The following is a 57671-nucleotide window of genomic DNA, read 5'->3' as shown; positions in this document are numbered from 1 at the left end:
TGTACTTATTTCCCTCTTCCCTGCAAAATCGTTCTGAAGGTGTAAAGCAAAACCCTGAAGTCAAGCATCAGCGACATGTTCTCAATATACAACAAGTCGTATTTCATTCTTGAAATCATCTGGTTCAGATTTTCTGCATAACCAAATTTTACCATGCCCAATGACGTAATGCCAGGCTGTACCCGCAGCAAGTGTTTATAGTCAGATGTCTGTTGCAGCAACTGGTCAATATAATATCTACGCTCCGGCCGTGGACCCACAATGCTCATTTCTCCCTTCAGCACATTCAGGAATTGCGGCAGCTCATCAAGCCGCCATTTTCGCATCACCTTGCCCCAGGCTGTTATGCGCGTATCTTCATGCGATGAAAGCAAAGGACCATTGGTTTCCGCGTCAGTATACATGCTCCTGAATTTATAAATCTTAAAGGGCTTGTTATAAATGCCGATACGTTCCTGCGAATAAATGATGCTTCCCGGAGATGATAACTTCACTTTAATGGCAACAAACAGGTAAACAGGAATAAGCAATATCAGCATCATAACAGAAATTACAATGTCCACGATTCGTTTGATGATGCATTGCCATTGAGGCATTAGTTGCGGGTAGATTTCAATAAAAGAAGCTCCCAGCAAATGATTCATGCGTACCGATCCGGCAAGAATATCATACATGTCAGGAACAATTTTGATGATAACATTCTTATCGGCCAGCTGGTTAAGAATTTCCTTTAACTGATGATGTTCTGATGACTCAATCGCCACGATCACTTGTTTTACGGAATGTGTCCTGATCATTTCTTCAAGACTGCTCAATGCCCCGAGCTTCGGTAAAAAGGTACTCAAACCATTACCGTTACCATTGGTGTCAATAAAGCCAATGAAATGATAACCCTGCGATTTTGCTTTACCATTGATTTCATTGTACACTTCAATTGCCCTCTTATTACCTCCGATAAAAATCGTTGGAAAATAAACTATCCCTTTCAACATCTGTCGTTTGCCGGCATTTAATACAACAATCCTTCCCAATAGCGTAAGCACAAAATGAATGATGAAAAGGATAATTACGGAACTGTAATAATCACGGTAGCCCTGCACCTGATCGTCAATCAACACACTGAAAAAAAGAAGGATTACACCAGCAATGGTAACAAAAAAGGTCCGTGTCATTTCACCTACCCTGCTTTTGAGATAGATGCTCGTGTAGGTTCCGGTGAGGTAATAAATAGCGACCCAGCCGGCAGGAATGATGATCATTCCTTGTATGAACTTAGGATCATTTAAAAACTGAGGAAATTGAGCAACCGCGTAATGATCAATGCACAACTTTCTCACAATAAAGAAAAGAGCCCAGGAAAGCACGGCCATGATGTAGTCTGTAACCACATACCGAACAATGCCATTTTGTTTTGCCGGATCTTTCATGAAGCGCTAATAATTTACCAGTTTAACATTATCGATATAAATATGTGAGCTCTCCTGTAAGTTGTCAAAAACAGCCCTGATCTGCACCTGTATCGAACTTGCATCCAGGTCAAGCACATCTTTACCCATATTGAGGTAAATCTTATTCCAGGTGTCTTTTGCATTAATGTTCCATTTATACATTGAAGTATGGCCAATATTTGTGGTGGCATATAATCCAACCTCAAACTGCTGGTCACATTTGTAATTCAGCTCAACATAAACGGGGCTTCCTTTTTCAATAACATATGATGAAGTGGTTCTCCCTTCATAAACAGTATGATTGGGATCAAGATAAATGTCGCCTGAAAAATTACCTTCAAAAACATTTCCTGCCTCATTGGTACGCACCAACCCTGTGTCGCCGGATATTAATTCAAAAATATTTCCAGCTTCAAAATCCTCAATAAAAGAAAATTTAGTAGCTGTCCGGTAGGTAAAATGAGGAGTAATTTTATAAACCTGCTTCTCTTGCAGATCAATAGTTAATGTATCCGGAAAATAAAACGGATAAACGGCCCGGGTACTTGAAATACCATTATCCAGTATTCCGGCACTGATCAATAAGTAAGTGGGTCCATTATTCAGCAGCGGAAACAGCGTGGGAATTTCATACACACCCTGGGCTGTATTTTCCGCATCAATCCAGACGTCAGTAATCTTATGAGAAGCGGAACCCTGACCGGCCGCAACTGTGAGTGATACATCGTCAATCTGTAAATAAGCCGGAATTTCTTCCGGCGGATTGATCAATTCACACGATGGTAATATGGCTGATATAAGCCCGGTAAATAAAATATACCTGATAAGGGTAGAAATGTTCAAATCAAATAAGTTAAGGAAATGTAAATGTACAGGCACAACGACGTTAAGGATAAGTTAGTATTGAACGACGAAAAAAAAGTTAAGCACGATAAATAAGACTTAAAGGATATTAAAAAAGGGAGGGCTATTTAAGTGTTAGTGCGTTCTATTTTCTCTATAATCTGATAAGCAATATTCATGGCATTATAACCATCGAGCAGCGTTACAGGCGGCTCTTTATCAAACGCTATGGCATCATGGAAAAGCTCTAATTCCATTTTTATGGCATTGATAGGCTTTACCTCCGGCCGCTCAAAATTGATCACTTTGGTTTCATGCTCGCCGGTTTTCAATTCAATAGCAAAAGGATTTTCGCTATCGCGTTGGTCGGAGAGACGGATTATCTCCGCTTTCTTATCAAGAAAGTCTACACTGATGTAGCCATCTCTCTGAAACATGCGCATTTTACGCATTTGCTTTAAAGAAATCCTGCTCGCCGTAATGTTTGCCACACATCCATTGTCAAATTCAATTCTGGCATTTGCAATATCAGGAGAAGAAGAAATCACCGCCACACCGCTGGCACTGATGCGTTTAACCGTTGATTTAACCACACTTAAAATAATGTCAATGTCATGAATCATCAGATCCAGCACCACAGGCACATCAGTTCCCCGTGGATTAAACTGTGCCAGCCGGTGCGTTTCAATAAACATCGGATTCAGAAAATGAGACTTGATGGCCAGAAAGGCCGGATTAAATCTTTCAACATGTCCTACCTGCGCTTTTATTCTTGCCTCTTCAGCAAGATTGATGAGGTCATGCGCTTCCTGAAGCGTGTTGGCTAATGGTTTTTCTACAAAAATATGCCTTGAGCGTTTGATTGCTTTCACCGCACATTCATAATGCGAAAGCGTATTGGTCACAATGTCTACAGCATCTACACTTTCAATCAATTCATCAAGATCTGCAAATCGCTTCACCCCAAATTCACGTGCCGCCTGGGCTGCATTCTCGTCGTTGGGATCATAGATACCCACAAGTTCGAAATCCCCGATCTCACGAATGAGTTTAAGGTGGATTTTCCCTAAATGTCCTGTGCCAAGCACACCAATCTTTATCATGAGTTAAACAGGATTCTTAAAATTGCGGCAAAAATAGGTAAATGAAATGATGGATGGATGAGTTGATGCGCCAATGCATATATACGCAAAGACTTAATGGCTTAATGACTCTATGACTAATGACGCAATAACTATTGACTATTGACTATTGACGTTTCCATGCAAAGATTACCTTTATGCCTTCTAAAAAATCCATTCCATGATACAAGAACTCATTAATCAACACGCTGGCGAAATCGCCGGCATGCTTGGCAATAAGTATGGCCTTGACAGTACACAGGCAGCAAGTACTGCTTCTTCCCTCACGCACGCAGTAGGTGGTTTTTTTACCGACCAGCTTTCTTCCGGAAAACTGGACCTCGGTGACGTAACAGACCTCTTCAACAAGAGCACTCCCAATGAGGGCAATGCTATCTTTACCCAGTTAAGTGGCTTGGTTTCCAAAACACTCAGCTCCAATCCCAATTTATCGAAAGACATTATTTCGAAGATTTCTTCAGGTGGACTAAATGAAATTTTGGGCCTTCTTCAGGGTGGCAAACTGGGCAACATCGATATAAGCACCATCACAAAAATTGCAGGATCATTTTCAGGTAAAGGTGGCATCGGTGATATGCTCGGGGGCTTGAGCGGATTGTTTGGCAAAAAATAATCAGGACTTTACAATCCTTAATAAAATTGTGTTGACCTCGGTCAACATCCTAAACCAATCACAAAATTCAAGGCGTTTATCGGGGGCATTAACTGGCCAGTACTGATACCTTTTCATTTCAATAATTTCACACCATGCTTTCCGGAAAAAAGATTGCTTTTCATACCCTTGGATGCAAGCTGAATTTTTCAGAGACTTCTACTATTGCAAGAATATTAGAAAAGGACGGATTTACAAAAGTGAAGTTGGAAGAAACACCGGATGTGGTGTTGATCAATACCTGTTCGGTAACAGAAAATGCTGACAAAGAATGCAGGCAGATTGTTCGTAAGGCACTAAAATATTCTCCTGAAGCACAGGTAATTGTGATCGGTTGTTATGCTCAACTCAAACCCGAAGAAATTGCAACCATTGAAGGGGTAGATCTTGTATTGGGTGCAAAAGAAAAATTCCGGCTGGCTGATTACCTTAAAGTATTGCCTGCCAAGAAATCAAATTCAGAAAAAGGAAGTATTTATTCATGCGATGTTAACGATGTGCTCTTTTTTGAAAGCAGCTATTCATTAGGTGAACGCACACGTGCTTTTCTGAAAGTGCAGGATGGCTGCGATTACAGTTGCACCTATTGTACAATTCCTTTAGCTCGTGGAAAAAGTCGCAGCGATACTATTTCGCATGCTGTAGAACAGGCTAACTTACTGGCATACCTGGGTATCAAAGAAATTGTGCTTACCGGAGTGAACATCGGTGATTTTGGAATACAGAATCCCTTATCAGGAAAAAGGCCGGAAACATTTTTCGAACTGGTTAAAGAACTCGACCGGCAAAAAAGTATTGAACGGTTTCGCATTTCATCTATTGAACCCAATTTGCTGAAAGACGAAATCATTGAATTTGTCGCGCAATCAAAACGCTTCATGCCGCATTTTCACATTCCCTTGCAGTCAGGATCAGATACTATTTTAAAAAGGATGAAACGTCGTTATGTTTCTACTCTGTATACAGAACGCGTTGCAAAAATAAAATCGCTGATGCCACATTGCTGTATTGGCGTAGATGTGATTACCGGATTTCCAGGGGAGACTGAGGAGGAGTTTATGAAGACTTATCAGTTCATCAACGAGCTTGATGTGAGTTACCTCCATGTATTCACTTATTCAGAACGCGATCATACGGAAGCAGCGTCCCTGGATGGAAAAGTTCCCATACAAATCCGGCAAGAACGCACCAAAATGCTGCGCATTCTCTCAGAAAAAAAGCGGCAGGATTTCTACCAAAAGCAAATTGGTTCAACGAGAAATGTGTTGTTTGAAAATCCATCGTCACCAGATTATCAGGAAGGCTTCACAGATAATTATATCAAGATAAAAGTGAAACAGAATGAATCGCTTGCCGGTGTATTATCTACCGTACATCTGAAAAAATTGGATGGCGATTGGTTGGAAGGGGAATTAGAAATTGAACTTAAACCAACTCCTGCAGATCGCCCAACAGTCATGCTTTCCTGAGCGCTTTGCTAAGAATACTTTAATCCGATGAATAGCCGCCGGCAATTACGTTCAATTATTTACAAACCTTCCGTTCCTTCCACTTCCCCGAAGTTTTTCATCTTTGCAAATCAATACCAACAACAATTGAACGATTGCGCTGAGTTTTACGATTTCATTTTTTCATTCATTCATATTTCATGTACCCCAACTTAGGATACCTCTTCGAAGACCTTTTTAATACCAAATTAAGCGGACCGTTCACATTGCTGTATGCGCTGCAGAGTTTCGGATTTATGATGGCCATGGCATTTCTGGCTGCAGCATGGACATTGTATCTTGAAGTAAAGCGAAAAGAAAATGAAAAGTTATTGCTGCCTGTTCCACGCAAGGTGATAATTGGCGGACCTGCAAGTGTAGCAGACTTAGTTATAAATGGTATTACCGGATTTATCATCGGATTCAAACTGATTGCAATTGCACTTGATCTTAAAGATTTTACTGATAATCCTCAGTCCTTCATCCTCTCATCGAGAGGAAACCTGATGGGTGGTCTCGCAGTGGGTGCATTACTGGTCTACCTCAAATACCGTGAAAAGGAAAAAGAGCGGCTGCCGAAACCGGAAGAAAAAATTGTGCAGGTGTGGCCACGGCAAATGATCGGCGACATTACGATTGTAGCTGCCATCAGTGGTTTACTCGGTGCCAAGGTTTTTGATAACCTCGAACATCTCGATGCATTCCTGAAAGATCCAATTGGCTCTATGCTTTCCTTTAGCGGACTGGCTTTCTATGGGGGGCTCATTTTTGGTGCAGCAGGTTGCCTTTATTTTTGTTATAGAAATAAGTTATCAATGCTGCACATGCTGGATGCCGCAGCTCCAGGCCTGATCCTGGCCTATGGTGTCGGCAGAATTGGTTGCCAGGTTGCAGGAGATGGCGATTGGGGAATTGATAACCTCAGTGCAAAACCGGGTTGGTTTATTTTTCCCGATTGGGCCTGGGCTTTTAACTATGCCCACAATGTAAACCAGGATGGCATTCCAATTCCGGGTTGCGAAGGAAAGTATTGTTACATGCTTGCAAATCCTGTATTCCCCACTCCGCTCTATGAAATAGTTGCTTCCTTGCTGATCTTTTCTTTTTTATGGATGATCCGGAAAAGAATAACCATTCCGGGAATGCTGTTTTCCATCTACCTGATTCTTGGTGGCATTGAACGTTTCTTCATCGAAAAAATCCGTGTTGACATCAAATATCATATTGCAGGATTCACTGCTACACAAGCGCAAATCATTGCGATCTTCATGATCGTAATAGGCATCGCAGGAATTATTTTCTTTCGTAGAAAAACTTCCCGCTCGCTTCCTGTCTCATGAGTTGCGGTTCATTTCTTATTTCACTCACCCGCTTTATGATTAAACAATTCTCACTTTTGTTCCTGATAGTTGTACTTACTTCGTGCGGATCAAAACGATATTTGCTGGAAACCCGATTCGAGGAGAGTCCTGTTCCACCACCCCCGGATTACAGCAACGCGGATATGTGGGCAGCCCTTCCTTCAAAAAAAGATCCGGCAGATAGCTTACCAGGAAAGAAATTTACAAATGGAGAAGCCACAGCAACAGTGGATGTTTTTTTTATTCATCCTACCATTTACACTTATAAACCGACTACGCCTTTTCAATGGAATGGTGATGTAAATGATGCAAAGCTCAATTCAAAAACAGATAACAGCACCATTCTTTACCAGGCAAGTGTGTTCAACGGATCATGTAGTATTTATGCTCCGCGCTACCGGCAGGCACACATCACTGCCTTTTATACTGCAAAAGAAAATGATGGGAAAGAAGCTCTCGCCATTGCGTATGATGATGTAAAAGCTGCCTTTGAATATTATTTAGAACATTATAATAATAACAGACCTATCATTATAGCATCACACAGCCAGGGAACATCGCACGCTTATCATTTGCTGAAAGATTTTTTCATGAACGATACTCTGAAAAACAGGCTGGTGGCCGCATATATAATAGGTATGCCCGTTAATCCTGATTCGTTGAAATTTTTACCACCCTGTAATGCCCCTGATCAAACAGGTTGCTATTGTACCTGGAATACGTTCGCAAGGGATTATTATCCTGCTTACTACGACAATGGATTAGTACATGCGATCTGCACCAATCCGCTTTCATGGACTACTGATTCGATCTATACTGCGGCAAGCTTAAACGAAGGTGGAATACTCAGGAACTTTGAAAAAGTGCATCCGAATATTTGTGATGCACAGGTGCATGCAGGCATGTTGTGGATTAATAAACCGGATTTTCCCGGAAGCAAAATTCTGAATTTCAAAATTTACCATCTCGTGGATTATAACCTGTTCTATTCCAATATTCGCACAAACGTGCAACAGCGGATTGATACGTATTGGAAAGCGCAATCTTTACATTGAAAGATAAGCGGTGATGCCGCCTTTCAGGTTCAACAGGTTTTCATAACCATATTTTTCCTGCAACCGTTGAATGGCAATGTGACTGCGCAAACCCACTTTGCAATAAATGATCACAGGTTTGTCTTTGTCAATTTTATGAATGTTCGACATCAGTTCATCCAATGGAATTAATTCACCTCCAATGTTTACAGCTTCACGTTCGGCAGGTTCCCGTACATCAATCAGTTGATAATTAATTCCTTCCTGCATCATCAACTTCAGATCAACTGGTAAGATTTCTTTAATTATATTCTTATCAGGAAGATTCATAAAACATAGTCTAAAAAAAGTTTTAAAAAGACCGGTCCCAATCTTTCCACACAGGTTCATAACCCTGCGATGCTATCATCGCAGCAACTGATTCAGGGGAACGTTCATCAGAAATTTCGAATTGTTCCAGAGCATGCAATTCACCAGCATAACCTCCGGGATCAGTTTTCGAACCGGCACTTATAGAAGTGATGCCTAATTTAATTGCATGATTACGGAAGACAGGTGATTCACGTGTTGAAAGTGAGAGCTCTACATTTTCATTGAAGATTCTGTACGCGCAGATCAACTGCACCAATTGTTTATCCGACATCGGATGATTTGGCTGCTGACAACCAACAGCAGGTCTCAGTCGTGGAAAGGAAATAGAATATTTTGTTTTCCAGTAATTTTTTTCGAGGTAGTCAAGATGCAACGCTGTAAAAAACGAATCCACTCTCCAGTCTTCCAATCCCAACAAAGCACCAAGGCCCATGCGATGCACACCGGCATTGCCTAACCTGTCGGGCGTTTGCAGACGATAATTGAAGTTGCTTTTCTTTCCTTTCGGATGATATAATTTATAATTCTCTTCGTGATAAGTTTCCTGGTAAACAAGCACTGTATTTACTCCCGCATTAATCAACAGTTCATATTCATCCTGTTCCAACGGTTGCACTTCCAGCATAATGTTGGAAAAATATGGACGTATCAACCGGATCATTTTTTCAAAATATTCCGTGCCCACCGTTTGATTCGCTTCACCGCTCACCAGCAGAATATGATCGTATCCGAATTTTTTGATCACCTCCACTTCGCGCAATATCTGCTCTTCATTCAGCGTCACGCGTGCAATTTTGTTGTCGAAGCTAAACCCGCAATACGTGCAAATATTCTGGCATTCATTCGACAGATACATGGGAATGTACATCTGCAGCACCTTACCAAACCTTTTTAATGTAAGACGATGACTTAATTGCGCCATTTGTTCCAGCATGCTTTCAGCAGCAGGAGAAATAAGCGCCATAAAATCTTCCGGTGTTCCGTTTCCTTCTTTCTCCAATGCACGCTTAACATCTCCGGCATCCATTGAATAAATACGTTCAGCTACTTCATCCCAGGAATATTGTTCGAAGATGTTTCGGAAATCTTTCGTTATCACGGAATTTACTGCTTGCATGTTTTTCTAAATACGCTTGTTAATTTGAAACTAAGACGATCATTTGTGGTGAAAAACGCCTGCTTAGTTGTTGTGCGTTCAAAGAATTGGCATTGGTTCTACCATTATAAATCTTTGCGAGCTTTGAGTCTTTGCGAGTAACATTTTTTCGCGCGAAGGCCCAAAGCCGGCGAAGAAAAAGTTGCCTTTGACAAAATTGTTTTTCGTCACCATATCATTCAGGTTTACTTTCACTCTTCTAAAAATGCTGTAAGCGGGCTACTTGCGGTTGCAAATTCAGATGCAATGCCAAGCTTCGATTCATAGGCAATTCTTCCTGCTTCTACTCCTAATTTAAATGCTATCGCCATGTTTACAGGATGTTGTGCAACTGCAATTGCAGTATTCACCAAAACAGCATCTGCACCCATTTCAAGTGCAGCCGCTGCATGCGAAGGAGCACCAATACCGGCATCAATAATCACAGGAACTTTGCTTTCACGGATTATGATTTCCAGCATGTCTTTCGTTTGCAAACCTTTATTTGAACCAATCGGCGCACCCAAAGGCATTACCGCCGCAGTACCGACATCTTCCAAACGCTTACACAAAACTGCATCAGCATTAATGTATGGTAACACAATAAATCCAAGCTTCACCAGTGTTTCCGCCGCAGCCAATGTTTCAATGGGATCCGGAAAAAGATAGCGCGGATCAGGATGAATTTCGAGTTTCAACCAATTTGTTTCCAACGCTTCGCGTCCAAGTTGCGCAGCGAGTATAGCTTCCTTCGCATTCCGTGCACCACTCGTGTTGGGTAAAAGTTGAATGGGTAGTAATTTTAAATAGTTGCCCAGGTCTTCTTCTTTCTTTGCCACATCCACCCGCTTCAATGCAACAGTTACCATTTGAGTGCCTGAAGCTTCTATGGCTTCCGCCATCGTTTTTTTAGAACTGAATTTTCCGGTTCCCAACAATAACCGTGATTGAAAATGCTGGCCTGCTATAATGAGATCTTTCATGTGTTGACTTTTTCGTGATTTGAAAAAGAATTTTTTACTGACTCCAAAAAATTAATTAAAGCATTTCGGGGATTTGCCGCTTTATTAATTGCAGATGAAACTGCTATGCCGTTTACGCCAGCAGCTATCAAATCATTTACGTCATTCAATTCTATGCCACCAATCGCAATCACGGGCAATTGAAAAGAATGTTGCTGCATCAGCTTCATAATGCTGATGATGCCTTCCAACCCCAATACTTCATCAAGATTTATTTTTGTGCTGGTAAAGCGAAATGGTCCGAGGCCCGCATAATCCACGTTTGCATCCCGCAGGCTTATCAGTTCATCCCATGAATGTGCAGACCCACCAATTAGTACATCTTCGCCTAAAATTATTCTTGCCGCCTTCCAATACATATCTTCCCGGCCTAAATGCACTCCGTCTGCTCCCACTTCTCCCGCAATTTCTACATGGTCGTTAATAATCAGTTTAACTCCTGAATCATATGTAATCTTACGCGCCATTGCCGAAATTTTCATATAGTCATCAGTTGATTTGTTTTTCATCCGCAACTGAATCCATTCAATGCCGGCATCGCACGCCATCCGCACTTGCTCTATATGCGAAAAATCCGGCAAGTCCTGCGTGAGATATTGCAACGATGAAATTTTTCTATGCATGATTTGCAAATTGTTTTATGGAATGATGTGCTCCCAACAAACCCGGCGCGCTCTTCAAAAATTCAAAAGTGTAAGACTTTGCCAGCTCACAACTGCTTCTTAAATCATTGCCTGATGCAAGAAATGAAGTGATAGCGGCAGCTAAGACGCAACCTGAACCATGCTTTTCAAAACCATTCAATAACATGGTATCGTAATTGTAATTTTCATTTTCCTCAAACAGGATATCCTGCACTCTTCCATCGGGATTTTTATAACTTTTCAGGAAAACATGGGTAAATGATTGCAGTTTTTCTGCCGCAACGAAAGCATCTGTCTGCTGCAACAATGCACACACTTCCTCTGTATTCGGTGTAATCAAAAAAACATTTTTGCAACATTCAAGAAAACCTGAATAATGGATAGCGGTATGAAATTCAAATCCTGCAGATGCCTTTAATACAGGATCCCAAATAATCTTTACAAACGGAAAATTCTCTTTCAGAAACAGGAGTATTTTAATGAGCACCTCAAAATTCTCTATAATTCCAATCTTCATAACATCAACCTCATATTTCTCAAGCAGTAATTGCAATTGCGAAATTATTTCTTCACTTGAAATCCATCTTACACTTTGAAACTGATCTTCTGTTTGTACAGTAATAGCACTGCAAACCCCAAGTCCATAAACTCCCAGTTGTTCAAAGGTTTTTATATCGGCCAGAATTCCGGCTCCTGCTGAAGGATCAAATCCTGCCACGCTGATTACGTAATTCCGTTGCTGTTGCATAACTGTTGAATGCGTTTAAATTTTTCTAAGGGTTCCTCTGATTTCCAGATGCTGCCCAATAGGGCAACTCCATAAAATCCGATTTCCTTCGCCTTTTCAATTCTTTCTTCATCCACACCTCCCAGGGCATAGACTTTATAATCTGATTTCCTTATTACATTCAGTAATGAATCTTCATGAAATGTGCTTCTGTATCCTATTTTCGAAATACTGTCGAACACCGGACTCAAAAAAACATATGAATATCCCTGATGCTCCGCTTTTAAAGAACCAAGTGTGTGGAATCCTGCTGTAATTTCAAGATTAGGTCTTCGGATTTTCAGGTATTTACGCATCATCCATGTTCGCAAAAAATTTTTTCTGCGGTGTTGCTCAGTAACATGAATGCCAGCGAGATTATATGTAACACTTAGTTCATGATGCGAATGGATCACGATCCTGTCACGATATTGCGGAGGAACGTGATCAAGATACTTACGTATTTTATTGGTTGAATATTTGGGCTTCCGTAAATGAAATCTTTCGAGTCCTGCTTCAAATAATGCTGTAACCGTTTTCAATTCATCGGCTAATTCATCCGGGTCTGAGATCAAAATCAGTTTCATCTGGCTATTTTTTTAAAACAATCACACTTCGATAAAGACCTCTTAACACACTACCACTTTCATATTGGTTATTGCTTCACATAAATTTCACCACCGGCATCTGCAAATTCTTTTGCTTTCTCTGCAAGTCCCTTTTCAATCAACTGTTCTTCATTCACCTTCAGTTGTGCTGCATAATCACGCACTTCCTGTGTAATTTTCATCGAACAGAATTTAGGTCCGCACATGGAACAGAAGTGCGCCACTTTAGCATTGTCGGCAGGCAACGTTTCATCGTGAAACTCGCGTGCCGTATCCGGATCCAGTGAAAGATTAAACTGATCTTCCCATCGAAAATCAAAGCGCGCTTTGCTCAATGCATTGTCGCGAAGTTGTGCTCCAGGATGGCCTTTAGCAAGATCGGCAGCATGCGCGGCAATTTTATAAGCAATCACGCCATCTTTTACGTCCTTTTTATTAGGCAATCCCAAATGCTCTTTCGGTGTCACATAACACAACATCGAACAACCGAACCAACCAATCATCGCAGCGCCGATTGCAGATGTAATATGATCATAACCAGGAGCAATATCTGTTGTAAGCGGGCCCAAAGTATAAAACGGCGCTTCATGACATTCAGCCAGTTCTTTTTCCATATTCACTTTTATAAGTTGCATGGGTATATGTCCCGGCCCTTCTATCATAGTTTGAATATCATGCTTCCAGGCAACCTTTGTCAGTTCACCCAGTGTATCCAGCTCAGCAAATTGCGCACGGTCATTGGCATCTGCAATACTGCCGGGACGCAATCCATCGCCTAATGAAAAAGAAACATCATACGCTTTCATGATATCGCAGATGTCTTCGAAATGCGTATAGAGAAAACTTTCTTTGTGATGTGAAAGGCACCACTTCGCCATGATACTGCCTCCACGCGAAACAATTCCGGTTACGCGATCAGCAGTAAGCGGAATGTAACGTAATAAGACTCCGGCATGCACAGTGAAGTAATCAACACCTTGTTCTGCCTGCTCAATTAATGTATCACGATAGATTTCCCATGTTAAATCTTCTGCTACACCACCGGTTTTTTCAAGTGCCTGGTAAATCGGAACTGTCCCGATAGGTACCGGTGAATTGCGGATGATCCATTCACGCGTCTCATGAATATTTTTCCCGGTAGAAAGATCCATAATAGTATCGGCACCCCAGCGACATGCCCAAACCGCCTTTTCAACTTCTTCTTCAATAGAAGATGTTACTGCAGAATTGCCAATGTTGGCATTGATCTTTACTAAAAAATTACGCCCAATAATCATTGGTTCACTTTCCGGATGATTGATATTGGCGGGAATAATGGCGCGTCCTTTTGCAACTTCATCACGTACGAATTCAGGTGTAATAAACTTATCAGGAATATTTGCACCAAAACTTTCTCCGGCATGTTGCTTTCTCAGTCCATTATACTGATCACTCAATTCATTTGAACGCTGATTTTCGCGGATAGCGATGTACTCCATTTCAGGCGTTATGATTCCCCTTTTAGCATAGGCCATTTGCGAAACGTTGTTATTCGCTTTTGCCCGCAGCGGCTTTGGAATATTTTTGAAATGGATGTTGCTGAGCTGGCTGTCATTCAATCTCTCATTCGCATACTCTGAAGAAAAAACAGGCAATTCCTCCACATCTCCTCTCCCAAGAATCCATTCGCGCCGTAACCTGTGCAAACCTTTGTGAACATCTACTTCAACATCAGGATCAGTAAACGGACCACTAGGATCATACACGGTCACTTTCACTTTTTCTTTCTTTATGGTACCATTCCTGGTTTCAAATTCATCTTCAGTGGTAATCTCGCGCATGGCAACTTTGATGTCATGAATTTTGCCTTTCACAAATATTTTCTTTGATGCCGGAAAAGGCGTCGTGGTGATATTTGACGCGGTAGGAAGTTTACTTTGATCTTTCATTTCGGTTGTTTAAAAAAAACTTGGAGATTAATATAAACAAGGAGTGCAATTAGTTTTCTGGTTATTTATTTTTTATCCACCCTGCGCTGCTTCAATAATGATGACTTCATCATTTTCCTGCAATTCAAAATGCGGCCACTCCTTCTTAGGCACTACTGACGCATTTACGGCAACCGCCATCCCGCTTTTTTTGTCAAGCGTTAATTTTTTAAGCAATGCTGTCAATTGTTTTTCATTTTCAAGTTCCAGCCAGTTGCTGTTGATTTTGATTTTCATGAAGCAGTCAATTATGAATTACAAGTGAACTATCTGCCATCAATAGCAAACAATCAGTGATAAGCTCAATAGTTTTAAAATCTTACAAACAGAAAACTGAAGGGCGGGATCAATTCAACTTTTCCCTTCGCAGGTATTACCCTGATCAGGTGTTAAGGGTTTGATCTCAGTCCCGAAGTAAATAGGACACCCCTAAAGTTTTCCGGAAACGAAAGTATGAAATAATCGGGTAAGTCAACTCAACTTTCCGGAAGTAAAATTCTATCTGATTTAATAGAGAAATAGCCGGGCGAGTTGAAAGGCCAAAGAGATGGTTCATCACAGAAGACCGGAAAAACATGGATAAATTTCTTGTTGCTTTCTGCGGCCCACCGCAGCGAATAAAAATAAATTCCGGGCTTATAATTTTGCGGGTGGCAAAAAAACATCGACTGTAAAATAAAACCTGCTTCCTTTTCCCGGTTCACTTTCCACTTCTATTTCACCACCCATCATATTCACCAAATTCCGTGCAATAGACAGTCCCAATCCGGTTCCGCCGTATTTGCGGGTGTGCAACGAATCAATCTGGTTAAATGGTTCAAAAATCATTTGCTGTTTTTCCTTTTTAATGCCAATACCCTTATCAATTACTTCCGTAAGTATCACCCATTTTTTTTCTTCCCGCTTTACCACTTTACTTTTTATATTGATAATCCCGTCATTCGAAAACTTTACCGCATTACTGATTAGGTTTACCATCACCTGGCGGAAACGCATTTCATCACCAATCACCACGATTGGTATTAGAGGGTCTGTTTTTAAAATGATTTTAAGATGCTGTTCTTTTGCCTTGATCTTGAATGAACGCACGAGGTCTTTCATCAGGCCGGTGAAATTAAATTCCGCATTCACCAACTCAAGTTTTCCGGATTCTATTTTTGAAATGTCCAGCAGGTCGTTAATCAGCATGAGCAATGAATCAGCAGAATAGCGGACGATATGAAGATACTCATGTTGCTCAGAAGTAAGTTTGGACTGAAGCAATAAGTCAGCGAAGCCCATGATGCCATTCATCGGCGTCCTGATTTCATGACTCATGTTGGCAAGAAACTGGCTCTTGGTCTGGTTGGCTGCTTCTGCTGCTTCCTTGGCTTCCCGCAACGACTTCTCAAAAATCTTTTGCTGTGTGATATTTCTGCCCAACACAGAAACACCGATAATATTTCCATCTTCCACCCTGATCGGATTCAGTGAATATTCCACGAAATAAATCTTATCCTGAATATCATATTGATCTACTATACTGAAGGACTCTCCTTTCAGAGAGCGTTCGTAGCGTGCAAGCCACATGGAGGCGATAGGTTCCGGAAAACCATCCGTGATCAACATACCTTGCTTCATCGTGATACCATAATACTCCTTAAATGCAAATGCAATCGGCTTATTGAAGTTGAGAATTTTTTTATTTTCATCAACCGACCAGATGGATTCTTCGCGGTTTTCGATAAGCGCAATAAGTTGTGCCTGGCTTTTTCTTACGGCATCTTCCATCGCCTGACGTTCTGTAATGTCAACAGCAGTGCCCACAATACTTACCGGCATATTGTATTCATCCCGCACCAGCTTTCCTTTTGATTCAATCACAATGTATTTTTCATCATTATGTTTCGCCCTGTAAACATCCTGAAACATTGGTGTTTCGCCATACAAATGACGCCGTAATTTGATGAGCAACCCTTGAAGATCTGAAGGGTGTACCGTTTGCTGCCATTCATCAAAATACTGTGGTGCGCTATCAGTGCTGTACCCGAACAGCTTTCTCCATGATTCATTATAAGTGACTTTGTTGGTGATCAGGTTCCAGTCCCAGATTCCTACCTGTGTTCCCGCTATTGCAGCTTTCAGCCTTACTTCACTGCTGCGCAACGCACGTTCAGCGTCTTTTCTAGCCGTAATATCCATGATGCCTACTACACGTACCTTCTTACCCTGATAAATATGCGAACGGGAATAAACTTCAATGTCGAATTTTTTTCCGTCTTTCCTTACACCTGTTAATTCTTCCTGAAAACTTTCCTGCAGCATGACCTTGCGTTTCAGGTCTTTATTCAAAGCTATATCATACAGCTTCAGCATTTCTTTTCCTTTGAGTTCATCTCCTTCAAAGCCAAACATCCGTTGTGCAGCATTGTTAAAATCAATCACCTTCCCATTTTCATGAATGATAATGGCTTCGCGGCTTTCTTCCATAAAATACCGCAATCGCTCACGGCTGAGCAGCAATGATTTTTCCGCGTGTTCTCTTTCCGCATTGTCTTCTGCAATGGTGGAATAAAAATCCACCTCATTGTTTTCATCAACGTGTACAAGAATCGTCTGAGACACCGGTATTTCACGACCATCCTTTGTTTTAAACTTTGTTCGTCCTTTCCACGAACCATCTTTTACCGCGGCAGGCAGACCCTTTTTAAATATTAATTCTTCCGTTGATTTAGTCAGCAGATTCTTCAACCCCAAACGTGAAAGATCTTCGTCAGCGCCATAACCAAGTAAATAACGGCCTGCACGGTTCATGTAACGCAAACCTTTCCGATCAATCATGGCAACTATAAACGGGCTGGCCTCAATAATCGACACCAACCGCTCTTCTTCAATCCGCTTCTCCCGCATCTCGGAAATATCTTTTAACAGGATGATGCGGATCCGTTTTCCCAGATATTCGATTGTTTTGCCCTGGAGCTCAATAAACTGAAGCTGGCGCTTAAGATTATAGACTTCAAGTACAATAGGAGCTAGCTGATTATTTTCAATGTTATCAATGATTCTGTGATGTTCTTTGGGAGGTGCAAAATCAAACACTGTTTTCCCGATCACCTGCTCACGGCTATAGCCGAACATTTTCAACGCAGCATCATTAACATCAGTGATAACTCCTTTCTCGTGAATCAATATTCCCTCTGAAGTAACTTCGAGTAAGAAACTCAACCGTTCGTCACTTCTTTTCAATTCCTCCAACTGCTGTTTTCTGCCTGCTATATCCCTCAATGAAATCAATCTGCCTGATGGAAGTCCGTGCTCATACTGTAAGGGAATTGAACGGACTTCTGCCCAAAAACCACTTTCATCTTTCCTTTTAAGAAACAATTCAGCCGATGCCTTTTTATCTGGCACACAACATTCTTTGAAAGCACGGTAATCCATTTGCCAGGCTTCCGGCACGAGCTTCCCCATTACCTCTTGTTGCAACCATTCTTTTCTGGTATAGCCGGTAAGTTCGCACATGCTGTTATTGACCTGCACAATCAACCCACCAGTTTCTTCTATTGCAAGCGCTTCTTCCAGGCATTCAAAAATTTTGAAATAATTGATGTCGGTAAATAATAAATTGGATAAATCAGGAGGGCTGGACATCTGTAAAGAGAGCTGCTATTGAAACACGAATTTAGGAACATTTTCATCGATATTGCTGATTGAAATATGCTTGTTGAAAGGGTTGATCATGGAAGGAACCCTCATTTTAACTGCATGACTTAAACACCGATAGTTCATTATACAGGGTTCAATTTGTTTGGTGAATTATTTGGAATCGCATGTTTCTTTTCTATTTTTACCCATACCTATATTACTGATTGCTTCCTTTTTTTGATTGTAAATTAATTTCCACCTGAAAATTTCCATCACATAAAAAACCCATTTCTTCATGAAAGTCTACGACGACAAGCATATTAAAAACATTGTATTGCTCGGTGCCTCCAAATCAGGAAAAACCACCCTGGCAGAAACCATGATGTTTGAGGCAGGACTGATTAACCGGAGAGGTTCTGTTGAAGAAGGGACAACAGTTTCTGATTACCACGACATTGAACAACAACGTGGCAATTCGGTATACATGACTTTTATGCATACCGAATGGAAAGATTATAAGATCAATATAATTGACACACCTGGCCTTGATGATTTTATCGGAGAAGTAATTGCTGCCCTTCGTGTATCAGATACCGGTATCATGGTGCTCAATGCACAAAACGGAGTTGAAGTTGGAACAGAACTGATCTGGAACTACGTGAATCAATTCAACAAACCTGTCATGTTTGCCATCAACCAGCTTGATCATGAAAAATCAAATTTTGAAGAAACCATTGAGCAGGGAAAAAAACGGTTCGGAAATGCATTTACCATCATGCAGTATCCGGTAAATGAAGGAACGGGATTTAATGCCATCATCGATTTATTGAAGATGACGATGTACAAGTTTGGGCCAAACGGAGGCAAACCGGAGAAATTACCCATCCCTGATTCGGAAAAAGCAAAAGCGGATGAGCTTCACAACAAACTCGTGGAAGTTGCTGCTGAGAATGATGAGAAACTGATGGAACTTTATTTCGAAAAAGGGTCACTCGATGAAGATGAATTGCGATTAGGCATCAAAGAAGGTATGATGAAACACCATGTATTTCCGGTGTTTTGTCTTTCTGCTAAAAAAGACATGGGCTCCGGCCGCATGATGGGTTTCATAGATAACGTTGCGCCTTCAGCCACTGAAATGCCTTCGGAAAAATCTACCGATGGAAAGGATGTTCCCTGCAACCCAAATGGTCAGCCGGTTGTGTTTGTCTATAAATCATTGATTGAACCACACCTTGGAAATCTTTCCTTATTCAAAGTTATTTCAGGTGAAGTGACGGCTGGAATTGATGTGACCAATTCATCGAACGGAAGTGTGGAAAGAATCAATCAGTTGTTTATTCTGGATGGAAAAAACAGGAATCCGATTAACAAATTGACTGCAGGTGATTTGGGAGCAACACTCAAATTAAAAAATACACAAACCAACCAGACGCTTTACGGAAAAGGTGGTCCCATCACTATTGCACCCATCGAATTTCCCGAACCGAGAATCAGTGTAGCCATTATCGCGAAAAATAAAAATGATGATGAGAAGATTGGTACTGTACTCGCCGATATTCACCGCGAAGATCCTACACTTACCATTGAATATTCACGTGAGCTGAAACAAGTGATCATGCATGGCCAGGGTGAATTGCATCTGCAGGCAATAAAGTGGCGGTTGGAAAACATTTATAAGATGCAGATTGATTTTGAAAAGACTAAGATTCCCTACCGCGAAACTATCCGCAGAGAAGCACGCACTACGTACCGTCATAAAAAACAATCGGGCGGAGCAGGTCAGTTTGCCGAAGTGGCTATGATGATTGAACCCTACCGGGAAGGATATAAAGTGCCCGGTGATTTTACATTGCGTGGAAAAGAAGAAATTGATCTGGACTGGGGCGGAAAACTGATTTATCACAATTGCATAGTAGGTGGAGCTATTGATACAAGGTTTCTTCCTTCTATTTTAAAAGGCATTATGGATAAGATGACAGAAGGTCCCACTACCGGTTCGTATGTACGCGATATCAATGTGTATGTGTTTGACGGAAAAATGCACGCCGTTGATTCAAACGACATGGCATTTAAACTGGCCGGCATGATGGCATTTAAAGAATGCTTTCAACAAGCCGATCCGAAATTGCTGGAACCGATTTATGACCTGGAAGTGCTTGTGCCGGAGGAACAAATGGGCGATGTTATGAGTGATCTTAACACACGCCGTGCTGTAATTATGGGTATGGATGCCAGCGGGACTTACCAGGTAATTAAATCACGCGTTCCCTTATCAGAACTTGATAAATATTCAAACACACTCCGCTCACTTACGCAAGGGAAGGCAAGTTTCAAAATGCGTTTTGCCGCTTACGAATTGGTGCCGGGCGAAATTCAAAAGAAACTTGCGGAAGACTATCAGAAGCATGCGAAGGATGAACATTAGTTTAGTAAAAATATAAAGCAGGAAGCAGGAACTTAAAAAAATTGGTGTTGTGAAATTTACTGGTTTGATCTTATGTGTACTTCTTTTTACAGCCTGCCAACCCAAAGCTGATATTTCTACGATTGAAAATCCGATGAATGGCTTTTCACCGGAATTGAATGATTCGATGCGTGGCGCGGCTACTTTGCAGGAACTGGCAGACTACCTTTTTCTTTCTCTCAAAGATGACATCACATTTGAGCAACTCTCAAGACTCATTGCGGATTCAGGAAACGTTGCTATGATTTACGATCTTACCAACTCCGATAAAAAAGATGCGGACCTTAAAGCCATTGCAGATTCCGCCCGGAATCAATTGCAGCGCGGATGGAAAAATACCCGGCATGAAGCGGTTGAGTTAAAGGTGAACTGGACAGATGCTACGTTTACAAAACTTCAGATTCAGGATATTGAAAACCAAAAACTGCCCACCAAAAAAATAATGCTGGAGTGTAAATCCGGAGGCGAAACTTTAAGAGCCAACGCACGCTGCCTGAAAATTGGCGACAGGTGGTTTATTGGAGAGGATATTAAATTTGGAGTGTAATTGCTACGAAGCACACCTATCGGGAAAAGTCCCTGCTCTTGCTACAATAAATCATTCGCCAAATTCGCCAACTCACTTCGCTCACCACGTTCCAATGTAATGTGAGAATAGATCCTGCTGCCTTTTATCTTATCAATCAGATAACTTAATCCATTGCTTCTGGAATCAAGATAAGGCGTGTCAATCTGGTAAATATCTCCGGTGAAAATGATCTTAGTGTTCTCCCCTGCCCGTGTGATGATGGTCTTCACTTCATGCGGTGTCAGGTTCTGTGCTTCATCCACAATAAAAAATACATTGGAGAAACTTCTTCCCCTAATATAAGCCAGCGGACAAACCATCAGTTTTTCATTCTCCACCATGTCGTTGATCTGACGGTACTCTTTGTCCTTTTCGCTGAAACAATTTTTAATGTACTTCAGGTTGTCCCACAACGGTTCCATGTATGGGTTCAACTTGCTCTTGATATCTCCGGGCAGATAACCAATGTCCTTATTGCTGAGCGGCACTATCGGTCTTGCAAGATATATCTGGTGAAAATTGCGTCGTTGTTCGAGTGCACCGGCCAGTGACAAGAGTGTTTTTCCTGTTCCTGCAACACCTTGCATCGTAACAAGACTAATGTTCGGATTCAGGATCGCATCGAGCGCACAGATCTGTTCAACGTTGCGTGGCTGTATCTTAAAAGCCGGTTTCTTCTTTACCAGTTCCAGCATGCCTGAAACCGGATTGTATACAGTAACCACCGAAGTTTCATGGTGATTCAGTGTGTAATAATGATTCGCAACAGGTTTTGATTTTTTGAAGAGTAAGGAGGCTTTACATTGTCCTTCCTGGAACAATAGATTGAGCACCTGCACCGGGAATTTATCCAGCACTGTTCTGCCTGTATATAATTCATCGGTACTTTTTATTTTTCCTGTCTCATAATCCTCTGCCGGAAGGTTCAGTGACTTCGCTTTGATGCGCAGGTTAATGTCCTTCGTTACCAGTACCACCTTTCTTCCCGGATTTTCCTTTTGAACGCGAAGCGCTGCATTTAGAATTTTATGATCCGCTTTTACTTCGCCAAATATGGCATCGGTATCCACACCATTCGGATGACCCATGGCTATCTTAAACATGCCATGCGTTTTCCCATTGATGTTTACCCATTGCTGCAATGAATCATTCGTACTCGCCTTATCAATATAGCGGATGAATTCACGCGCTGCGAAATTTTTATCATCATTGCCTTTCTTGAAGTTGTCAAGTTCTTCAAGTACCGTGATGGGTACTACTACATCGTGCTCTTTGAAATTGCGTATGGCAGTGTAATCATAAATAATCACGGAAGTATCGAGCACGAAAATCTTTCTATCCTGGTCCATAGGCGAGATAAAATTTTCATAAAGCTATTGATGCTGATGATACAATAAATCATTCAATGCATAAAGAAATACACATGCTGATGTTAGCCGTCCGGAAAAATGGATTTCAATGCGATTACTTTGATGTCTAATTAAAATATCAATCCTGATTCAAAATGGGGATTGCTCTCCCCTAGAATGTTGGTTTAAACCTGTAGCAACGATTAGAGTGCGTTTGAAATATAGGATGACGCAGTTGATTAGTTTGTAATACTATTATCCGGCTCGCCGCAACCATTTAACCATTTTGCAATTTGGCCATCGAGGCAAATTTCTAAACATAGTATGACGTCGTTAATTATGTTGCGAAATACTTCTCCGGTTCGCCGCAACCATTTAACAATTCAACCAATTTGCCATGCACGTTACTTATTCGTCATCCTGATCACCGGAATAATCATTTCTTCCAATGAAATACCTCCGTGCTGAAACGTATTGCGGAAGAGATTAACATGATAATTATAGTTGTTAGGATACACAAAGTACTTGTCTTCCTTCGCAAAAATAAAGGTGGAACTCACATGCGGCTTCGGCAAGAAATAATTCATGCGGGTTGCGTGTTTCTAAAACATCTTTCGAATTGTAGTTCAGATTTCTTCCATGCTTGTAACGAAGGTTCGTTGTAGTATCACGATCACCTATCACTTTGGAAGGCTCTTTTACCCTTATGGTTCCATGGTCAGTAGTGATCACCAGGTTCACTTTCTTTTCAGCAATACGCATTAGCGCATCAAGCAATGGTGAATGTTCAAACCACGAATGTGTGATGGAACGGTAGGCAGTTTCGTCATTCGCCAGTTCTTTCAACACATCCATTTCTGTTCTTGAATGCGAAAGCAAATCCACAAAGTTGTACACGATCACATTCAGATCGTTGTTGAGCATGTTGTAGATGTTGTCAGAAAGCAACTTGCCATCGTTGAAATTCGTGATTTTTGTATAGCTGAACTTCCAATTTTTCTTCGTACGGATAATCTGATCTTCCAGAAAATCTCTTTCATGCAGATTTTTTCCACCCTCTTCTTCATCATTCAGCCAGAAATTGGGAAATCGCTTTTCAATCTCCAGCGGCATCATGCCGGCAAACATCGCATTGCGGCTGTAATGTGTTGAAGTAGGAAGAATGCTGTAATAGGTTGATTCATCTGTCAGGCGAAACGATTCTGAAATAGTTGGTTGAATCATTTTCCACTGATCAAACCGAAGGTTGTCTATAAGAATTAAAAAAGTAGGTGTGCCCGGTTCTATATAAGGAAATACTTTTTCCTTAAAAAGATTATGCGACATCGTTGGTGTATTTTCATCAGGCTTATTAAGCCATGTCTTGTAATTCTTCACAATGAACTTACAAAACTCAGTATTCGCTTCCGACTTTTGCATGGCCAGCACATCCCGCATACCGGCTGTTTTTGACTTGTCGAGTTCCAACTCCCAGTAAATAAGTTTACGGTACACATCAGCCCATTCTTCATGATTGAGGCCCATGCTGATGCGCGAAAAGATTTGTTGAAATTCCTGCTGATAAGATGAAGTTGTTTTTTCACTGATCAGCCTCCTGTTATCCAGCAATTTTTTCAGCGTCAGCAATATCTGCTGTGGCTTTACCGGTTTAATCAGGTAATCGCTGATCTGCGAGCCAATCGCATCTTCCATCAGGTTTTCTTCCTCACTCTTGGTAATCATTACCACAGGAATAGTCGGTTGAATAGCTTTGATATCGGTAAGCGTTTCCAAACCACTCATGCCCGGCATCTGTTCATCAAGAAAAACAATGTCCAATACTTCTTCCTTACATTTTTCAATGGCATCTACGCCATTGCTTGCTTCAATGATGTTGTAGCCTTTCTCTCTTAAAAAAAGAATCTGTGGTTTCAGCAACTCAATCTCGTCATCTACCCAAAGGATAGTAGGTTCATTGGCCATGTGTTATTTGATTTTAAAAGGTAAATTGAAAAATAGTAGCTGTAGGCGATAAGAGAAAATCTAAAAGTTTAAATTGCTGACTTATTTACCACGATGTAAGCGATGATGAGCAGCACCAATGAACAATGATTTATGAAAAACGTGCGGCTTGTGGTTAAATTCATGCCAAATTTCGCATAAAAAATCTGAAGTAGCTTGAATAAAAGAAAAATCATCAACGATCCCGTTTATGGATTTATTTCCATACCAACTGAATTAATCTTCGACCTGATAGAGCATGCTTACTTTCAACGTTTGGGCAGAATCAAACAATTAGGACTCACCTATCTTGTATATCCCGGTGCTCAGCATACGCGTTTACAACATGCATTAGGTGCAATGCACCTGATGACACAGGCACTGGAAGTGCTTCGTTCTAAAGGCGCATTGATTTCAGGCGAAGAAGCAGAAGCGGTAACAATTGCCATACTGCTGCACGATATCGGACACGGACCTTTTTCCCACACCCTTGAAAAATTATTGATTAAAGGTACATCTCATGAGCAGCTTTCCATCCGGATGATGGAAGCGTTGAATAATACATTTGATGGAAAACTTGGGATGGCATTAAACATCTTTCGCGGACAATACAGCAAACCATTTTTGCATCAGTTGGTATCCAGTCAACTCGATATGGATCGCCTCGATTACCTTAACCGTGATAGTTTTTTTACAGGAGTAGCGGAAGGAGTGATCGGTTATGACCGCATCATTAAAATGCTTACTGTTAAAAATAATGAACTGATGGTGGAATCAAAAGGCATGTATTCCATTGAAAAATTCCTGATCTCACGGAGACTGATGTATTGGCAAGTGTATCTTCATAAAACAGTGCTTGCTGCTGAACAGATGTTGGTGAAAATTATTGAGAGAGCCAATGAAATTTCCGTTAAGAGAAATCTGGAATCCACACCTGCCCTTTCATGGTTTCTGAATAAAAAAAATGCAAGTGCTTCTGAAACATCAAATGATGAATTGTTAACCCGGTTCTCCGATCTTGATGATACAGATATCATAAGCAGTATAAAAATGTGGCGGCAGGATGCAGATCCAATACTATCATGGCTCAGCAGGCATCTGTTAATCAGACAACTATTTAAAATTGAATTGAGAAATACACCTTTTGAAGAAACCGAGCTAACGGTAATCAGGCAAAGAGTACTTCAACAAAGCAATATCGCTTTAGAAGATCTTCATTATTTTGTTTTCACCGGAACTACAAGTAACCACGCTTACAGTCCCCAATCCGGTCCTATCAATATACTTTTTAAAGACGGAAACGTCAAGGATGTAGCTGATGCTTCAGACCTCCTGAACATCAGAGTATTGCAAGATCCTGTCATAAAATATTTTATGTGCTATCCGAAAGAAATGGTTGATCAATAATTTCTACAAATTGATGAAACCAACATTATTTATTTTGAGAAATCAGCAGAGTTTTTCCTGATTTTCCTATCAATATCTATTCTGACCTTCACATGACAAATTTGAGGGTGTACAAAAATCCATAGCATGCTCTGATCCGTAAGTGATTCATTACAAACTAATTGAATAAGATACTTTCAACTTCTCATTTCTCCCGTTCAGCAGAATTAATTTTAAAACAACCGGGCGCTGAAAATATATTTAAGGATTGGAATTCTTTTTGTTTAGGATTTCGCTTTTCAAAACACTACCTCTATGCGCACAGAAACTGATAGAACCATGGATGCACTTCCGGAGGCCTCTGTATTCCTGATTGCATTGATTCTGGATGGATTTTTTAAAAATGAAGGTAACCAGGCACCACCTGTTTATGAAGACCCGCACATGGCGAATCTCCTCGGTTTTCCTGCGCTCTGTTATAACTAATCGCTAAACAATTAAACTAATCAGTGAGTAGTACGGTCAGGATAGTTTTTGATAAGCCTTAATCCATCTTTCAGGAAGTTCTTCCCTGCAGGCCATTTGATAATCGTTATAAGAACATGGAATAAGGTGAGACTTTTTTTGGTTTCTCGGTTTGTTGCCGGAAGGCACTTCCATCCACCAACGATCGGTCTTTTTACTCTTCCAGAAATTCATTTCATATTTATTCTCTTTAAAGTGAATCGTGAATTTCACAAAATCTGAATCATCATCCTTGGGGTAATCATTCTTCCGGTTATAATAACCATTCATAAAATACCATATAATATCCGCAGACAGTTGAACAGATTGACCTCGTTCGTCTACTGTAGGATTGCAACCATAAATGCCAAACGAATCCACACGGTCGCCCTGGCCTGCATAACTCGCGAGTTGGCAAGCTTCTTCAGCAAACAATCCGTTGGGTGTGGCATTCCGGTTACCAGGTGAATCACTGTAACGAATGGCCGACATATCAAAACTAAATAGATTGGTGCCGCGAAGGACAGGTTCCATATCTTCTATGTTTGATCTCACTTTGCCAAGCCGGTAGCTGTCAAAATGTAGCTTATCCAGCAGTTCAATGGCACTTTGTGAAGACAGGTGCGTTTGATAACCAATATGGCTGAAATTGAAAATGTAAGAAGGTTCATAGCTCAGTGTGTTCAGCAAAAAACCTTCATCATCCATCTCCGGTTGCTCTTCTTTCAAATCGATAGTGTTGTCTGCAACAGTCATATTAATAATTCTGCCCAGGTCGTGATAAGCGCCGAATTGACCAAAAGTCAGATCATGGCTTCCACCTATAATAACTGGTAATACCTTCAGATGAATCAGTTCATTTACCACTTTGCTGAGGGCTACATAGGTATCCCGGATGGTTTCTCCCATCTCTATATTTCCCAAATCAATAATTTTAGTTTCTCCGGCGATATTTGCCCGTGAAAACAATTGCCTTCGAATCAAATCCGGTGCTTCCGCGCAACCATTGTTTCTCACTGACCCACGGTCTTCTTTAACTCCAATTAATGCAAGGTGCATTCCTTCAGGATTCAGATCGCTCACAACACTAAGCCCAAGCTGGTTCGCTGCATAATTTTCACCTGCTAACAACTCTGCAGGTGCCTGTTGCAAAAACTCTTCAAACATGTGGTTTCATTTATTCGCTGTAAAAATAGAAATCAAATGTCAAAAGAAGAGGAGGCTTTAAATGTTCGAAGGGTTTATAATGTTTGAAATGTTTAAAGCATCGCTTGTTCCCGCACTGTTTTATACCAGATTCTCTTAAAAAGTGAATTAACTATTTTTGACGTAAATATTTTTGAATGTCATCCTTCTTTAATTTTGAAATTCTTGACAACTCCTACGAGCGTATTGGTTGGTTCCTGATCATCATTCTTTTCGCTTTTGTCTTCAGCAGGTATTTATCGAAATTTTTAAGCACACTGATCTACCGCCTGATCAGAAAGTACACGAAAGAAAGTTATGGTCACAAATTTTACGCATTGGTAGCACAACCATTGCAATATCTTGTTTTGCAGCTCATCATACTTACAGCTATTGAAACACTCAACTATCCGGAACGATGGATAATAACTTTCTGGAACCATCCACTGCAAACGCTGATTGATGAAATTCTTTGGACGCTGGTATTAATCAACTTCACCTGGTTTTTACTTCGCTTTGTTGATTATGTCGCTTACATTTTGCATGAGCGCGCCTCACTCACCCCTTCCAAAACGGATGATCAATTAGTGCCGTTTGTGAAGGACGCTCTAAAGATTTTTATTGTGGTGAACGCACTATTCGTTCTGTTAGGCGGTGTGTTCGATCTTGATCTCACATCGTTGCTTGCCGGATTAGGAATCGGTGGATTAGCTGTTGCATTTGCAGCCCAGGAAAGCATCAAAGATATTTTTGGATCTATCACGGTATTTCTCGACAAGCCATTTGTAGTGGGTGATGTAGTTAAAATTGGGGAGGTGGAAGGGAGTATTGAAAGAGTAGGCGTTCGGAGCACGCGCATTCGTACCAGTAGCCGCACCGTGGTCACCGTTCCGAATAAAAAAATGCTGGATACAAACGTGGACAATCAGACACAACGTGAACATCGGCGGATTCGACAAGTAATTGGATTACCCTATCAAACTACTGAGCAGCAACTCAAAAAAATTACGCTTGAACTAAGACAATATTTTCAGAATAGCGCTGATATGAATCAAGACTATGTTGTAGTATTTGATGACTTTGGAGAAAGCTCAATGAATATCCTGATCATCTATTATATCCCGTTTGTCTCCTTTGAGGAACATTTGCTGCACAAAGAGAGGGTTAACTATGAGATATTAAAGATTGTGGAAAGAAATGACAGCAACTTCGCATTTCCAGTAAGGGAAATCAGGATGGACCCTGAGATTTTCAGGAAGCAATAGTTCAATCCGCATAATTTGGGAATAATTAAGATAACGCTTAAGTAGACAGCTCAATTATTTTAGGGTCGAACCGTGGCCAACACTAACTCCTGAACCATCTGCCATAAAAACAGACAGCGGTTTTGCATCACTCAAAAAATCAAAATCATTTCCATACAATTCACTGAAACGACAGGAAACAGTATAATCAATAGACGGAAAAAAATTCCACTTCGGATGCTCCACTTTATATTCTGTAGTCTTGCTTTCATGCACCCGGTTGTATCCCCAATAATGTTCAGCAATAAATTCCTCCAGGCTTCCGGCCTTCATTGCAATAGGTGATTTATTAGTTGTAATTCCCAATTCATCCCATGATCCCTTGTATTTCCAACCGTAATTCACTTGCAATACTTCATCACGAATCACCTGATGACGCATTGGCATAGCTGAATAATGTTCCTTATACAACGTATTTGCAACAAAAGCTATGGCATGTTTTGGAACAATCTCCCTCACAAACACCACTCCTCTTCTCCATTCATTGTTGACTTTTCGCTTCACATAAAACCGGAGATTCACCTCTTCAAAATTTACGTGAAAGGGAATTTTTAAACCTAATACTTTTGTGTTCAGAAATAAAAAACCCACAAGACTTACATAGTGAATGCCATTGTAATTATCCAATATGGTTTTGTGAGGTAAGTGAGGTAGCAGCACAGCCGGATCAATTTCATAATTGATCATGAGGAGATTTTTCCATTCGGCAGTAAGGAAGGCCTTGTTCATACTACAGACTTTAACAGCATATCAACAGTGATGCCTATGGATTGTTCGTTGATGAAGTTAGGATGCACAGGAATGCATTGAATTATATCAATTAAACTTATGCTAAGGGATCAAAACCACGTAGTAACAAAATAAATAAGCGCCGCAACCACCATTGAAATCGGGATTGTTATCACCCATGCCCACAATAATTTACGGGTCACGCCCCAACGTACTGCGGATACTCTTCTGCGGATGCCGGTTCCAATAATAGAACCGGTGATCGTATGCGTGGTGCTGACAGGAATACCCATTTGAGCTGTGCCAAAGAGGGTGATAGCTCCCGCTGTTTCAGCAGCAAACCCTTCAAAAGGAGTAAGATGTGTAATGCGCTGGCCCATTGTCTTTACAATTCGCCAGCCCCCCATCATGGTTCCAATGGCCATTGCTGACTGGCAGGAAATAATAACCCAAAATGGAATTGGATCTTCGGTTGTTAAATGTCCTGCGGCTATTAATGCCGCAAAAATAATCCCCATCACCTTCTGTGCATCATTGGCACCATGACCAAGACTGTAAGCCGCCGCTGAAACAAGTTGCAATCGTCTGAAGACATTATCTACTTTATGAGGCACAAAAGAACGACAGATATGTGCCAGGACCACAGACAGTATCAGCGACACCAACATGCCGATTACAGGCGCCAGAAAGATAAAGCTGATGATGCGGAATAATTCACTGCTGTAAACTGCGGCGAAACCTGCTTTTGCAATCGCTGCACCGGCAAAGCCACCTACCAAAGTATGCGATGAACTGGAAGGAATTCCATAATACCACGTCAAAAGGTTCCAGGCAATAGCAGCAATCAATCCACTTAAAATTACCTGCAAGGTCACTACATCCGGATGAACAATTCCTTTCCCCACTGTTGTCGCGATATGCAAGCCAAATACAAGAAAAGCGATAAAATTGAAAAACGCTGCCCAGAGAACAGCAATTCCCGGAGTAAGCACTTTTGTAGAAACAATTGTAGCAATGGAATTGGCTGCATCGTGAAAACCATTGATGATATCAAATACCAGCGCCAGGAAGATCACCACAATTAATAAAGTCATAGAATGATTGCAGAGTTAAATGGAGGGTTGAAATTTTATGCCACTTTCACAATAATAGATTCCAGCACATTGGCTACATCTTCCGCTTTGTCAGTGGCTGTTTCGAGTGCGGAAAGAATTTCTTTCATCTTAATCAACTCAATCGCATTTTTTTCTTCTTCAAAAAGCTTAGCCACCGCATTGTCGAAAATATCATCCGCATGATTTTCAATGCTGTTAATCCTGACACAGGCATCGGTGATCTTGCGCAGATTCTTCAGGTTTTTCAGCTCCATCACCGCAGTGTTAATTTCATTGGAACTGGTATAGATCAATTCCGACAGCTTAATAATCTCAGGAGAAAAATTGGTGATCTTGTAAAGTTCCATTCGTTTAGATGCTCCATGAATATAGTCCAATACGTCATCAATGCATGAAATGAGGCGATGAATATCTTCCCTGTCAAAGGGCGTAATGAAATTTTTTCCCAGTTCATTGAATATTTCATGCGCAATTTCATCTCCTATGTGCTCCAGTTTCTCAACTTGTCTCATATGCACTATTCGCTGTTCAGGTGAAGTAGCAGTTACCGCAAGATTCAATTGTTCAGCACAAACCTTCAGGTTAGCCGCGGCCTTTTCGAACAATGGATAGAAACTTTTATCGCGGGGTACAAAAAAGCTGATAAAATTATTGATGGTCATGAATAATAGTTTAAAAAAAGTGGCTGTGGATTGACTTTAGGAAACGGCAGTAAATATAGAAGAATGAATTAACAATCACTTAACATAGACAACCTCACTCTTCCTTTCACCTGATTGTCAATTGTTTTTGAAAAATTTCAAACTGCAACCGCTACCGTCAGTGTTAAATAATGGTTATTAAATCATTAAGGAAATAATGATTTCGTAACACACCTTTCTGAAGCCTCAACAGATACCATTATAGCTTTGCCCAATTATTTTTTAAGCTTAAACATTTCAAAATCACCTTTTTAATTCATCTAATGCATTCAAACATGAAAAAGATTTTTTTTCCCATCCTCCTTATTACGCTTTTCGCTGCCTGCAGCTCTCCGGAAAAGAAAATTGATGACAATTCATCAGCTCCAATCCAAACCATTCTTAAAGTGGATGGATCCAGTACTGTTTATCCTATTACGGAAGCTGTTGCTGAAGACTATAAAGCAACAAACCCTGACCTGCAGGTTACCATTGGTATCTCCGGTACGGGTGGTGGAATGAAAAAATTCACGTCGGGTGAAATAGATATCTGCAATGCATCAAGACCCATGAAAAAGGAAGAAATGGATATTTGTACTTCCAAGAATATCAGCTTTATTGAACTGCCCATAGCATATGATGGACTTGCAGTTACAGTAAATCCCAAAAATAACTGGGTAGATAAGCTCACAGTTACAGAATTAAAATCAATTTGGGAAGCTGCTGCTCAGGGCAAGATTACAAACTGGAACCAGGTTCGAAAAGGTTTTCCAAACAAAGCCATTAAGTTGTTTGGACCCGGAACCGACAGTGGCACTTTCGATTATTTCACGGAAGCTGTAATTGGAAAAAAAGGTGATAGTCGTGGAGATTATACTGCATCAGAGGATGATAATGTATTAGTACAAGGCGTTTCTTCCGATGAAGGAGCACTTGGTTATTTCGGACTTGCCTACTATGAAGAAAATATGGCTAAGTTGAAAATTGTGCCAATTGATGATGGAAATGATGCGAATGGAGCAGGGGCAATTCTTCCGAGTGTGGAAACAGTTCAGAACGGAACATATGCACCACTTTCACGTGTATTGCTGATCTATGCCAGTACTGCCGCTGAAGGAAAAAAAGAAGTAAAGGATTTTCTGAATTTTTATGTTGAGAATGCTCCAAAATTATCGAAGGAGGTCGGATATGTTCCATTGCAGGACAATCTCTATCAATTGGTTGCGCAGCGTTTGCAAAATGAGGTTACGGGTTCGATATATCCGGACGGAAAAGAAGTTGGAACAAGCCTTGAAACATTGATGAAAGGAACACCTGCTGCTCAATAAATTCTGCAGAAACCTGATTAACGTGTTGGAAACAATGACCATTGAAAATACGGAAGCGGGCACCGAAAAAAGTGCCCGCTTTGGATTTAACCGGCGAAATTATGTGTACGCACGCGAACGGGTTGTACAGGTAGTTTTATTGTTGTGCGCATTGGTTTCCGTTTTTACCACTATCGGCATTGTCCTGGTTTTATTGCTGCAAACAATATCTTTTTTCAGAGAAGTTTCTGTATGGGATTTTTTAACCGATACACAATGGACTCCTCTTTTTGCCGACAGGCATTTTGGTATTTTACCCTTACTTTCAGGAACTCTGCTTACTTCTGCAATCGCGTTATCGGTGAGTGTTCCGCTCGGGTTAATTATTGCAATTTATTTGAGCGAATATGCTTTAAGTCCTGTGCGCAAAACAGTAAAACCATTTTTGGAAATTCTTGCCGGCATACCAACCATAGTGTATGGCTATTTCGCACTCGTGACCGTAACACCTTTACTGCAACATATTTTCCCATCGATGTCAGGATTCAATGCATTGTCGCCGGGCATTGTTATGGGCATCATGATTTTACCATTGGTAACATCGCTCAGCGAGGATGCTTTGCGTTCCGTTCCAAAAAGCTTACGGGAAGGCGGCTATGCCCTTGGCGCATCTAAACTTCAGGTTTCACTTTCCATTGTCTTTCCATCTGCATTTTCAGGCATTATTGCTTCTGTAATTCTTGCTTTCTCCCGTGCCATTGGTGAAACAATGATCGTAGCCATTGCTGCAGGTCAATCTACCATATTGAATGGAAACCCATTGAATCCAGTGTCAACGATGACTGCCTATATTGTGCAGGTTAGCCAGGGCGATACTCCGTATGGAACACTTGCTTATAATACCATTTTTGCTGTTGCCATTACTTTATTCTTATTCACTTTCACACTTAACATCATCAGTTTCAGAATCAGGAAAAAATTTCTCGCAGTAGGAGGAGACTGATTTTTGAAGCGAAGCACATTATTATCATGACACCATTTGAGCGACACTCACTGAAACAACGAACGAAGGATGCCCTATTTCAGGTGCTTGCCATCATCGGTTTATTGTTTGCCGTAAGTGTATTGATCATCCTGCTGGTGAATGTGCTGAAAGACGGATTGCTTCGTCTTGACTGGAGTTTCATCACCAGTTATCCCTCCCGTCGTGCCGCTGCGGCGGGCATCATTCCCGGTTTGGTGGGCACTTTATTAATGGTTCTCCTTACGGCCATCATTGCCATTCCTATCGGGATTGGTGCTGCCATTTACCTGGAAGAATATGGCAGAAAAAACTGGCTCGGGAAATTGATTGAAATCAATATTGCCAATCTTGCCGGTGTTCCTTCCATTGTTTATGGATTGCTTGGATTGGGCTTATTTGTAAGATGGATGCAACTCGACCGTAGTTTACTGGCCGGTGCGCTTACGATGGGATTGCTTGTAATGCCGGTTATCATCATTTCAACCCGTGAAGCCATTAAAGCCGTTCCTTCCGGAATCCGTGAAGCATCATGGGCAGTAGGCGCCACTAAATGGCAAACCATATGGCACCATTTGTTACCCATCGCTTTTCCATCCATACTCACCGGAATTATCCTGGCTATATCAAGAGCTATCGGAGAAACAGCGCCTTTGATTACCATTGGCGCATTAACTTATGTAACATTTTTACCTGACAGCGTGCACTCACCATTCACTGTTTTGCCCATACAAATCTTTAACTGGGTATCAAGGCCGCAGCAGGCATTTCACGAAAATGCTGCAGCGGGCATCATTGTATTACTCATCTTTACCTTGGTCTTAAATTCACTGGCCATCATTCTGAGAAACAGATTCAGCAAATAGCAGATGTACAAAGTAGAAACCAAAAATCTGAACCTTCATTATGGTGCAACCCATGCGCTTAAGAATGTTACCATGGGCATTGAAGAAAATAAGGTAGTGGCAATGATTGGACCTTCCGGATGTGGAAAATCAACATACCTGCGCTTGTTCAACAGGATGAATGATATGATTGATCATGTGAAGATTGATGGTGAAGTGTTGTTCAACGGAAAAAATATTTACAATGGCAGCCTCCGCGTCGAAGAAATCCGGAAGAAAATCGGCATGGTATTTCAAAAACCCAATCCCTTTCCTAAGTCAATTTTTGAAAATGTTGCCTATGGCCTGCGTGTGAATGGCGTTACCAATAAGAAATTTATAGAAGAATCTGTTGAACGTTCATTAAAACATTCTGCTTTATGGGAAGAAGTAAAAGACGATCTGAAAAAATCCGCACTTTCTATTTCCGGCGGACAACAGCAACGGTTGTGCATTGCGAGAGCTTTAGCCGTTGAACCTTCGGTTATATTAATGGATGAACCCTGTTCAGCACTCGATCCGATCAGTAATGCAAAGATTGAAGAGTTGATTTATGAGTTGAAAAAAAAGTATACCATCATTATAGTAACTCACAATATGCAACAGGCCGCACGTGTTAGTGACCGCACTGCGTTTTTTTACCTGGGTGAATTAATTGAATACAACGACACGAAAGAAATTTTTACCAACCCCAAAAATGAACGAACGCAGAATTATATTACCGGAAGGTTTGGGTAGCGGTGAGGAATGAGGTAAAAGAATATGCCGATGTGCCAATGAATGACCAATGACCAATAGACTAAGGACTAACGACTAACGACTACTACTAACTACTCACTACTCTCAAATGCCAACCGAAGAAATAAATCAACGCAAACCCACCCATCTTGATTCTGAGCTGGACCGGCTCAAGAGTCAAATTGATGAAATGGGATCGCTGGTGCAAAACCAGTTGAAAAAAAGCATGCTCGCTATCACAAAGCTCAACAAGGAAATAGCGAGGGAAGTAATTTTCCAGGAGCGACGCGTGAACGCGGAAGAATTAAAAATTGACCGTGACTGCGAAAACATCATGGCGCTTTTTAATCCGGTGGCCATAGACCTGCGACTGGTATTTGCATCTTTTAAAATCAACAGCCACCTCGAACGCATCGGAGATAATGCGAAAGGGATTGCACGCTACGCATTGGAAATGGAACATCCTTACGATAGCACTTTGCTTGACAACCTGCGGATCGTCAAGATGTATGAAGTAGCAGATTCCATGATTTCAGATAACCTGCTTGCTTTCTCGCAATCGAATGCCCTGCTGGCCAGAAATATTTTTACCAAAGACGTGCTGATGGATGAGATCAATAAGAGTTCGGATGAAGTGATTGCCGGGTATTTAAAATATCATCCAGAAGAAATAATCACCTCACTGCACCTTGCTTCTGTCATTCACAAGCTCGAGCGTATTGGCGACCTCAATAAAAACATTGCCGAAGAGATCATCTTTTTTGTGGAAGCAAATGTTCTCAAGCATGAAAAAGAAAAAATCTGATGGCGAATACTTTTAGTAACATGTCACTGCTTCAAAAACCCTACTCTATGGAAAATGTTTCCAAAATCCTCATTGTAGACGATGAGATTGATGTTTTGGAGTTTATAGCCTATAACCTGGAGCGGGAAGGATTCAGAACCTTTATTGCTAAGGACGGATTAGAAGCCATCAGGATTGCGAAACTTGAAAAACCTGACCTGATCTTATTAGACGTAATGATGCCTAATCTCGATGGCTTTGCAGCCGCAGAACATTTTCGAAGTCTCCGCGAATTAAAAAATACACTCATCGTATTTCTTACCGCACGTAATGATGAGGAATCGGAACTGAAAGGTTTTACTGTAGGTGCCGATGACTATATCACAAAACCCATCAAACCAAAATTGCTTGTAAGCCGCATCAAAGCATTGCTGCGCCGTAAATCTACCGGAAATGATGTTGAGGTGATGCTGGTAGGAAACATTTCGATCGACCGCGACCGGCACGTTGTTAAAGTGAAGGACGAAGAAATTTTTCTCGCAAAAAAAGAATTTGACCTGCTGTCACTATTAGCTTCCAAACCCGGTCGTGTTTTCCCGCGCACTGAAATCCTTAATAAAGTGTGGGGAGATGATATTATTGTGGGTGATCGTACCATTGATGTTCACATCCGTAAAATCCGGCAGAAAGTGGGAGAAGAAACAATTAAAACAGTGAAAGGCGTTGGATACAAGTTTGAAATGTAATGTGAACAACACCCCGAATGCATACAGGATCAACTAACTTTACATTTTCTGAAATTACTCCATTGAATTAATGAAGAATCTGAATCCCAGAGCGATTGCATTTTATATATCCTTAGTGGTGGCTGTTGCCGCAACATTGGTAGTTGCCGCTACACGAACAATGCAATTCAGCAACTGGATGAGTTGTTTCATTCTTTTTGCAGCCGTACTGGCACTCTCCTATTTCTTGTTTTATTACGCACTTGAAACATTTATCTACCGTAAAATCAAGCTTGTTTATAAAACTATTCACAATCTTAAGCTCAACCGTTTTACCAAAGATATCCTCGGCAAGTCGCTTCGTTCAGAAGATCCGCTCACCGATGTGCAGGTAGAAGTGCAGCAATGGGCGGAAGACAGCCATAAAGAAATTGAAGGATTGAAAAAAGCCGAACAATACAGGAAAGAATTTCTCTCCAATCTATCGCATGAATTTAAAACACCGTTATTCAGCATCCAGGGATACGTGCACACTTTATTGGATGGTGCTATGGAAGATGGCGAAGTGAACAGACACTTTCTTGAAAAAACCGCCGGCAGCATCGAACGGCTTTGTAACCTTGTAAATGACCTGGAGGAAATTGCCAAACTTGAGAGCGGTGAAGAACAACTCGATATGGTCACTTTCGATATGTATTCACTTACGAAAGATGTATTTGAAGAAATGGAATACAAAGCCAATACGCATGGCATGCATTTTACGATCAAGAAAGGATGTGAACGGCCATTTTATGTGTCAGCAGATAAAGACAAAGTAAGGCAGGTAATGGTAAACCTGCTTGATAATTCAATTAAATACGGCAATGAAAATGGCAACACCATCGTAAGCTTTTACGACATGGCAGAAAATATTCTTATTGAAGTAACGGATGACGGCATCGGAATTTCAGAAGAACACCTACCCCGGTTATTCGAACGCTTCTATCGCATTGATAAAAGCCGTTCCCGCGAACAGGGTGGCACAGGCTTAGGACTTGCCATTGTTAAACATTTGATTGAAGCGCACGGACAAACCATTAATGTGCGGAGCAAGGTAGGTGTAGGCTCTACTTTTGGATTTACACTTTTGAAAAGCGTAGAAAATTAGCATCCCACATAGAATTTTGACTTGTCGTTAATTATTAGCTTATCCGGAAAACAATCACAGTAATACAAAAATTATTTTTTCCATATTCTTATCAACAAGTTTTTCTGCCGCAATCAAAACTTCATCAGGCTACAGTTTGATCATCACTGGAAGCATTTGATATTGAGGATATTTTTTCCCATTGGGGAAATGATTCAGCATATAACGTGCATTTATAATCCGACAAAATAAAAAGCGTACTTAACTTAATACGCAAAAAGGACAGGTCATTTAGACCTGTCCTTCCCTATAAAATTTAATTAACATTGTACGCCTTACTGTTAATCAGGTTTAGCTCTCCGCAATATTTACAAGCCACAAGAACAAAGAATACAATCGAAGCAATGAGCGCAATAGTTGCGAGCACCGCAAAGGCAGATGAAAGTCCGTAAAAGAGCCATAGTACAATGGAAGCGCCTAACAAAATCAACCAGAGCAATAACAACTTATGTTGATCATCAGCAATGCTTGTATGTGATGTTAGCGACTTTAAATCTTCAAATTTATTTTTTACAGCAGTACCGGCTTGCCCAATAGTATTGCCAAAAGAGTGCTTTTGCATCGCTAAAGATTCATCAGGCACGGGAAGTTGTTCTTCCGTCTTTTTGGAAATATCGTGCTTGTGATCCGGCTTTTGTGTGGCGATTTTTTTTGCTGCCGAAGCATAATCATTATTTGGAATTGTTATTTCGGCGGGTGAATGTTTTTCCAGACTTTTCATGTCTGTGTTATTCAAAGCCTGGGATTCATTTGCTTTACCAGCATCATGATCCTTTTTTACATATTTAAGATGAGAATACCTGCTCGCCTGATAACCCGTGGAGCAGGAGTTCAATAAAAGTGCACTGAAAAGAAATAGCATACTGGTTTTGAAAATGGAATAATTTGTCATGTGTGGTTTTGTTTAGGTTAAAAAAATATCATTCAAATCTATTCAAATTACCCTTAATCACATTAGCAATCCGGAATGTTTTTTTATTTGATTCTCTAAATTTACGCCTGCCCTTCTCATCTTTTCTTTTTCTATTTTCGTGCCAACTAACCCGATGGCGGTTCTGAATAGTCACAGGATCGCACAAACTATATGAAAGGAATCATTCTCGCCGGCGGTTCAGGAACCCGATTGTATCCCATCACGTATGCAATCAGCAAACAGATCATGCCCATTTACGACAAGCCGATGATCTATTACCCATTGTCGGTATTGATGATGGCAGGTATCAATGAAGTGTTGATTATTTCCACACCGCAGGATATGCCACAGTTTCAAAGATTGCTTGGTGATGGGTCTCAATTCGGTTGCAGCTTTCAATATGCGATTCAGGAAAAACCAAATGGACTGGCACAAGCATTTGTGATTGGTGAAAAATTTATTGGTGATGGTACTGTCGCACTTATTCTTGGTGACAATATTTTTTATGGCTCAGGGCTTGGTACTTTTCTCGAACACAACACGCAACCTGAAGGCGGAATCATTTTCGCCTATCATGTAAGTGATCCTCACAGATATGGCGTGGTGGAATTCGACGAAAAAAATACAGTGATTTCAATTGAAGAAAAACCAATTGATCCCAAGTCAAATTTCGCTGTTCCCGGTTTGTATTTTTATGATAACGCTGTAGTAGAAATTGCTAAAAACCTTCAACCTGGAAGCCGCGGAGAATATGAAATCACCGATGTGAACAAAGAATACCTGCGAAGAAAAAAACTGAAAGTGGCCATTCTCGATCGTGGAACTGCCTGGCTCGATACCGGAACATTTGATTCACTAATGGCAGCATCACAATTTGTGCAGGTAGTAGAAAACCGGCAGGGATTAAAAGTAGGATGCATTGAAGAAGTGGCCTGGCGCAAAAAGTTTATTGACGATCAGCAACTGCAACAACTTGCCGAACCTTTGCTAAAAAGCGGTTATGGAAATTACCTGATGGAATTGTTGCGTTTCAAAAACAAATGAACCGGCTTAGAAAGTGTTTTGAACCATTTCACAATTGTATCTAAACAAAAAACCTCGTGCGTAAAATATTGATCACCGGTGGAGCAGGATTTATTGCCAGTTGCCTGGCAGATAAATTAGTGCAGGATGAAAACAACTATGTAGTCATTGTTGACAACCTGCTTACCGGCACCAAGGAAAAACTACCATCAAAACAATTTAAAAACTGGCATTTTATAAAAGCAGATGTCAACAAGTATGCTGATGTTTCTTCGATAATGGTGGCCTACCAGTTTGATTATGTGTTTCACTATGCAGCAGTTGTCGGTGTGCAACGGACGCTGAATAACCCGGTCAATGTGTTGAACGACATCAAAGGCATTCGCAACATACTTGATCTTTCCAAAAACACAGGTGTCAAATGCGTCTATTATTCTTCCTCTTCTGAAGTGTATGGTGAACCGGTTGAATTTCCACAGAATGAAGAAACGACACCGTTGAATTCACGACTGCCTTATGCTATCGTGAAAAATGTCGGAGAGTCATTTCTTAAATCTTATCACAAAGAATATGGCTTGAACTATACAATCTTCCGTTTCTTCAATACTTACGGTCCTAAACAATCCGTTGATTTTGTGGTTTCCAAATTCATTCGCGCTGCATTGCACCATAAGGAAATTGTAGTGTACGGCGATGGAAAGCAAACGCGCACTTTTTTATATATCGATGATAACATTGCCGCCACTGTAAACGCGCTCAATCAGCAGAAATACCTGAACGCAGTGGTCAACATCGGTTGCGATGAAGAAACCACCGTTATTAATCTGGCCAAAAAAATTATCCGCATCACTAAATCAAAATCAAAAATCGTTCACCATCCGCCGTTGAAGGAAGGCGATATGCTTCGCCGTAAACCGGATGCTGAAAAAATGAAACTGCTGATCAATCATCCGTTAGTTTCTTTGGATGAGGGTTTGCGTAAGACGATCGCAAGCGGAAATTTTTAATAAGGCCTTTCAGTTTATTGCAACAAAAAACTATTTTTACTTTGCTATTCATTATTGTGTTCCTATTAAAAATAATTCTGGTTCGGCATTAAAAGGCTATAACATTTATCCATCACTTCATTTATCAGCTACAGGAAAATGCCTGGTGCTAATTCATCCAAATGCACAATTAGCAACTGCTTTTCCCCCCTTTATATTTATCATTGCACTATGAAACAAAAAATCCTTGTTACTGGCGGCTGCGGGTATATCGGAAGTCATACAATGGTTGATTTATTGGAGAAAGGTTATGAAGTGCTCAGCGTTGATAATTTCTCACGCGGCAAACCTTATGTTCCGGATCGTGTTTTTCAGATTACCGGAAAACGTCCGGTGAATATTGATGCCGACCTGAATGACATGATGCAGGTTAAAAATATTTTCGCTTCGAACCCTGATATCACCGGCATCATTCACTTTGCCGCATTTAAAATGGTTGGTGAATCGGTGGAATTTCCAATGATGTATTATCACAATAACCTGTTATCACTGATTAACCTTTTGCAGTGCAGGCAGGACTTTAAAGTTCCGTATTTTATATTCTCTTCCTCCAGTTCCGTCTATGGGAATATTGAAAAATTACCAGTAAGCGAAGACACACCGGTGTATGAACAGCAGTCACCATACGGCCGCACTAAATATTTTGGTGAACAGATTATTGCTGATGCAATTAAAGCGGATCCGTTTTACACAACTCTGCTTCGCTATTTTAATCCTGTTGGTTCGCATTCATCAGCACTGCTCGGTGAACCCTTTGAAGAAAAACCTGCCAATCTTATTCCGGCCATCACCCGCACTGCCATTGGAAAAATAAAAGAATTCGTAGTGCTGGGAAGTGATTATCCAACACGTGATGGTTCCTGCATCCGCGATTACATTCATGTGATGGATGTTGCCGAAGCACACACACTTTCGTTACAATACCTGGAGAAGAAAAAAAATATGGGCGCAGCTTCTATTTGCGAAATCATCAATCTTGGGACAGGAAATGGCGTAAGTGTGTTGGAGATGATTCATGCATTCGAAAAAACAACCGGTGTAAAACTGAACTACCGCATCGGGCCGCGCAGAGCCGGTGATGCCATTGCCGTTTATTCCAGCAATGTAAAAGCTGAAAATTTACTACAATGGAAACCACAACGATCATTGGAAGAAATGATGCGTTCTGCCTGGGAATGGGAGAAAGCAATGAATGAAAGAGCATGAATTATCAATGCAACATCACCGCACAGGATAATTTTTCACCAAACTATATGATAACTATATGAACAAGCGCTGGGTACTCAAAGAAACAGATCCGCTTAAATTTGCTAACCTGCAATCAGCACTTAATATCCATCCTGTACTGTTGCAGATATTGGTGCAACGCGGCATTTCTACTTTTGATGAAGCGAAGAAATTTTTTCGCCCTTCTTTATCCGACCTCCACGATCCATTCCTGATGAAAGATATGGACAAAGCGATTGACCGGATTGAACAGGCAATTGCCAATAATGAGAAAATTCTGATTTATGGTGATTATGATGTAGATGGTACTACCGCTGTTGCCACCGCTTATTCTTTCTTTCACGAATTGGGTGCGCAAGTGGAATATTATGTACCCAATCGTTACACAGAAGGTTATGGCATTTCCAATCAGGGAATAGATTGGGCAAAGGAAAACGGTTTCACGCTCATTATCGCTTTAGATTGCGGCATAAAATCAATTGATAAAATTGACTATGCGAAAACACTTTCCATTGATTTCATTATTTGTGATCATCACCTTCCGGGTATAAAAATTCCGGATGCCATAGCAGTGCTTGATCCCAAAAGAAAAGATTGTGACTATCCGTACAAAGAATTGTGCGGCTGCGGTATTGGCTTCAAACTCATCAGTGCATATGCACAAAAAAATAATCTACCGGATGAAAGCTATTTGAAGTACCTCGATTTTGTTGTCGTGAGCATCGCATCTGATATAGTACCTATTACGGGCGAAAACAGAGTGTTGGCATTTTATGGCCTTGAAAAAATTAACAGGCAACCCAGTGAAGGGTTGCGGGCTTTGATGCAGACCAACGTGACTAAGAAAGAATTTACCATTTCAGATCTTGTGTTCATGATTGGTCCGCGCATTAACGCCGCCGGCAGAATGGATGATGCACGCAATGCTGTTAAGTTACTGATCTCTGAATCTGCTCATCACGCTGTAGGCAATGCAGAAGTGCTGAACAAGCACAATATTGATCGTCGCGGCTTTGATTCCACCATTACCGAGGAAGCATTGGCTATGCTGCAGGTTGATCCGGGCCAAACAGGAAAAAAAAGTACGGTGTTGTTTCAACCACACTGGCACAAGGGAGTAATTGGAATAGTAGCTTCAAGGCTTATTGACAAATGGTATAGGCCTACCATCGTTCTTACCGAATCAAACGGACTTGCTACCGGTTCTGCACGGTCGGTTGCCGGTTTCGATATTTATGAAGCCATTCTTTCCTGCAGCGATTTACTCGAACAATTCGGCGGTCATATGTTTGCAGCCGGACTGACTATGCGTATTGAAAACCTTTCAGCCTTCACACAACGATTTGAAGAAGTCGTATCCTCTACCATCGAAGAACGATACCTTACACCTGAAATTGAGATCAATGCAGTATTGGAAATGGAAGATATAACCCCCAAATTTTACAGCATGCTGAAACAATTCGCTCCGTTTGGTCCGCAAAACATGAAACCGGTTTTCATGACTTCATGTGTGGAAGACACCAACTGGTCGCGCATTGTAGGCACAGATCATTTGAAGTTCTCACTTAAGAAAGGCATTGGATCATTAAATGGTATTGGTTTTGGAATGGGTTCATTTCTTCCCTTAGTAAAAAGCAAGCAACCCTTTGATATCTGCTACAACCTTGATGAAAATGAATGGAATGATAAAAAGCGGATTGAGATGACGGTGAAGGATGTGAAGGAAGCCAATGTGCCGATGAAATAAATGACCAATGACCAACTAACGACTAAAGACTAAGGACTCTCGACCTTCACTCACTACTCTCATGATCCTCCGAACAGAAAACCTCGTAAAAGCCTACCGCCAGCGAAAAGTAGTGGATCATGTTTCTGTGTATGTAGAACAGGGTGAGATTGTCGGACTGCTTGGCCCTAATGGCGCCGGGAAAACAACTACGTTTTATATGACAGTTGGACTTGTTCGCCCTGATGAAGGCAAGATATTACTTGATCAGCTCGACATCACGCATCAGCCCATGTACAAGCGTGCACAGGAAGGCATTGGTTACCTTCCACAGGAAGCATCCATCTTCAGAAAACTTACCGTAGAAGATAATGTGGCTGCAGTACTGGAAATGACTCGGTTATCAAAAAAAGAACAAAAAGAAAAACTTGAAATACTGCTGGATGAATTCGGATTGAATCATGTCCGGAAAAATCGCGGCGACTTGTTATCAGGTGGTGAAAGAAGAAGAACAGAAATTGCCCGCGCGCTGGCTGTTGATCCGAAATTTATATTGCTTGACGAACCCTTTGCCGGCATTGATCCGATTGCAGTAGAAGATATCCAGGTTATTGTTGCCAAACTGAAATTTAAAAACATCGGCATCCTGATAACGGATCACAATGTGCAGGAAACTTTATCCATTACTGATCGTGCTTACTTGCTCTTTGAAGGAAAAATTTTAAAACAGGGAACTGCCGAAGAACTGGCTGCAGATGAACAGGTACGCAAAGTTTATCTCGGCCGTAATTTTGAACTGAGGCGGAAAAACACTGTCATATAACTCCTGAATAATCTCTGTAAATATTTTTTTTCAATTTTCTTTACCATCTTTCAGAAATAACTTTTTTGCATTTATTTTAATTCACCCTTCGATTCAGATTTGTTTGTCTTCTCTCCCATAGTACAATGGTTTCTACGCCAGCGCATCAATCAGATTGAGCTGTGGATGGAATATCCATTGGATGCGCAACAGAAAGTTTTTCAGGCACTCATCACAGCAGGAAAAGACACGGATTGGGGCAAAACACATGACTATAACGGTATTCGTTACGCTGAAGATTTCAGGAAACGTGTTCCACTGCAGGATTATGACTCCCTCAAACCATTCATTCAACGTATCATGGATGGGGAACAGAATGTGCTGTGGAATACTCCCGTAAAATGGTTTTCAAAATCTTCAGGCACCACATCAGATAAAAGCAAATTTATTCCGATGACAGCGGAGTCTATTGAAGATTGTCATTATCGCGGCGCTATTGATCTGTTGTCTGCTTATTGCAATGCAAATCCGGACACGAAGCTCCTTAGTGGAAAAGGATTGATTGTAGGTGGAAGCCATCAGATCAACCCGATGAATAAAAATTCGGCTTACGGTGATCTCTCTGCGGTATTGCTTCAAAACATGTCATTCTTCGCGCAGTGGTACCGCACTCCTGATCTTACGGTTGCCCTGATGGATGACTGGGAAAAAAAACTGGAAGCATTGGCCAATGCAACGGTGAATGAAGATGTAACCAATCTTTCAGGCGTACCGACCTGGACTATGCTGCTCATAAAAAGGCTATTCGATATCAGCGGCAAAAACAACCTGAAAGAAGTATGGCCAAATCTTGAGTTATACATTCACGGAGGTGTCAGCTTCAAGCCCTATCGGGAAGAATTCCGGTCACTGATCAGGTCCAATAACATGTACTACTATGAAACTTATAATGCCTCTGAAGGTTTTTTTGGTTTTCAATACGGATTGGAAGATGATGACCTTCTGCTGCACCTGAATAATGGCATTTTCTATGAATTTATACCTTCTTCCGAATTTGGAAATAAAGAACCCCGGACCATTTTTTTACATGAAGTTATCGTTGGTGAGAATTATGGTTTGGTGATCTCTACCAATGGCGGGCTGTGGCGATACGTGGTGGGTGATACTATCAGATTCACTTCAGTGCGCCCATACAGAATCCAGGTAACCGGAAGATTAAAACATTTCATCAATGCCTTTGGTGAAGAAGTGATTGTTGACAATACCGATCGCGCACTGGCAGAAGCCTGCAATTTAACCGGTGCCGTGGTAAATGATTATACAGTAGCTCCTATTTATCTCACAGTAGCGCATCGCGGAGGACATGAATGGCTGATTGAATTTTCTAAGCCGCCGGAAGACGCTCTGCATTTTGCAAAAGTGCTTGATGAAGCCTTGCGTTCCGTAAATTCAGATTACGATGCCAAGAGATCGCATGATCTTGCCTTGCAGCTTCCTGTAATTCATATAGTCCAACCAAATACTTTTTATAACTGGTTGAAATCGAAAGGAAAACTTGGCGGGCAAAACAAAGTTCCCCGCCTTAGTAATGACAGAAGTTATGTAGAAGAAATTCTGGCGTCAATACAACTTCAACAAACCTCTCCGGCTTAATTGTTTGTAGCCTCGGCTACTTCTGGAAAAAATCCTTGTACTGCTCGATATTCGCCATGAACTTTTTCTTCTGTTCTTCAGAAAGCAATCCCTGGATCTGCGCTTTTAATTCCTGCTTCACACCTTGCATCTGCGATTTCATATCGCCACCACTTGCCTTGGCAGCTTTGCGCTTTTCACGAAACTGCTGAAAAGCGCCTTTCATCTTTTCAAGCTGTTCGCCTGTGAGCTTCAAATCTGTGGTCAGTTGCGACATCAATTGAGCAGCCATGCCTTGTCCTTCTTCTTTGGCTCCGCCAAATAATTTGTTTAGAAAACCCATACAATTTTTTCTTGCAAAGTAATCAATTAAAGAACGTTAATCATTTGGCGTCAGGCATCACCCTTATGGCTCAAATACATGCAATTGTGTTCCGATTAGTTGAGTAGCATATTGTTGCAGTGGTGAGGAGGCGGGTCCCATGGTTACATTTCCGGAAATATCATAATGACTGCCATGACATGGGCAGGTCATCTCATCATGTGAAACTTCGTACTCAACACTGCATCCCTGGTGCGTGCAAATTTTTGAAAGCGCGTAATAGTTATTGTCTAACCCTTTAAAAACAATCACATTGCTTACATACACAAACCCTCCTAAATTCATGAGGCCACTGTTTACAGGATCGAGGAGATCTAAATAGAAATCAACTTTTGGATATTGATCAATCTTGGAGCAACCTGCTAAAAAATCTGCAATAAAAAATGCGGCTGCGCTATAACCCAACTTCTGCAAAAATTCCTTCCTTTCCATTTACAAATTGTTTTTTTTAATTAAGCGAAATTCCGGCCGACTGCAGCACGTCATACGTACCAACCGACTTCGAAACAAATCCGATTACCCTGCAATTGCCGGCATTCCACTCTATAGGTAGCGTGATGCTTCTTGTAATCGTCCAGCTACTTCCTGATGTGTTAGTTGCGTTCACTAGTTCACCGCTGTATCCGGTTAAAAAAGTTCTTAAAACATCCTCATGTACATAATCATCAACCACCATCGTAGGCCCGTCATCCTGTGCAGCCACCATTCCGCTTTCAGTCAACAGGATGGTAGCATTGATGATATCTGTTACGTCTTTCAGAAAATCCACTTTCATGGTAACAGTCAGTAACCTGGTGCCAGTATCAAATGCTCTTTCGAGAGAAATTTTTACATTCGAAACACTATCTATTTCCTTTTGAAAATAAAGGGTCCAGTAGTTACGGTCTAAAAGCCGTTGTACATTTCCAGGCGTAATCTCCCACGATTTTCTGTCAATAGCAGCAGAGGGCTGAAACGGAAATGGCCCGAGGTAAGCCGTGATATCATCCGCATCCTGCGACCTGAAATCAGGATCGGTTGGATAAATGGGTTTGGCAAGATCACCACTGTGTATTTCAACCACTTCTATCCTACCGGGAAATGAATCAATTAAGTCGTCGATAATTTCACGGCCAGCCGGACAGTTTACGCATTTCACGGCGGTGAAAACCTCCATCAAAACCACTCTTTCATTTGTGGTATCACCACCACCATTTCCCCCACTATCATTTATGTTAGGTCCTATTTCTTCACAGGAAGAATAGCAGAAAAAGATTGCAAGAAGAAACAGCATATAACCTGTCTGCTTCAGGAAATTATTCCTTTGGATATTTTTCTGAGTGAAATTATTTAAGTAGGTCAATTTACGAATGGTGATTAACGTTTGAACTGCGGATGGCCTTAAAATTAATTTAAAAACTTGACGTGAGATTAAACTTCAACCCTGAAAACGCGGGTTCATACCTGCAAACACCACCTGTGCAATTGATGCCTGCCACCTGCCGTACGTAAGACAGTGAAAACCTGTTGGCATTTTTAGTATAAGCAACAAAGAAATTGTAGTAGTGATTTTTATCTGTTGTCTTCTCCGGGTTTGGATCAATATTGTACATGTCGGAAACCGCAAAAGACCATTTTGGTGCAATGCTGTATTCAACCAATGCAAATAGCCAGGATCCAAAATCTTCCTGCGTGCTTTGGTATTGCAATTCAAACCGCAGCGATTGCTTTCGTGTTGGCTTAAAGATTAATTCTGCAAAGGGTGTAAAAGCTGTTTGATCAGGCAATGGCTCGCTGAGGTAAACCTGCTGATTATAAAAAATATACTGGGCTCCGAAAATATATTGAAATTTCTTAGACTTTGTAATTTCCAACTGACCGTAAAGTTCTGTCCATAAATGATTGTTGTTCAGATCGCGGATATTGGAAAAGCTTGCATCAATGGTATAACCTTTCACCGGTGTATAAACAGCGTCAAACTGGTAAGCCATTTCGCCAAGGTATTGTGTCGCCGGCTGATAACGTGCCGGCAATCGCAATGTATTCTGCCGTGCCATGGGTGGAATATAGTTCATGACTCCGTTCAACAATGTTTCGTTCGGAGATGTCCGCAGTACATAGTTTTCTGTTCGCTTAAATTGTCCTGTCAGCCCAAGTCCTTTTTGTGAAAATGACAACGAAGTATAAATGACACTTCCGGGCTCATCCACCAGTTTTCCCGTTGCATCTTTAATAGCCTCATGAGATTTACCTGCGGCTTCGAGATACCAACTGAATTTTTTTACGCTTAAGGTATAGTATCCTGAAAATGCATATACATTGTATTGTGGCACAAAACGATCAACAGAATCATAGCTGTTAATGGTTGACACTACTACATCCATCGAGGCCTGATCAATAGTCCGGTTTAAAAAAGCTGCACCGGGAAGCAGCCGGATATCATCACTGATCTGAATGGTGCCATCCACATTTAACCCTTTGATTGTTGGCTTGTAAAATGAAAACAGGTTCTTTTCTAATCCGGCAATTCCCTTCAGCATCCACTTGTCGTTCAACGCATACTTAAGATTAATTCCATACGTAGCGTAATCAACCCCTAACCCACGGTCTTCGTAAGAGCGGTATACAATACCACTTCCAAACTGGTCATAAAAATGGCCGGCATGCACTGTAAGTTTTCCAACTTGCTTTTCAAGATAGTAATAACCAATGCCTACAGCGGTATAGGCACCGTTCGGATCCTTAAGGTTTGAATTGAGAAACGCATCCAGCCTAATTCCGGCATTGAAACCGGCAATGCTGTAATTTACGTTCAGCCATGATTCAATGCCTGTAAAATAATTATCGTACAAAGGAGTGTTATAAGCGCCAATAGCAGAATCGCGCTGGAAGATATTTACATTGGTTTGCAGATCGCCTGAAAGATTTCCCTGGGCAAAAGCAATTCCCGGTAAAAAAACAGTAATGGCTAAAAGGTAAAATTTCCGAATCATTTTTCAGCAAATTACTCAGTAAACATTCATATAAACCCTTTCACACAATTTTACATCAGGCAAAAGAAATCAAAATAAATCTGACAATTAACATTTTCAGTTTCTCATGTTCTTTTCGCGCAGCAAAGATAATTTTTCATAAATACCAGGTGCATTGCTTTAAAGTGCTTAAATAACGTTTACAGTCAAAAATCCACCTAATTCTCTCCACCGTTTCATTAATTGGTTATAAATTTGCCTGCCGATTAAAAAAATTAAAGTATGCATAAAAAAAACCTGTTCCTCTTAATAATAGCACTCCTTCTTGCCAGTGTACAGTTTTCATTTTCTCAGGATAAGAAACTTCCAGCCATCACTTTATCTGATGTAGATGGCAACAAAGTGGATGTCAGCGAACTTTCAAAAGATGGAAAAATTATCATCCTTAGTTTTTGGGCAACCTGGTGTGTTCCTTGTAAAAAGGAACTTTCCAATATCGTGGATTTATATGAAGACTGGCAGAAAAATTACAATGTTGAATTGATCGCTGTTTCAATCGATGATTCAAGAAATGTTACAAAAGTGAAACCTACAGTTGACGGTTCGGGCTGGCCTTACAGGGTGCTGACAGATCCGAATCAGGATTTGAAACGCGCGCTAAGTTTCCAAAATGTACCCTATACTGTTGTAACTGATAAAGCAGGTAATATTGCTTTCGTTCACAATGGTTACATTGAAGGTGATGAATTTGAGCTGGAAGAAAAGCTGAAAGAATTAGCTGCTCAGTAGATAAAAGTGTTCCCTACATTTATAAAATTTGATTTTTGATGATCAATTTTCATCATTGAACTCCTATAGTAATGCACCGGTTTCCCGCTTCACTTTGAATCAGCATTTTATAAATTCCGGGAGTTACGTCCAAAGCCAATTTCATTTTTTCTGTACGATCCGCGATTTCGCTTTCAAATACCATTGCACCCAATACATTAAAAATTCTCAAAGAACTATTTTCAATTACTTCATTAAACTCCAGGACAAAAATCCCTGTTGAAGGATTGGGATAAACCAAAATTGTATGCTGATTTTCTTGCCCTGACAAAGGTTGATTTGCACTGGTTAACAATCCTTCTTCTGAGAGATACAGCAGACAAAAATCATTGGAACCTTCATTAAAAGCAGTAGCCCCAATCAGGAATCCGTCTTCAGCTTTTATTATTCCGTATCCGATGTCAATTCCGCTTGTGCCATAATTATTGATCCAAAGTAAATTTCCTGACATATCTGTTTTTGCAATTGCGATATCAATGGGTTCGCCCACATTATTGCTGTCCGAATATCCGGTCAGGATAAAATTTCCACCATCATCCTCAATCAATGAAAAGGCCGCATCACTGCCGCTGCCGCCAAAAACTTTTTTCCATAAAGAATTACCATTCTGATCAATGCGTTGTATGAAAAAATCAAACGGAGAAAGCGGGGAAATCTCTGTTTCACCATATGAAATCAAATCACCGTTGGCAGCAAGGTAAATTCCCTGGCAACCATTTTGAAATTCATCCCCGAAAGTATAATCCCAAATCAAATCTCCTGCAGATGATAATTTCAAAACTTCTACATCATAACCTCCTGCTCCTTTACTTCTGGTATCTGCCGTTACAATCAAACTTCCATCTGACTGTTCATGCACCTGGCTTGCGTAGTCGTTTTCAATACCGCCGAATTTTTTGGTCCAGGAAAGCGCTCCGGTAGCATCCAGCTTTGCCAAAAAAACATCATTGAATCCAAAATCATCTGATTGAAACCCACAGAGAATAAATCCACCGTCCTGCGTTTGTTCGATGTACTTGCCCGATTCATTCTTGGCAGTTGCTATAACTGATTTCCACAAAAAATTTCCGGCCGAATCAATCTTAATAATAATTACATCCGTGCCATTAAGACTGCCGTTTTGTTCACCCACCAGCACAAGGTCGCTTGCTCCGCTACGGCTCATGAAAAAAGCTTCGCTGAATGTTGAGTCTCCATAATTCTTCATCCAGAGTGAATCTCCTTCTGCATTTATTTTTATTACGGCAGCATTTACATTACCCGATGCATTGGAATAGCCCGCAAGGTAGACGCTACCATCAGGTAGTTGTTGGATCGCACGTGCCTGCTCATTAAAGAATGGTGTTCCAAAATAATGGATGAAATAAGGATTCTGTGCTAATACATTCAAAGAGAATGCGCAAAACAAAAAGGTGATTGCTGTACAATTCATCAACAACTTTTGCAATTAACAGGAAGTGAGCGGTAAAGATTAAATGCTATTCAAAAAAAATGCCCCTGTTACGGGGCATCTGTCAATGAAGTATGTTAAGATTATTCTTTGGTAAAAGTTTTTGTTACAGCTTCTTTATTGTTGCTGTACACTCTCAGGAAGTAAACACCTTTTTTTAATTCTGAAACCGGAACAGCAACTGATTTGCTGCCAGTATAAACATTTACCGTTTTCAGTTTTTGTCCCACTACATTGTAGATGGAAACAGCATTCACATTTTTCACCGCATCAAAATTTATATTCAGAATGTCTTTAGCAGGAATAGGATAAACAGAAACACCTGTGGCAACAGGATCGCTAATTCCGGTCATATCCTGTGCAACCGCGTGAACAGTAAAAACTGCATTGGTGTAAATACTGTCATTAAGATCATAAACAAGAATCTGATAATCTCCTTCCCCTGCAACCATTTGTGCATTTACTGTTAATTTCAAAAGTCCGTTCGCACCTGCATTCAATACAAAATCCTGTGAATTGGTATTGCTTGAATAGCAATTATTTTTATCGCATACAGTTGACGTCCAGATTCCCGGAGCATCAGAAACGCGAATCCAGCGAAATGTTCTCGCAGTATTGGAATTATTGAAGACGGTGGCATTCGCGTCTCCATATGCATCAACCGTAAAATAAAGGTCAACATTATTAGGATCGATAGAAACGTTTTGTGCTCTTGAATTAAATACAAAAGACAACAAAATGAGAGAAAGTGTAGCGATTTTTTTCATGGTATGTAAAATTGTAATCCGTTCTCTGAAAAAATTATGCCGTAAATGTACAAATTCCTAACGAATGAGAAAATTTTATGCTAAAAAAAATAGTCGGTTTAATGCCTCATTTCTTTTCATGACCAATTCATGTCAAATGCACCGTTTCATTCACATAAATAACCCCTTTTCATCTACAGAAGGTCTCGTTTTGTCTTTTAACTCATCCAAATCGTATTTTATAATGGTGGATTTCCTATTTTAGCCTTCTCTTTTTAATCGCAAACAAAACTCATTCCCGTGAAAAAATCTACATGCCTTGCCTTGATAACGCTTTCATTGCTGTTCATGACGTCAGCAGGATGGTCACAAACCACTATTTACACCCAGGACTTTGAGGGTACTGGTCTACCTACCGATTGGTCACAGGTTACAAATGCAGATGACGGTGGCTGGAAATTCGGCACTAATACACAGTTGCAAAGCGCCAGTTTCCCGATTTCAGCCCATACGAAAATGGTCTGTACCAACGATGATGCCTGCAACTGCGACAAAAGCAATGATATGCTGATTTCTCCTGCTATGGATTTTACAGCTTATTCGAATGTCTTCATGAGTTTTGATAATTATTACTATAATTTATCCTATGGTGGTGCTACGGAAAAGGCAACCATACAAGCGTCAACAGATGGTGGAACTACCTGGACTGTTGTAAAAGAATTAGCAGGCAATACCGGTGACTGGGAAACACGTTTTGTTGACCTTTCAGCTTATGCAGGACAGAGCAATGTTAAAGTTGGATTCAACTACAATGATGGCGGCGATTGGTTGTATGGATGGGCAATGGACAATGTATTGGTGTATGCCCCTGTGGCAGGTGTTGATGCAGGTGTATCATCATTACAAATCGGCAAACTTGACCCAACTCCTACTTTCATTAGTTTCTCAAAATACTTCACTGATTTGCCACTTAGCGTGAAAGCTAGCATTTCGAATCTCGGAACCGTTCCTATTACCTCTTTCGATGTAAGCTGGACAAACGGCACAACTACTTATGACGAATCATTAACTGGCCTTAACATTGGAACATTTGAAAGTTACAGCTTCACTTCTGCCAGTAACTATACTACCTTATCAGGAAGCCATACTATCTCACTCACCATCTCAAATATCAATGGTGGTTCAGCAGAAATCAGCACTGATAATAATGATGGCAATTTTACCATTACAGGAGTTGTACCAAATCCTGATCAGCATTATGTTGCGGAAGAAGCTACCGGAACCTGGTGCGGATGGTGTGTAAGAGGAATAGTATTTATGGATTACATGCGCGAAAACTATCCTGATCAGTTTGTTGGAATCGCAGTGCATAATGGTGATCCCATGCAGGTAACTGCCTATGATAATTGGGTAGGTTCATTTCCAGGATTTCTAGGCTATCCCAGTGTAATTATCAATAGAAACTATATCGTTGATCCTTCAGAGCTGGAAAATGATTTTATTGATAATGCTTCTAACACACCCGCAGTAAAAGTAACCGTAGATCCACAATACAATATTTCGACTAAGGAACTGACTGTTACCGTGAACGGTGAATTTCTCCAGAACCTAAACGGCGATTATCGTTTTGTAGCTGTGTTGCAGGAAGATAGTGTTCACGGAACTTCATCTACTTACAAGCAAACTAATTACTATTCCATAGCAGATTACGGATATGCAGGTCCGATGGCTGGTTTTGAATATATGTCAGGTCACATTGCTGCTTCAGAAATGTACTACGATTTTGTTGGTAAGGCATTGTTAAGTGATGTGGAAGGAACTGCCGGAAGTCTTCCGGGATCAATTACAAGCGGAACAAACTACTCTTATACTTATACCTATACGGTGCCTGCTTCATTCAATGTTAATCGTCTTAAAGTTGTAGGCATGGTGGTGGATTATTCCACAGGCGAAGTGTTGAATGCAGGCAAAAACGGTTTAAAATTCGTTACAGGCATAAATGATCAGGTTGTAAATGCTTCTTTGTTTATGTATCCTAATCCTGCCAGGGACGTTGCTTACCTCGATTTAAAAATTACCAAAGCAGAAAAGGTAACTGTTCAAATTGTTAATATACTCGGACAAACAGTGGCTGTTCAGGATCTTGGATCCGTTAGTGGAAGCCAGGTTATACCTGTAAATGTGAAAAATTTTGCCACGGGCGTTTACCAGCTTAAGGTAACTGTTGGTGATCAGGTGTTAACTAAAAAACTTGAAGTGATTAATTAGTTTTCAAATACATTTTCAAAAAGCCGTTCCTAAACAGGAGCGGCTTTTTTGTGCATATTTTGTTAAAAACAGAAACAGGATTCTTCTATTTTTGCGACTTAATGAAAATGCTGCAAGGCCTACTTACTTTTTATTTTTATACGGAATACTTTATTTTTTATTCTCCGGCTTTTCAAAAGACACCATCATTCAATTCAAAACCGTTTTCATTGTTGCAAAAACCAGCGAAGTCTTTGTCATTGGGTGAGCGAAATGCATTTGCAATGCTGAATAAATTCCGGCTCATAAAATTTCATTCAGGCACTGTTATCTCAAATTTAAATTTTACAAATGCCACGCGATCTTAGTATCCATCATGTGCTCATCATTGGTTCTGGTCCCATCATTATCGGACAAGCCTGCGAATTCGATTATTCCGGTTCTCAGGCATCGCGTTCCTTGCGGGAAGAAAATATCAAAGTGTCGCTGATCAATTCCAATCCGGCCACCATCATGACTGATCCGGTTACCGCCGATCACGTTTACTTATTGCCATTGGACGTAAATTCTATCATCCAGATTTTGGAAGAATCAATAGAGCTGGGAAGAAAGATTGATGCTGTATTGCCCACAATGGGTGGACAAACTGCGCTTAATCTTGCCAAGGAAGCTGATGAATTAGGTGTTTGGAGCAAGTATGAAGTGAGAATGATTGGTGTAGACATTAAAGCCATTGACCTTGCCGAAAACCGCGAAGCATTCCGCAACCTGATGGGAGAAATCGGAATCGCGGTAGCACCTTCAAAAGTTGCCAACTCGATGCTGGAAGGAAAAGAGATTGCGCAGGAAATTGGTTTTCCATTGGTGATTCGGCCGTCCTACACTTTGGGCGGAACCGGCGGTGGATTTGTTCATAAAAAAGAAGAATTTGAAGCAGCGCTTGACCGTGGATTAAAAGCTTCTCCAACACATGAAGTGCTGGTAGAAAAAGCAGTGTTGGGCTGGAAAGAATTTGAGCTGGAACTGCTGCGCGATTCCGCTGATAATGTAGTCATCATCTGCACCGTTGAAAACTTTGATCCGATGGGCATTCATACAGGTGATTCCATTACCGTTGCTCCAGCAATGACTCTTAGCGATACAGGCTATCAGCAAATGCGCAATATGGCGATGCTGATGATGCGTTCGCTGGGAAACTTTGCCGGCGGATGCAATGTGCAGTTTGCCATGGATCCTGAAACGGAAAATTTGATAGCTGTTGAAATCAATCCTCGAGTATCACGTTCTTCAGCGCTTGCTTCAAAAGCAACAGGTTATCCCATCGCAAAAATTGCAGCCAAACTTGCCATCGGTTATCATCTTGATGAACTGAGAAACCAAATAACGGGAACCACTTCTGCTTACTTTGAACCTGCTCTCGATTACGTTATCGTAAAAATTCCACGCTGGAACTTCGATAAGTTTGCCGGAGCCGATGAAACACTCGGATTACAAATGAAATCAGTGGGTGAAGTGATGGGTATCGGCCGCACGTTTATTGAAGCAGTGCAAAAGGCCTGTCAGTCGCTCGAAAATGATGCAATAGGTTTAGGTGCAGATGGCAAGCACTGGAAACGATCGGAGGAAATTCTCGAAAAATTGCAATTCCCTTCGTGGGACAGAATCTTCAGAATCAAGGATGCATTATCATTAGGAGTTTCCATCAACACAATTTTTAAATGGACGCTGATTGATAAATGGTTCCTCGAACAAATACAGGAATTAGTCACGATAGAAAAGGAAGCAAAAAAATACACGATCGAAACCATTCCCAAAGAATTCTTTCTGCAAATGAAACAGATGGGTTATTCAGATCTGCAACTTGCGCATCTGTTGGGAAATATTTCTGAAGATGAAGTGTATGAAAAAAGAAAAGCGTTAGACATCCGCAGAACATATAAGCTGGTTGATACCTGCGCGGCTGAATTTGGTGCCGCTACGCCTTACTACTATTCTACATTCGATGTAGAAAATGAATCTGTTGTTTCTAACCGCAAAAAAATAATTGTACTCGGCTCGGGACCGAATCGTATCGGCCAGGGAATCGAATTTGACTATTGCTGTGTGCATGGATTGCTCGCTATTCGCGAATCCGGTTTCGAAGCCATCATGATCAACTGCAATCCTGAAACAGTTTCCACAGATTTTGACATTGCTGATAAACTTTATTTCGAACCCGTTTTCTGGGAACACCTGATTGAGATCATTGAACTGGAAAAACCGGAAGGAGTGATCGTGCAGTTAGGCGGACAAACAGCACTTAAACTGGCAAAGCAATTATCAGAAAGAGGTATCAGAATTATCGGTACTTCTTTCAAGGATATGGATCTGGCGGAAGACCGTGGCGCATTTTCCGATTTGTTAAAAGCATTGGAAATTCCGTATCCGGAATATGGCGTAGCAGTCACAGTAGAAGATGCCGTTGCCGTAGCAAAAAGAGTAGGATATCCTGTATTGGTTCGCCCCTCTTATGTGTTGGGTGGACAGCGCATGCGCATTGTATTGAATGATGATGAACTCGAACAGGCAGTATTGAAGTTACTGAAGCACATGCCAAATAATAAAATTCTGATTGATCATTTTCTCGATCGCGCAGAAGAAGCTGAGATTGATGCCATTTGTGATGGAGAACAGGTTCACAT

General features: G+C 40.9%; 49 protein-coding genes, 1 pseudogene and 1 riboswitch (1 of these 51 cut by a window edge). Of the genes and pseudogenes, 25 read left to right on the top strand and 25 right to left on the bottom strand.

Annotated elements, in window-relative coordinates; translation table 11 throughout:
* Nucleotides 1-5: 5 nt before the first annotated feature.
* The 3 genes from IPO83_12980 to IPO83_12970 form a co-directional block, all read right to left on the bottom strand.
* Nucleotides 6-1427 carry a sugar transferase gene (locus IPO83_12980; GenBank protein ID MBK9732177.1) on the bottom strand — a complete coding sequence of 474 codons (1422 nt, stop codon included), beginning with the start codon at nucleotides 1425-1427 and terminating at the stop codon, nucleotides 6-8.
* Nucleotides 1428-1433: 6 nt separating this feature from the next.
* Nucleotides 1434-2291: a hypothetical protein gene (locus tag IPO83_12975; protein MBK9732176.1), complete on the bottom strand. Its 858-nt coding sequence runs from the start codon at nucleotides 2289-2291 to the stop codon at nucleotides 1434-1436.
* 128 nt (nucleotides 2292-2419) lie between these two features.
* A complete protein-coding gene (locus tag IPO83_12970; protein ID MBK9732175.1) occupies nucleotides 2420-3394 on the bottom strand; it encodes a Gfo/Idh/MocA family oxidoreductase in 975 nt (324 codons plus the stop codon).
* A gap of 199 nt (nucleotides 3395-3593) precedes the next feature.
* Here IPO83_12970 and IPO83_12965 point away from each other — a divergent pair, with 199 nt between their 5' ends.
* From IPO83_12965 to IPO83_12950, 4 genes are all read left to right on the top strand, one after another.
* A complete protein-coding gene (locus IPO83_12965) occupies nucleotides 3594-4046 on the top strand; it encodes a hypothetical protein (protein ID MBK9732174.1) in 453 nt (150 codons plus the stop codon).
* Nucleotides 4047-4180: 134 nt separating this feature from the next.
* Nucleotides 4181-5554 (top strand): tRNA (N(6)-L-threonylcarbamoyladenosine(37)-C(2))-methylthiotransferase MtaB, encoded by a 1374-nt coding sequence (gene mtaB, locus IPO83_12960; GenBank protein MBK9732173.1) that lies wholly within the window; start codon nucleotides 4181-4183, stop codon nucleotides 5552-5554.
* Between the two features lie 179 nt (nucleotides 5555-5733).
* On the top strand, nucleotides 5734-6912 hold the full coding sequence (locus IPO83_12955) for a prolipoprotein diacylglyceryl transferase (protein ID MBK9732172.1): 1179 nt from the start codon (nucleotides 5734-5736) through the stop codon (nucleotides 6910-6912).
* 35 nt (nucleotides 6913-6947) lie between these two features.
* On the top strand, nucleotides 6948-7988 hold the full coding sequence (locus IPO83_12950) for a DUF3089 domain-containing protein (GenBank protein MBK9732171.1): 1041 nt from the start codon (nucleotides 6948-6950) through the stop codon (nucleotides 7986-7988).
* Here IPO83_12950 and IPO83_12945 read toward each other — a convergent pair.
* The 9 genes from IPO83_12945 to IPO83_12905 all read right to left on the bottom strand — a co-directional run bounded on the left by IPO83_12945 (nucleotide 7980) and on the right by IPO83_12905 (nucleotide 18111).
* Nucleotides 7980-8273, bottom strand: a complete 294-nt coding sequence (locus IPO83_12945; GenBank protein ID MBK9732170.1) for a rhodanese-like domain-containing protein — start codon at nucleotides 8271-8273, stop codon at nucleotides 7980-7982. The genes IPO83_12950 and IPO83_12945 overlap by 9 nt on opposite strands.
* A 46-nt stretch (nucleotides 8274-8319) precedes the next feature.
* Complete coding sequence (gene thiH, locus IPO83_12940; protein ID MBK9732169.1) at nucleotides 8320-9456, bottom strand: 2-iminoacetate synthase ThiH; 1137 nt, start codon at nucleotides 9454-9456, stop codon at nucleotides 8320-8322.
* A gap of 230 nt (nucleotides 9457-9686) precedes the next feature.
* Nucleotides 9687-10457 (bottom strand): thiazole synthase, encoded by a 771-nt coding sequence (locus IPO83_12935; GenBank protein ID MBK9732168.1) that lies wholly within the window; start codon nucleotides 10455-10457, stop codon nucleotides 9687-9689.
* Nucleotides 10454-11119: a thiamine phosphate synthase gene (thiE, locus tag IPO83_12930; protein ID MBK9732167.1), complete on the bottom strand. Its 666-nt coding sequence runs from the start codon at nucleotides 11117-11119 to the stop codon at nucleotides 10454-10456. Before thiE ends, IPO83_12935 begins: the two co-directional genes overlap by 4 nt.
* Nucleotides 11112-11888 (bottom strand): hydroxymethylpyrimidine/phosphomethylpyrimidine kinase, encoded by a 777-nt coding sequence (locus IPO83_12925; GenBank protein MBK9732166.1) that lies wholly within the window; start codon nucleotides 11886-11888, stop codon nucleotides 11112-11114. The genes thiE and IPO83_12925 overlap by 8 nt, the downstream gene beginning before the upstream one ends.
* On the bottom strand, nucleotides 11864-12493 hold the full coding sequence (locus IPO83_12920; GenBank protein ID MBK9732165.1) for a thiamine phosphate synthase: 630 nt from the start codon (nucleotides 12491-12493) through the stop codon (nucleotides 11864-11866). The genes IPO83_12925 and IPO83_12920 overlap by 25 nt, the downstream gene beginning before the upstream one ends.
* A gap of 68 nt (nucleotides 12494-12561) precedes the next feature.
* Nucleotides 12562-14442: a phosphomethylpyrimidine synthase ThiC gene (gene thiC / locus IPO83_12915; protein MBK9732164.1), complete on the bottom strand. Its 1881-nt coding sequence runs from the start codon at nucleotides 14440-14442 to the stop codon at nucleotides 12562-12564.
* 72 nt (nucleotides 14443-14514) lie between these two features.
* Nucleotides 14515-14718, bottom strand: coding sequence for a sulfur carrier protein ThiS (gene thiS, locus IPO83_12910; GenBank protein ID MBK9732163.1), 204 nt, complete (start codon nucleotides 14716-14718; stop codon nucleotides 14515-14517).
* Between the two features lie 105 nt (nucleotides 14719-14823).
* A riboswitch (TPP riboswitch) is annotated at nucleotides 14824-14922 on the bottom strand.
* A gap of 195 nt (nucleotides 14923-15117) precedes the next feature.
* Nucleotides 15118-18111, bottom strand: coding sequence for a PAS domain S-box protein (locus IPO83_12905; protein ID MBK9732162.1), 2994 nt, complete (start codon nucleotides 18109-18111; stop codon nucleotides 15118-15120).
* A gap of 289 nt (nucleotides 18112-18400) precedes the next feature.
* Between IPO83_12905 and IPO83_12900 the strand changes: the two genes are divergently transcribed.
* Nucleotides 18401-20533 carry an elongation factor G gene (locus IPO83_12900; GenBank protein ID MBK9732161.1) on the top strand — a complete coding sequence of 711 codons (2133 nt, stop codon included), beginning with the start codon at nucleotides 18401-18403 and terminating at the stop codon, nucleotides 20531-20533.
* 49 nt (nucleotides 20534-20582) lie between these two features.
* Entirely contained in the window at nucleotides 20583-21119 is a 537-nt protein-coding gene (locus tag IPO83_12895; GenBank protein MBK9732160.1) for a hypothetical protein, read from the top strand.
* A gap of 41 nt (nucleotides 21120-21160) precedes the next feature.
* On the opposite strand, the gene IPO83_12890 is transcribed toward IPO83_12895, so the two are convergent.
* Nucleotides 21161-22489, bottom strand: coding sequence for a PhoH family protein (locus IPO83_12890; protein MBK9732159.1), 1329 nt, complete (start codon nucleotides 22487-22489; stop codon nucleotides 21161-21163).
* A gap of 404 nt (nucleotides 22490-22893) precedes the next feature.
* A pseudogene (locus IPO83_12885) lies at nucleotides 22894-24451 on the bottom strand (PglZ domain-containing protein).
* A gap of 195 nt (nucleotides 24452-24646) precedes the next feature.
* Between IPO83_12885 and IPO83_12880 the strand changes: the two are divergent.
* Nucleotides 24647-25876 (top strand): HD domain-containing protein, encoded by a 1230-nt coding sequence (locus tag IPO83_12880; GenBank protein MBK9732158.1) that lies wholly within the window; start codon nucleotides 24647-24649, stop codon nucleotides 25874-25876.
* 294 nt (nucleotides 25877-26170) lie between these two features.
* Nucleotides 26171-26341: a hypothetical protein gene (locus IPO83_12875; GenBank protein ID MBK9732157.1), complete on the top strand. Its 171-nt coding sequence runs from the start codon at nucleotides 26171-26173 to the stop codon at nucleotides 26339-26341.
* A gap of 36 nt (nucleotides 26342-26377) precedes the next feature.
* On the opposite strand, the gene IPO83_12870 is transcribed toward IPO83_12875, so the two are convergent.
* Nucleotides 26378-27526 carry a formimidoylglutamase gene (locus tag IPO83_12870; GenBank protein ID MBK9732156.1) on the bottom strand — a complete coding sequence of 383 codons (1149 nt, stop codon included), beginning with the start codon at nucleotides 27524-27526 and terminating at the stop codon, nucleotides 26378-26380.
* Nucleotides 27527-27702: 176 nt separating this feature from the next.
* Here IPO83_12870 and IPO83_12865 point away from each other — a divergent pair, with 176 nt between their 5' ends.
* Nucleotides 27703-28809, top strand: a complete 1107-nt coding sequence (locus IPO83_12865; GenBank protein ID MBK9732155.1) for a mechanosensitive ion channel — start codon at nucleotides 27703-27705, stop codon at nucleotides 28807-28809.
* Nucleotides 28810-28863: 54 nt separating this feature from the next.
* Here IPO83_12865 and IPO83_12860 read toward each other — a convergent pair whose 3' ends face one another.
* The 3 genes from IPO83_12860 to IPO83_12850 all read right to left on the bottom strand — a co-directional run bounded on the left by IPO83_12860 (nucleotide 28864) and on the right by IPO83_12850 (nucleotide 31354).
* Nucleotides 28864-29577 (bottom strand): DUF2071 domain-containing protein, encoded by a 714-nt coding sequence (locus IPO83_12860; protein ID MBK9732154.1) that lies wholly within the window; start codon nucleotides 29575-29577, stop codon nucleotides 28864-28866.
* Between the two features lie 110 nt (nucleotides 29578-29687).
* The gene (locus tag IPO83_12855; GenBank protein ID MBK9732153.1) at nucleotides 29688-30671 is read right to left on the bottom strand and encodes an inorganic phosphate transporter; all 984 of its coding nucleotides are present in this window, start codon (nucleotides 30669-30671) and stop codon (nucleotides 29688-29690) included.
* Between the two features lie 35 nt (nucleotides 30672-30706).
* Nucleotides 30707-31354, bottom strand: coding sequence for a DUF47 domain-containing protein (locus tag IPO83_12850; GenBank protein ID MBK9732152.1), 648 nt, complete (start codon nucleotides 31352-31354; stop codon nucleotides 30707-30709).
* Between the two features lie 314 nt (nucleotides 31355-31668).
* Between IPO83_12850 and IPO83_12845 the strand changes: the two genes are divergently transcribed.
* The 7 genes from IPO83_12845 to IPO83_12815 all read left to right on the top strand — a co-directional run bounded on the left by IPO83_12845 (nucleotide 31669) and on the right by IPO83_12815 (nucleotide 37978).
* Nucleotides 31669-32700 (top strand): PstS family phosphate ABC transporter substrate-binding protein, encoded by a 1032-nt coding sequence (locus IPO83_12845; protein MBK9732151.1) that lies wholly within the window; start codon nucleotides 31669-31671, stop codon nucleotides 32698-32700.
* A 34-nt stretch (nucleotides 32701-32734) separates the two neighbouring features.
* Entirely contained in the window at nucleotides 32735-33682 is a 948-nt protein-coding gene (gene pstC / locus IPO83_12840) for a phosphate ABC transporter permease subunit PstC (protein ID MBK9732150.1), read from the top strand.
* Between the two features lie 26 nt (nucleotides 33683-33708).
* Nucleotides 33709-34566, top strand: a complete 858-nt coding sequence (gene pstA / locus IPO83_12835; GenBank protein MBK9732149.1) for a phosphate ABC transporter permease PstA — start codon at nucleotides 33709-33711, stop codon at nucleotides 34564-34566.
* Between the two features lie 3 nt (nucleotides 34567-34569).
* Nucleotides 34570-35322, top strand: a complete 753-nt coding sequence (gene pstB, locus IPO83_12830) for a phosphate ABC transporter ATP-binding protein (protein ID MBK9732148.1) — start codon at nucleotides 34570-34572, stop codon at nucleotides 35320-35322.
* Nucleotides 35323-35431: 109 nt separating this feature from the next.
* Complete coding sequence (phoU, locus tag IPO83_12825) at nucleotides 35432-36127, top strand: phosphate signaling complex protein PhoU (GenBank protein MBK9732147.1); 696 nt, start codon at nucleotides 35432-35434, stop codon at nucleotides 36125-36127.
* Between the two features lie 47 nt (nucleotides 36128-36174).
* Nucleotides 36175-36852: a response regulator transcription factor gene (locus tag IPO83_12820; protein ID MBK9732146.1), complete on the top strand. Its 678-nt coding sequence runs from the start codon at nucleotides 36175-36177 to the stop codon at nucleotides 36850-36852.
* 70 nt (nucleotides 36853-36922) lie between these two features.
* Nucleotides 36923-37978 (top strand): sensor histidine kinase, encoded by a 1056-nt coding sequence (locus IPO83_12815; GenBank protein MBK9732145.1) that lies wholly within the window; start codon nucleotides 36923-36925, stop codon nucleotides 37976-37978.
* Nucleotides 37979-38273: 295 nt separating this feature from the next.
* On the opposite strand, the gene IPO83_12810 is transcribed toward IPO83_12815, so the two are convergent.
* Nucleotides 38274-38909, bottom strand: a complete 636-nt coding sequence (locus IPO83_12810) for a hypothetical protein (protein MBK9732144.1) — start codon at nucleotides 38907-38909, stop codon at nucleotides 38274-38276.
* Between the two features lie 192 nt (nucleotides 38910-39101).
* On the opposite strand from IPO83_12810, the gene rfbA reads away from it, so the two are divergent.
* The 6 genes from rfbA to IPO83_12780 all read left to right on the top strand — a co-directional run bounded on the left by rfbA (nucleotide 39102) and on the right by IPO83_12780 (nucleotide 46407).
* Nucleotides 39102-39974 (top strand): glucose-1-phosphate thymidylyltransferase RfbA, encoded by an 873-nt coding sequence (gene rfbA, locus IPO83_12805; protein ID MBK9732143.1) that lies wholly within the window; start codon nucleotides 39102-39104, stop codon nucleotides 39972-39974.
* A gap of 68 nt (nucleotides 39975-40042) precedes the next feature.
* Nucleotides 40043-40960, top strand: coding sequence for an NAD-dependent epimerase/dehydratase family protein (locus IPO83_12800; GenBank protein ID MBK9732142.1), 918 nt, complete (start codon nucleotides 40043-40045; stop codon nucleotides 40958-40960).
* A 210-nt stretch (nucleotides 40961-41170) separates the two neighbouring features.
* Nucleotides 41171-42205, top strand: coding sequence for a UDP-glucose 4-epimerase GalE (galE, locus tag IPO83_12795; GenBank protein MBK9732141.1), 1035 nt, complete (start codon nucleotides 41171-41173; stop codon nucleotides 42203-42205).
* Between the two features lie 58 nt (nucleotides 42206-42263).
* Nucleotides 42264-43973 carry a single-stranded-DNA-specific exonuclease RecJ gene (gene recJ, locus IPO83_12790; GenBank protein ID MBK9732140.1) on the top strand — a complete coding sequence of 570 codons (1710 nt, stop codon included), beginning with the start codon at nucleotides 42264-42266 and terminating at the stop codon, nucleotides 43971-43973.
* A 61-nt stretch (nucleotides 43974-44034) separates the two neighbouring features.
* Nucleotides 44035-44775: an LPS export ABC transporter ATP-binding protein gene (gene lptB, locus IPO83_12785; GenBank protein MBK9732139.1), complete on the top strand. Its 741-nt coding sequence runs from the start codon at nucleotides 44035-44037 to the stop codon at nucleotides 44773-44775.
* Nucleotides 44776-44940: 165 nt separating this feature from the next.
* Nucleotides 44941-46407, top strand: a complete 1467-nt coding sequence (locus tag IPO83_12780; protein ID MBK9732138.1) for a GH3 auxin-responsive promoter family protein — start codon at nucleotides 44941-44943, stop codon at nucleotides 46405-46407.
* 16 nt (nucleotides 46408-46423) lie between these two features.
* Here IPO83_12780 and IPO83_12775 read toward each other — a convergent pair whose 3' ends face one another.
* From IPO83_12775 to IPO83_12760, 4 genes are all read right to left on the bottom strand, one after another.
* Nucleotides 46424-46729, bottom strand: a complete 306-nt coding sequence (locus IPO83_12775; GenBank protein MBK9732137.1) for a hypothetical protein — start codon at nucleotides 46727-46729, stop codon at nucleotides 46424-46426.
* 63 nt (nucleotides 46730-46792) lie between these two features.
* Nucleotides 46793-47200, bottom strand: coding sequence for a Rieske (2Fe-2S) protein (locus tag IPO83_12770; protein ID MBK9732136.1), 408 nt, complete (start codon nucleotides 47198-47200; stop codon nucleotides 46793-46795).
* Nucleotides 47201-47216: 16 nt separating this feature from the next.
* Nucleotides 47217-48110, bottom strand: a complete 894-nt coding sequence (locus IPO83_12765; protein ID MBK9732135.1) for an Omp28-related outer membrane protein — start codon at nucleotides 48108-48110, stop codon at nucleotides 47217-47219.
* A 49-nt stretch (nucleotides 48111-48159) separates the two neighbouring features.
* Nucleotides 48160-49740 (bottom strand): hypothetical protein, encoded by a 1581-nt coding sequence (locus IPO83_12760; GenBank protein MBK9732134.1) that lies wholly within the window; start codon nucleotides 49738-49740, stop codon nucleotides 48160-48162.
* A gap of 261 nt (nucleotides 49741-50001) precedes the next feature.
* On the opposite strand from IPO83_12760, the gene IPO83_12755 reads away from it, so the two are divergent.
* The gene (locus tag IPO83_12755; protein MBK9732133.1) at nucleotides 50002-50508 is read left to right on the top strand and encodes a TlpA family protein disulfide reductase; all 507 of its coding nucleotides are present in this window, start codon (nucleotides 50002-50004) and stop codon (nucleotides 50506-50508) included.
* A gap of 52 nt (nucleotides 50509-50560) precedes the next feature.
* On the opposite strand, the gene IPO83_12750 is transcribed toward IPO83_12755, so the two are convergent.
* Both IPO83_12750 and IPO83_12745 read right to left on the bottom strand, forming a co-directional pair.
* Nucleotides 50561-51979, bottom strand: a complete 1419-nt coding sequence (locus IPO83_12750) for a T9SS type A sorting domain-containing protein (GenBank protein ID MBK9732132.1) — start codon at nucleotides 51977-51979, stop codon at nucleotides 50561-50563.
* 101 nt (nucleotides 51980-52080) lie between these two features.
* Nucleotides 52081-52764 (bottom strand): T9SS type A sorting domain-containing protein, encoded by a 684-nt coding sequence (locus IPO83_12745; GenBank protein ID MBK9732131.1) that lies wholly within the window; start codon nucleotides 52762-52764, stop codon nucleotides 52081-52083.
* A 279-nt stretch (nucleotides 52765-53043) separates the two neighbouring features.
* Between IPO83_12745 and IPO83_12740 the strand changes: the two genes are divergently transcribed.
* On the top strand, nucleotides 53044-55011 hold the full coding sequence (locus IPO83_12740) for an Omp28-related outer membrane protein (GenBank protein MBK9732130.1): 1968 nt from the start codon (nucleotides 53044-53046) through the stop codon (nucleotides 55009-55011).
* 330 nt (nucleotides 55012-55341) lie between these two features.
* A protein-coding gene (gene carB / locus IPO83_12735) for a carbamoyl-phosphate synthase large subunit (GenBank protein ID MBK9732129.1) crosses the window boundary here: on the top strand, nucleotides 55342-57671 show its 5' portion. Its footprint extends 502 nt past the window's final position; the window shows 2330 of its 2832 coding nt (coding positions 1-2330); the start codon lies at nucleotides 55342-55344; its stop codon lies beyond the right edge, outside the window.

The sequence above is a fragment of the Chitinophagaceae bacterium genome (assembly GCA_016717285.1).
Taxonomy (GTDB): Bacteria; Bacteroidota; Bacteroidia; order Chitinophagales; family UBA10324; genus JACCZZ01.
Note: the sequence above shows the minus strand (reverse complement) of the source record. Positions and strands in the feature narration are given on the sequence as shown.

Coding starts and splice junctions, on each gene's coding strand:
- IPO83_12900 (MBK9732161.1), top strand. CDS start 18,401: ATGAAAGTCTACGACGACAAGCATATTAAAAACATTGTATTGCTCGGT.
- IPO83_12870 (MBK9732156.1), bottom strand. CDS start 27,526: ATGTTTGAAGAGTTTTTGCAACAGGCACCTGCAGAGTTGTTAGCAGGT.
- thiS (MBK9732163.1), bottom strand. CDS start 14,718: ATGAAAATCAAAATCAACAGCAACTGGCTGGAACTTGAAAATGAAAAA.
- IPO83_12815 (MBK9732145.1), top strand. CDS start 36,923: ATGAAGAATCTGAATCCCAGAGCGATTGCATTTTATATATCCTTAGTG.
- IPO83_12920 (MBK9732165.1), bottom strand. CDS start 12,493: ATGAAACTGATTTTGATCTCAGACCCGGATGAATTAGCCGATGAATTG.
- pstB (MBK9732148.1), top strand. CDS start 34,570: ATGTACAAAGTAGAAACCAAAAATCTGAACCTTCATTATGGTGCAACC.
- IPO83_12770 (MBK9732136.1), bottom strand. CDS start 47,200: ATGGAAAGGAAGGAATTTTTGCAGAAGTTGGGTTATAGCGCAGCCGCA.
- IPO83_12875 (MBK9732157.1), top strand. CDS start 26,171: ATGCGCACAGAAACTGATAGAACCATGGATGCACTTCCGGAGGCCTCT.
- thiE (MBK9732167.1), bottom strand. CDS start 11,119: ATGCATAGAAAAATTTCATCGTTGCAATATCTCACGCAGGACTTGCCG.
- IPO83_12860 (MBK9732154.1), bottom strand. CDS start 29,577: ATGAACAAGGCCTTCCTTACTGCCGAATGGAAAAATCTCCTCATGATC.
- IPO83_12865 (MBK9732155.1), top strand. CDS start 27,703: ATGTCATCCTTCTTTAATTTTGAAATTCTTGACAACTCCTACGAGCGT.
- IPO83_12970 (MBK9732175.1), bottom strand. CDS start 3,394: ATGATAAAGATTGGTGTGCTTGGCACAGGACATTTAGGGAAAATCCAC.
- IPO83_12845 (MBK9732151.1), top strand. CDS start 31,669: ATGAAAAAGATTTTTTTTCCCATCCTCCTTATTACGCTTTTCGCTGCC.
- recJ (MBK9732140.1), top strand. CDS start 42,264: ATGAACAAGCGCTGGGTACTCAAAGAAACAGATCCGCTTAAATTTGCT.
- IPO83_12925 (MBK9732166.1), bottom strand. CDS start 11,888: ATGCAACAGCAACGGAATTACGTAATCAGCGTGGCAGGATTTGATCCT.
- mtaB (MBK9732173.1), top strand. CDS start 4,181: ATGCTTTCCGGAAAAAAGATTGCTTTTCATACCCTTGGATGCAAGCTG.
- thiC (MBK9732164.1), bottom strand. CDS start 14,442: ATGAAAGATCAAAGTAAACTTCCTACCGCGTCAAATATCACCACGACG.
- IPO83_12745 (MBK9732131.1), bottom strand. CDS start 52,764: ATGAAAAAAATCGCTACACTTTCTCTCATTTTGTTGTCTTTTGTATTT.
- lptB (MBK9732139.1), top strand. CDS start 44,035: ATGATCCTCCGAACAGAAAACCTCGTAAAAGCCTACCGCCAGCGAAAA.
- IPO83_12950 (MBK9732171.1), top strand. CDS start 6,948: ATGATTAAACAATTCTCACTTTTGTTCCTGATAGTTGTACTTACTTCG.
- IPO83_12820 (MBK9732146.1), top strand. CDS start 36,175: ATGGAAAATGTTTCCAAAATCCTCATTGTAGACGATGAGATTGATGTT.
- pstA (MBK9732149.1), top strand. CDS start 33,709: ATGACACCATTTGAGCGACACTCACTGAAACAACGAACGAAGGATGCC.
- IPO83_12965 (MBK9732174.1), top strand. CDS start 3,594: ATGATACAAGAACTCATTAATCAACACGCTGGCGAAATCGCCGGCATG.
- IPO83_12850 (MBK9732152.1), bottom strand. CDS start 31,354: ATGACCATCAATAATTTTATCAGCTTTTTTGTACCCCGCGATAAAAGT.
- IPO83_12890 (MBK9732159.1), bottom strand. CDS start 22,489: ATGGACCAGGATAGAAAGATTTTCGTGCTCGATACTTCCGTGATTATT.
- IPO83_12905 (MBK9732162.1), bottom strand. CDS start 18,111: ATGTCCAGCCCTCCTGATTTATCCAATTTATTATTTACCGACATCAAT.
- IPO83_12980 (MBK9732177.1), bottom strand. CDS start 1,427: ATGAAAGATCCGGCAAAACAAAATGGCATTGTTCGGTATGTGGTTACA.
- IPO83_12935 (MBK9732168.1), bottom strand. CDS start 10,457: ATGAAAGATCTCATTATAGCAGGCCAGCATTTTCAATCACGGTTATTG.
- IPO83_12775 (MBK9732137.1), bottom strand. CDS start 46,729: ATGGGTTTTCTAAACAAATTATTTGGCGGAGCCAAAGAAGAAGGACAA.
- rfbA (MBK9732143.1), top strand. CDS start 39,102: ATGAAAGGAATCATTCTCGCCGGCGGTTCAGGAACCCGATTGTATCCC.
- IPO83_12810 (MBK9732144.1), bottom strand. CDS start 38,909: ATGACAAATTATTCCATTTTCAAAACCAGTATGCTATTTCTTTTCAGT.
- IPO83_12750 (MBK9732132.1), bottom strand. CDS start 51,979: ATGAATTGTACAGCAATCACCTTTTTGTTTTGCGCATTCTCTTTGAAT.
- IPO83_12780 (MBK9732138.1), top strand. CDS start 44,941: ATGGAATATCCATTGGATGCGCAACAGAAAGTTTTTCAGGCACTCATC.
- IPO83_12760 (MBK9732134.1), bottom strand. CDS start 49,740: ATGATTCGGAAATTTTACCTTTTAGCCATTACTGTTTTTTTACCGGGA.
- IPO83_12855 (MBK9732153.1), bottom strand. CDS start 30,671: ATGACTTTATTAATTGTGGTGATCTTCCTGGCGCTGGTATTTGATATC.
- IPO83_12955 (MBK9732172.1), top strand. CDS start 5,734: ATGTACCCCAACTTAGGATACCTCTTCGAAGACCTTTTTAATACCAAA.
- IPO83_12755 (MBK9732133.1), top strand. CDS start 50,002: ATGCATAAAAAAAACCTGTTCCTCTTAATAATAGCACTCCTTCTTGCC.
- pstC (MBK9732150.1), top strand. CDS start 32,735: ATGACCATTGAAAATACGGAAGCGGGCACCGAAAAAAGTGCCCGCTTT.
- galE (MBK9732141.1), top strand. CDS start 41,171: ATGAAACAAAAAATCCTTGTTACTGGCGGCTGCGGGTATATCGGAAGT.
- phoU (MBK9732147.1), top strand. CDS start 35,432: ATGCCAACCGAAGAAATAAATCAACGCAAACCCACCCATCTTGATTCT.
- thiH (MBK9732169.1), bottom strand. CDS start 9,456: ATGCAAGCAGTAAATTCCGTGATAACGAAAGATTTCCGAAACATCTTC.